52 protein-coding genes (1 of these 52 running past the window's edge) are annotated in these 57069 nt (G+C 73.5%); 35 read left to right on the top strand and 17 right to left on the bottom strand.

Annotated elements, in window-relative coordinates:
- The first annotated feature begins 59 nt into the window (after window positions 1–59).
- The 4 genes from ACZ64A_RS30520 (at window position 60) to kynU (ending at window position 4703) form a co-directional block, all read left to right on the top strand.
- A complete protein-coding gene (locus ACZ64A_RS30520) occupies window positions 60–2084 on the top strand; it encodes a WD40 repeat domain-containing protein (RefSeq protein ID WP_469814962.1) in 2025 nt (674 codons plus the stop codon).
- Window positions 2085–2097: 13 nt separating this feature from the next.
- Window positions 2098–2511: a DUF3151 domain-containing protein gene (locus ACZ64A_RS30515; protein WP_469814960.1), complete on the top strand. Its 414-nt coding sequence runs from the start codon at window positions 2098–2100 to the stop codon at window positions 2509–2511.
- A 178-nt stretch (window positions 2512–2689) separates the two neighbouring features.
- Window positions 2690–3529 (top strand): tryptophan 2,3-dioxygenase family protein, encoded by an 840-nt coding sequence (locus ACZ64A_RS30510; protein ID WP_469814959.1) that lies wholly within the window; start codon window positions 2690–2692, stop codon window positions 3527–3529.
- Entirely contained in the window at window positions 3522–4703 is a 1182-nt protein-coding gene (gene kynU, locus ACZ64A_RS30505; protein ID WP_469814958.1) for a kynureninase, read from the top strand. Before ACZ64A_RS30510 ends, kynU begins: the two co-directional genes overlap by 8 nt.
- Window positions 4704–5095: 392 nt before the next feature.
- On the opposite strand, the gene ACZ64A_RS30500 is transcribed toward kynU, so the two are convergent.
- Complete coding sequence (locus tag ACZ64A_RS30500; protein WP_469814957.1) at window positions 5096–5698, bottom strand: TetR/AcrR family transcriptional regulator; 603 nt, start codon at window positions 5696–5698, stop codon at window positions 5096–5098.
- 198 nt (window positions 5699–5896) lie between these two features.
- Between ACZ64A_RS30500 and ACZ64A_RS30495 the strand changes: the two genes are divergently transcribed.
- The 7 genes from ACZ64A_RS30495 (at window position 5897) to ACZ64A_RS30465 (ending at window position 13597) form a co-directional block, all read left to right on the top strand.
- The gene (locus ACZ64A_RS30495; RefSeq protein WP_469814955.1) at window positions 5897–6769 is read left to right on the top strand and encodes an alpha/beta hydrolase; all 873 of its coding nucleotides are present in this window, start codon (window positions 5897–5899) and stop codon (window positions 6767–6769) included.
- Window positions 6770–6941: 172 nt separating this feature from the next.
- Window positions 6942–7937 (top strand): alpha/beta hydrolase, encoded by a 996-nt coding sequence (locus tag ACZ64A_RS30490; RefSeq protein ID WP_469814953.1) that lies wholly within the window; start codon window positions 6942–6944, stop codon window positions 7935–7937.
- Between the two features lie 34 nt (window positions 7938–7971).
- On the top strand, window positions 7972–9165 hold the full coding sequence (locus ACZ64A_RS30485) for an acyltransferase family protein (protein ID WP_469815134.1): 1194 nt from the start codon (window positions 7972–7974) through the stop codon (window positions 9163–9165).
- 255 nt (window positions 9166–9420) lie between these two features.
- Window positions 9421–10800, top strand: coding sequence for a sensor histidine kinase (locus ACZ64A_RS30480; RefSeq protein ID WP_469814951.1), 1380 nt, complete (start codon window positions 9421–9423; stop codon window positions 10798–10800).
- Window positions 10797–11471: a response regulator gene (locus ACZ64A_RS30475; protein WP_469814950.1), complete on the top strand. Its 675-nt coding sequence runs from the start codon at window positions 10797–10799 to the stop codon at window positions 11469–11471. The genes ACZ64A_RS30480 and ACZ64A_RS30475 overlap by 4 nt, the downstream gene beginning before the upstream one ends.
- A gap of 108 nt (window positions 11472–11579) precedes the next feature.
- Window positions 11580–12938 (top strand): sensor histidine kinase, encoded by a 1359-nt coding sequence (locus tag ACZ64A_RS30470; protein WP_469814949.1) that lies wholly within the window; start codon window positions 11580–11582, stop codon window positions 12936–12938.
- Entirely contained in the window at window positions 12935–13597 is a 663-nt protein-coding gene (locus tag ACZ64A_RS30465) for a response regulator (RefSeq protein WP_469814948.1), read from the top strand. Before ACZ64A_RS30470 ends, ACZ64A_RS30465 begins: the two co-directional genes overlap by 4 nt.
- Before the next feature lie 131 nt (window positions 13598–13728).
- Here the strand turns inward: ACZ64A_RS30465 and ACZ64A_RS30460 are convergent, their stop codons facing one another.
- The gene (locus tag ACZ64A_RS30460) at window positions 13729–14193 is read right to left on the bottom strand and encodes a hypothetical protein (protein ID WP_469814946.1); all 465 of its coding nucleotides are present in this window, start codon (window positions 14191–14193) and stop codon (window positions 13729–13731) included.
- Between the two features lie 14 nt (window positions 14194–14207).
- Complete coding sequence (locus ACZ64A_RS30455) at window positions 14208–14741, bottom strand: hypothetical protein (RefSeq protein WP_469814944.1); 534 nt, start codon at window positions 14739–14741, stop codon at window positions 14208–14210.
- A gap of 265 nt (window positions 14742–15006) precedes the next feature.
- On the opposite strand from ACZ64A_RS30455, the gene ACZ64A_RS30450 reads away from it, so the two are divergent.
- Window positions 15007–16227: a cytochrome P450 gene (locus ACZ64A_RS30450; protein WP_469814943.1), complete on the top strand. Its 1221-nt coding sequence runs from the start codon at window positions 15007–15009 to the stop codon at window positions 16225–16227.
- 59 nt (window positions 16228–16286) lie between these two features.
- Here the strand turns inward: ACZ64A_RS30450 and ACZ64A_RS30445 are convergent, their stop codons facing one another.
- Window positions 16287–17855, bottom strand: a complete 1569-nt coding sequence (locus ACZ64A_RS30445) for an ABC transporter permease (RefSeq protein WP_469814941.1) — start codon at window positions 17853–17855, stop codon at window positions 16287–16289.
- Complete coding sequence (locus tag ACZ64A_RS30440; protein WP_469814939.1) at window positions 17852–18754, bottom strand: ABC transporter ATP-binding protein; 903 nt, start codon at window positions 18752–18754, stop codon at window positions 17852–17854. Before ACZ64A_RS30440 ends, ACZ64A_RS30445 begins: the two co-directional genes overlap by 4 nt.
- A gap of 74 nt (window positions 18755–18828) precedes the next feature.
- Here ACZ64A_RS30440 and ACZ64A_RS30435 point away from each other — a divergent pair, with 74 nt between their 5' ends.
- Window positions 18829–19368 carry a GbsR/MarR family transcriptional regulator gene (locus ACZ64A_RS30435; protein WP_469814937.1) on the top strand — a complete coding sequence of 180 codons (540 nt, stop codon included), beginning with the start codon at window positions 18829–18831 and terminating at the stop codon, window positions 19366–19368.
- Here the strand turns inward: ACZ64A_RS30435 and ACZ64A_RS30430 are convergent.
- Window positions 19346–20185: a diacylglycerol kinase family protein gene (locus ACZ64A_RS30430; RefSeq protein WP_469814935.1), complete on the bottom strand. Its 840-nt coding sequence runs from the start codon at window positions 20183–20185 to the stop codon at window positions 19346–19348. The genes ACZ64A_RS30435 and ACZ64A_RS30430 overlap by 23 nt on opposite strands.
- Before the next feature lie 208 nt (window positions 20186–20393).
- On the opposite strand from ACZ64A_RS30430, the gene ACZ64A_RS30425 reads away from it, so the two are divergent.
- The 3 genes from ACZ64A_RS30425 to ACZ64A_RS30415 all read left to right on the top strand — a co-directional run bounded on the left by ACZ64A_RS30425 (window position 20394) and on the right by ACZ64A_RS30415 (window position 22323).
- Window positions 20394–21677: an adenylosuccinate synthase gene (locus ACZ64A_RS30425; protein ID WP_469814933.1), complete on the top strand. Its 1284-nt coding sequence runs from the start codon at window positions 20394–20396 to the stop codon at window positions 21675–21677.
- A gap of 67 nt (window positions 21678–21744) precedes the next feature.
- Complete coding sequence (locus ACZ64A_RS30420) at window positions 21745–21939, top strand: hypothetical protein (protein WP_469814932.1); 195 nt, start codon at window positions 21745–21747, stop codon at window positions 21937–21939.
- Window positions 21940–22011: 72 nt separating this feature from the next.
- Complete coding sequence (locus ACZ64A_RS30415) at window positions 22012–22323, top strand: hypothetical protein (protein ID WP_469814930.1); 312 nt, start codon at window positions 22012–22014, stop codon at window positions 22321–22323.
- A 3-nt stretch (window positions 22324–22326) separates the two neighbouring features.
- Here ACZ64A_RS30415 and ACZ64A_RS30410 read toward each other — a convergent pair whose 3' ends face one another.
- From ACZ64A_RS30410 to ACZ64A_RS30400, 3 genes are all read right to left on the bottom strand, one after another.
- On the bottom strand, window positions 22327–22977 hold the full coding sequence (locus tag ACZ64A_RS30410) for a hypothetical protein (protein ID WP_469814928.1): 651 nt from the start codon (window positions 22975–22977) through the stop codon (window positions 22327–22329).
- A gap of 90 nt (window positions 22978–23067) precedes the next feature.
- Window positions 23068–23805, bottom strand: a complete 738-nt coding sequence (locus ACZ64A_RS30405) for a GntR family transcriptional regulator (RefSeq protein WP_469814927.1) — start codon at window positions 23803–23805, stop codon at window positions 23068–23070.
- 107 nt (window positions 23806–23912) lie between these two features.
- The gene (locus ACZ64A_RS30400; protein ID WP_469814925.1) at window positions 23913–25271 is read right to left on the bottom strand and encodes an aminotransferase class III-fold pyridoxal phosphate-dependent enzyme; all 1359 of its coding nucleotides are present in this window, start codon (window positions 25269–25271) and stop codon (window positions 23913–23915) included.
- 192 nt (window positions 25272–25463) lie between these two features.
- On the opposite strand from ACZ64A_RS30400, the gene ACZ64A_RS30395 reads away from it, so the two are divergent.
- From ACZ64A_RS30395 to ACZ64A_RS30385, 3 genes are all read left to right on the top strand, one after another.
- Entirely contained in the window at window positions 25464–26081 is a 618-nt protein-coding gene (locus tag ACZ64A_RS30395; protein WP_469814924.1) for a type 1 glutamine amidotransferase family protein, read from the top strand.
- Window positions 26078–26536, top strand: coding sequence for a MarR family winged helix-turn-helix transcriptional regulator (locus ACZ64A_RS30390; protein WP_469814923.1), 459 nt, complete (start codon window positions 26078–26080; stop codon window positions 26534–26536). The genes ACZ64A_RS30395 and ACZ64A_RS30390 overlap by 4 nt, the downstream gene beginning before the upstream one ends.
- A gap of 71 nt (window positions 26537–26607) precedes the next feature.
- Window positions 26608–28968, top strand: a complete 2361-nt coding sequence (locus tag ACZ64A_RS30385; RefSeq protein ID WP_469814922.1) for a serine/threonine-protein kinase — start codon at window positions 26608–26610, stop codon at window positions 28966–28968.
- A 75-nt stretch (window positions 28969–29043) separates the two neighbouring features.
- On the opposite strand, the gene ACZ64A_RS30380 is transcribed toward ACZ64A_RS30385, so the two are convergent.
- Window positions 29044–29796 (bottom strand): SLATT domain-containing protein, encoded by a 753-nt coding sequence (locus ACZ64A_RS30380; protein ID WP_469814921.1) that lies wholly within the window; start codon window positions 29794–29796, stop codon window positions 29044–29046.
- A gap of 279 nt (window positions 29797–30075) precedes the next feature.
- Here ACZ64A_RS30380 and ACZ64A_RS30375 point away from each other — a divergent pair, with 279 nt between their 5' ends.
- From ACZ64A_RS30375 to ACZ64A_RS30365, 3 genes are all read left to right on the top strand, one after another.
- A complete protein-coding gene (locus ACZ64A_RS30375) occupies window positions 30076–30420 on the top strand; it encodes a YbaB/EbfC family nucleoid-associated protein (RefSeq protein WP_469814920.1) in 345 nt (114 codons plus the stop codon).
- Window positions 30421–30495: 75 nt separating this feature from the next.
- Window positions 30496–31095, top strand: a complete 600-nt coding sequence (gene recR, locus ACZ64A_RS30370; RefSeq protein ID WP_469814919.1) for a recombination mediator RecR — start codon at window positions 30496–30498, stop codon at window positions 31093–31095.
- Window positions 31088–31750 carry a DUF5063 domain-containing protein gene (locus tag ACZ64A_RS30365; protein ID WP_469814917.1) on the top strand — a complete coding sequence of 221 codons (663 nt, stop codon included), beginning with the start codon at window positions 31088–31090 and terminating at the stop codon, window positions 31748–31750. The genes recR and ACZ64A_RS30365 overlap by 8 nt, the downstream gene beginning before the upstream one ends.
- On the opposite strand, the gene ACZ64A_RS30360 is transcribed toward ACZ64A_RS30365, so the two are convergent.
- Window positions 31701–32147, bottom strand: coding sequence for a hypothetical protein (locus ACZ64A_RS30360; RefSeq protein ID WP_469814916.1), 447 nt, complete (start codon window positions 32145–32147; stop codon window positions 31701–31703). The genes ACZ64A_RS30365 and ACZ64A_RS30360 overlap by 50 nt on opposite strands.
- Before the next feature lie 96 nt (window positions 32148–32243).
- On the opposite strand from ACZ64A_RS30360, the gene ACZ64A_RS30355 reads away from it, so the two are divergent.
- The 6 genes from ACZ64A_RS30355 to ACZ64A_RS30330 all read left to right on the top strand — a co-directional run bounded on the left by ACZ64A_RS30355 (window position 32244) and on the right by ACZ64A_RS30330 (window position 37980).
- On the top strand, window positions 32244–33023 hold the full coding sequence (locus ACZ64A_RS30355; RefSeq protein WP_469815133.1) for a helix-turn-helix domain-containing protein: 780 nt from the start codon (window positions 32244–32246) through the stop codon (window positions 33021–33023).
- Window positions 33016–33195 carry a DUF397 domain-containing protein gene (locus ACZ64A_RS30350; RefSeq protein ID WP_469814915.1) on the top strand — a complete coding sequence of 60 codons (180 nt, stop codon included), beginning with the start codon at window positions 33016–33018 and terminating at the stop codon, window positions 33193–33195. The genes ACZ64A_RS30355 and ACZ64A_RS30350 overlap by 8 nt, the downstream gene beginning before the upstream one ends.
- A gap of 194 nt (window positions 33196–33389) precedes the next feature.
- On the top strand, window positions 33390–34661 hold the full coding sequence (locus ACZ64A_RS30345) for an aspartate kinase (RefSeq protein ID WP_361634095.1): 1272 nt from the start codon (window positions 33390–33392) through the stop codon (window positions 34659–34661).
- Window positions 34662–34689: 28 nt separating this feature from the next.
- Window positions 34690–35742 (top strand): aspartate-semialdehyde dehydrogenase, encoded by a 1053-nt coding sequence (locus ACZ64A_RS30340; RefSeq protein WP_469814914.1) that lies wholly within the window; start codon window positions 34690–34692, stop codon window positions 35740–35742.
- Between the two features lie 451 nt (window positions 35743–36193).
- Window positions 36194–36796 carry a SigE family RNA polymerase sigma factor gene (locus ACZ64A_RS30335; protein WP_469814913.1) on the top strand — a complete coding sequence of 201 codons (603 nt, stop codon included), beginning with the start codon at window positions 36194–36196 and terminating at the stop codon, window positions 36794–36796.
- A gap of 113 nt (window positions 36797–36909) precedes the next feature.
- Window positions 36910–37980: a hypothetical protein gene (locus ACZ64A_RS30330; RefSeq protein WP_469814912.1), complete on the top strand. Its 1071-nt coding sequence runs from the start codon at window positions 36910–36912 to the stop codon at window positions 37978–37980.
- On the opposite strand, the gene ACZ64A_RS30325 is transcribed toward ACZ64A_RS30330, so the two are convergent.
- On the bottom strand, window positions 37950–38825 hold the full coding sequence (locus ACZ64A_RS30325; RefSeq protein ID WP_469814911.1) for an SURF1 family protein: 876 nt from the start codon (window positions 38823–38825) through the stop codon (window positions 37950–37952). The two genes, ACZ64A_RS30330 and ACZ64A_RS30325, sit on opposite strands and share 31 nt — an antisense overlap.
- Before the next feature lie 238 nt (window positions 38826–39063).
- Between ACZ64A_RS30325 and ACZ64A_RS30320 the strand changes: the two genes are divergently transcribed.
- Both ACZ64A_RS30320 and ACZ64A_RS30315 read left to right on the top strand, forming a co-directional pair.
- Window positions 39064–40890 (top strand): S9 family peptidase, encoded by a 1827-nt coding sequence (locus ACZ64A_RS30320; protein WP_469814910.1) that lies wholly within the window; start codon window positions 39064–39066, stop codon window positions 40888–40890.
- A gap of 107 nt (window positions 40891–40997) precedes the next feature.
- A complete protein-coding gene (locus tag ACZ64A_RS30315) occupies window positions 40998–42956 on the top strand; it encodes an NAD-binding protein (RefSeq protein ID WP_469815131.1) in 1959 nt (652 codons plus the stop codon).
- Here the strand turns inward: ACZ64A_RS30315 and ACZ64A_RS30310 are convergent.
- Window positions 42944–43750 (bottom strand): glycosyltransferase family 2 protein, encoded by an 807-nt coding sequence (locus tag ACZ64A_RS30310; RefSeq protein ID WP_469814909.1) that lies wholly within the window; start codon window positions 43748–43750, stop codon window positions 42944–42946. The two genes, ACZ64A_RS30315 and ACZ64A_RS30310, sit on opposite strands and share 13 nt — an antisense overlap.
- A 283-nt stretch (window positions 43751–44033) precedes the next feature.
- Between ACZ64A_RS30310 and ACZ64A_RS30305 the strand changes: the two genes are divergently transcribed.
- On the top strand, window positions 44034–47363 hold the full coding sequence (locus ACZ64A_RS30305) for a FlgD immunoglobulin-like domain containing protein (RefSeq protein ID WP_469814907.1): 3330 nt from the start codon (window positions 44034–44036) through the stop codon (window positions 47361–47363).
- A 42-nt stretch (window positions 47364–47405) separates the two neighbouring features.
- Complete coding sequence (locus ACZ64A_RS30300; RefSeq protein ID WP_469814906.1) at window positions 47406–48095, top strand: hypothetical protein; 690 nt, start codon at window positions 47406–47408, stop codon at window positions 48093–48095.
- Here ACZ64A_RS30300 and ACZ64A_RS30295 read toward each other — a convergent pair.
- Window positions 48092–52480: an nSTAND1 domain-containing NTPase gene (locus ACZ64A_RS30295; protein ID WP_469814905.1), complete on the bottom strand. Its 4389-nt coding sequence runs from the start codon at window positions 52478–52480 to the stop codon at window positions 48092–48094. The genes ACZ64A_RS30300 and ACZ64A_RS30295 overlap by 4 nt on opposite strands.
- Window positions 52481–52748: 268 nt before the next feature.
- Window positions 52749–52961 carry a DUF4287 domain-containing protein gene (locus ACZ64A_RS30290; protein WP_469814904.1) on the bottom strand — a complete coding sequence of 71 codons (213 nt, stop codon included), beginning with the start codon at window positions 52959–52961 and terminating at the stop codon, window positions 52749–52751.
- 208 nt (window positions 52962–53169) lie between these two features.
- Here ACZ64A_RS30290 and ACZ64A_RS30285 point away from each other — a divergent pair, with 208 nt between their 5' ends.
- Window positions 53170–53778 carry a hypothetical protein gene (locus ACZ64A_RS30285; protein ID WP_469814903.1) on the top strand — a complete coding sequence of 203 codons (609 nt, stop codon included), beginning with the start codon at window positions 53170–53172 and terminating at the stop codon, window positions 53776–53778.
- A gap of 36 nt (window positions 53779–53814) precedes the next feature.
- Here the strand turns inward: ACZ64A_RS30285 and ACZ64A_RS30280 are convergent, their stop codons facing one another.
- A complete protein-coding gene (locus ACZ64A_RS30280) occupies window positions 53815–54861 on the bottom strand; it encodes a M56 family metallopeptidase (protein ID WP_469814901.1) in 1047 nt (348 codons plus the stop codon).
- A gap of 3 nt (window positions 54862–54864) precedes the next feature.
- The gene (locus ACZ64A_RS30275) at window positions 54865–55257 is read right to left on the bottom strand and encodes a BlaI/MecI/CopY family transcriptional regulator (RefSeq protein WP_469814899.1); all 393 of its coding nucleotides are present in this window, start codon (window positions 55255–55257) and stop codon (window positions 54865–54867) included.
- Between the two features lie 171 nt (window positions 55258–55428).
- Here ACZ64A_RS30275 and ACZ64A_RS30270 point away from each other — a divergent pair, with 171 nt between their 5' ends.
- Together ACZ64A_RS30270 and mgtA are read left to right on the top strand one after the other, a co-directional pair.
- Window positions 55429–55791, top strand: a complete 363-nt coding sequence (locus ACZ64A_RS30270; protein WP_469814897.1) for an ArsR/SmtB family transcription factor — start codon at window positions 55429–55431, stop codon at window positions 55789–55791.
- A 9-nt stretch (window positions 55792–55800) separates the two neighbouring features.
- Window positions 55801–57069 carry the beginning of a magnesium-translocating P-type ATPase gene (gene mgtA, locus ACZ64A_RS30265; RefSeq protein ID WP_469814896.1) on the top strand. 1533 nt of this gene lie beyond the right edge of the window, so the window shows 1269 of its 2802 coding nt (coding positions 1–1269); its start codon is at window positions 55801–55803; the stop codon falls past the right edge of the window.

The raw sequence follows: 57069 nt of genomic DNA, 5'->3' as shown, positions 1-57069 counted from the left end.
GCTGCGCTTCACCGCGTCCCCCTCGAGGACGCGTGGACCATTGGGGGGTCTTCTACATCGTGCGTAAGCGCTCTCTCTCGGCCGCGACGGCGCTCGCGGTCCTCTGCAGTTCCGCGGTGCTCGTCGCCGGCACGGCCGGCTCCGCGGCGGCGGACAGCAGCCTGCTGCTGCCGCTCAGGAGTGCCGGGGACGTCGTGGTGGACGGCGTCCACCAGCGGATCTTCATCAGCGACCCGTCCGCCGGCAAGGTCGTCGCGACCAACTACTCCGGCGCCGTGCTGGCCACCGCCGACGCCCTGCCCGGCGTCACCGGCCTCGCCCTGTCCGACGACGCGAAGCGTCTGTACGCCGCGGTACCCGGCGCCGACGCCGTGGTCGCCCTGGACACCCAGGCGGTCACCGAGCAGGCCCGCTACGCCACCGGCGAGGGCACGCACCCGCGTTTCCTCGCGCTCGCGGGCGGCAAGATCTGGTTCGGCTACGGCAGCGACCTCGCGAACGGCGCCTGGGGCGACGACGACGGCGACATCGGCTCGCTCGACGTCTCCGGCGCCGAACCGGCGGTGGCCCTCGGGCAGGACACCGAGACGGCCTACTCGGGCGCCCCGCGGCTGGTCGCCTCGCCGGCGAACCCGAACGTCATCGCCGCCGCCGGCTCGTACTCCAACAACTTCGCCCTCGCCACCTACGACGTGACGACGGGCAGCGCGGTGCGCACCGCGCGCGCCGAAGGCGCCACGGACCCGGCCCGCGGCATGACGAACGACCTCGCCTACACGCCGGACGGCACCCGCCTGATCACGGCCAACCCGGGCAACACCCACACCGTGTGGCAGACCTCGGACCTCACCCGGGTCGCCGGCTACCCGAGCGAGTACAACGGCGCCGCCGTGGCCGTCGCCCCGGACGGCACCGTGGCGGCCGGCTCAGACGGGGTGTACGGCGACGACGTCTTCGTCTACCGCCCCGGTGAGCAGACCGCCGTGCGGCACTACGACTTCCCCGGCACCGGCTACATCGGCAACGGCGGCGGGGACGAGCTGGTCGACGGCGGTCTCGCCTGGGAGCCCGGCGGCAGCCGCCTGTTCGCGGTGACCCGCAACGACCGCGGCGGCCTGCGGCTGCAGCGGATGGACGAGCCGGTCAAGTCCGCGCCCGCCGTCGCCGTCAAGGCACCCGGCACGGCCTCGCTGGACAAGGCGCTCACCGTCTCGGGCACCGTCACCGCGAGCCTGCAGCTGCCCGCCGGGACGCCGCTCGCCGTGACGCGGTACGACGCCGAGGCCCCGAACGGCAAGTCGCTCGGCACCAAGCCGCTGGGTGCGAACGGCGCGTTCTCCTTCGCCGACACCCCGACCGCCGCCGGCACCGTCACCTACAAGGTGGCCTACGCCGGGGACGCCGAGCACGCATTCGCCGCCGGGATCGCCCGGGTGAAGGTCGCCTACAAGCCGACCGCGATCAGCCTCGACCGCAACGGCACGCTCGTGAACTACGGCACGACGGTGACGTACACGGCCACCCTCGGCCCGACGTACCGGAACCGTGTCGTGGAGATCTGGGCCGACCCGTGGGGCTACGAGCCCAAGCGGCTGCTGAAGCGGGGCACGGTCAACGCCCAGGGCAAGCTGTCGGCGTCCATGTGGATGAACCGCGACACCACCGTCACCGCGGTCTTCGCCGGGGACGCCCGCAACGGCGCCGCGACGGCGAAGTCGGGGGTGTACACCCGCGCCGGGGTGTCGACCACGCTGTCCCGCCACTACAAGTGGACCAAGATCGGCACCACCTGGTACCAGACCTACCACCAGAGCACCGACGCGCTGATCACCACCTGGCACAACGCCTACCCGGGCCGCTACACGCGGATCGACGTGGAGGTCTACGTGCAGGGTGCCTGGCAGACCGGTTTCTCGGAGTTCTTCGAGCTCGGCAGCGACGGCAAGATGTACCTCACCCTCGACAACGACGGCGGCGCGGGCATCCGCGCCCGGGTGCGGTCGGTGTACGTCGACGGCTACAACGGGGACAACGTCAACGCCGGTGTCACCGGACCGTGGAAGTACTTCAACGTCACCCGGTGACAGACTGGACGCCATGTCCCTTCACGAGAACCTGCTCGGGGGTCCGCCCCCCACCCACCTGCCCGACGACCCGGAGCCGCGCGAGCTCCTCGCCAAGGGCACCCCGCCCGCCGAGGTCGCGGCCCGGTTCCCGGCGTCCTCGCTCGCCTGGGCCCAGCTCGCCGACGACGCGTTCGAGCGGGGCGCGGCCGTGGAGTCCTACGCGTACGCCCGGACGGGCTACCACCGCGGCCTGGACGCGCTGCGGCGCAACGGCTGGAAGGGCCACGGCCCGGTGCCGTGGGACCACGAGCCGAACCGCGGCTTCCTGCGGGCCCTGCACGGCCTCGCACGGGCCGCGCACGCGATCGGCGAGGAGGAGGAGTACGAGCGCTGCTCGCAGTTCCTGAAGGACTCCTCCGCCACCGCTGCCCAGACGCTGGGCTGAGCGGCACGCTTCCGGCCGATCCGCTGGACCAGAGCGTATTGCCTGGTGGGCCCGCCCTTGACGGGGCGGGCCTTGCCGTTTCCGGAGTGATTGCGGAGGATGCGGGTGGGGACCGGGGCCCCCGTGCCGGTAACGGCAGGGGCGGACCGCTACCCGGAGTGCACAACAGGAGACAGCGATGTCCCACGAGGCTCACCAGTCCGACGAGCTTCAGACCCCGCATCTCGACTTCGAGGGCACCACGCCGTACGAGGACTACGTCAAGGCGGATGTGCTCACCCACCTCCAGCACACCCTCTCCGACGATCCCGGAGAGATGGTCTTCCTGGTCACGACCCAGGTGATGGAGCTGTGGTTCACGGTCGTCGTCCATGAGTGGGAGACCGCCGCGCGTGCCCTGCGCGAGGACCGGGTGCCGGTCGCGATCGATGCGCTGAAACGTTCCGTACGCGAGCTGGAGGCGCTGAACGCCTCCTGGAAGCCGCTGGGCGGACTCACCCCGCAGCAGTTCAACTCCTACCGGTCCGCGCTCGGCGAGGGCTCCGGTTTCCAGTCCGCGATGTACCGGCGGCTGGAGTTCCTGCTCGGTGAGAAGTCCGCGTCCATGCTGGTGCCGCACCGCGGCGCGCCCCGCGTCCACGCGGAACTGGAGAAGGCGCTGCACGAGCCGTCGTTGTACGACGAGGTGGTGCGGCTGCTCGCCCGGCGCGGGTACGGCATTCCGGCGTCGGTGCTCGGGCGGGACGTGTCCCGCAAGTACGAGCCGTCCGACGCCGTCGAGGAAGCCTGGGCGGAGATCTACTCCGGCGACCAGAACGGCGAACTCGCCCGGCTGGGCGAGGCGTTGACGGACGTCGCCGAACTGGTGTGGCGCTGGCGCAACGACCATCTGACGGCCACGCGCCGCGCCATGGGTGCCAAGCAGGGCACCGGCGGGTCGGCCGGTGTGGCGTGGCTGGAGAAGCGCGCGCAGAAGAACGTGTTCCCGGAGCTGTGGACGGCGAGGTCCCATGTCTGAGCTTGCGGTGCGGGCGGAGAAGCTGGACGCCGCGGACGGCCTCGCCGAGGTGCGCGGCCGGTTCGTCCTGGACGACGTGGTGTACCTGGACGGCAACTCGCTCGGCGCGCTGCCTGCGCATGTCCCGGGCCGGGTCGAGGACGTGGTCCGCCGTCAGTGGGGCGAGCTGCGCATCCGCTCCTGGGAGGAGAGCGGCTGGTGGACGGCGCCCGAGCGGATCGGCGACCGGATCGCGCCGCTGGTCGGCGCGGCGCCGGGCCAGATCGTCGTGGGTGACTCGACCAGCGTGAACGTCTTCAAGGCGCTGGTCGGTGCGGTGCGGCTGGCCGGGGACGGGCGGGACGAGATCCTCGTCGACGCCTCGACGTTCCCCACGGACGGCTACATCGCCGAGTCGGCGGCCCGGCTGACGGGCTGCACGCTGCGGGCGCTGACCCCGGCCGAGGTGCCGGGCGCGCTGTCGGAGCGCACGGCGGCGGTGCTGCTGAACCACGTCGACTACCGCACCGGGCGGCTGCACGACCTGCCGTCGCTGACGGCCGCGGTGCACGGCGCGGGCGCGGTCGCGGTGTGGGACCTGTGCCACAGCGCGGGGGCGCTGCCGGTGGGGCTGGACGAGCACGGGGTGGACCTGGCGGTCGGCTGCACCTACAAGTACCTCAACGGCGGGCCGGGTTCACCGGCGTACCTGTACGTGCGCCGCTCGCTGCAGGACCGCTTCGACTCGCCGCTGCCGGGGTGGAACTCCCACGCCGAGCCCTTCGGGATGCGTCCCGAGTACGCGCCGGCGGACGGTGCGCTGCGGGGGCGGGTGGGCACGCCGGACATCCTGTCCATGCTGGCCCTCGAGGCGGCGCTGGACGTGTGGGACGGGGTGTCGGTCGAGGCGGTCCGTGCCAAGTCGCTCGCGCTGACGGACTTCTTCCTGGAGTGCGTCGCGCTGTACGTGGGTCAGGGCCGGGTCGAGTCCGTCACGCCGGTGGCGCACGCGGAGCGCGGCAGCCAGGTCGCGCTGCGGTGCGCGGACGCCGGTGACGTCATGAAGCGCCTGATCGAACGGGGGGTGGTGGGCGACTACCGGGCCCCCGACGTCCTGCGGTTCGGCTTCACGCCGCTGTACGTGGGCTTCGCGGACGTGGAGCGGGCGGCGGGGGTGCTGGCGGAGGTGCTCTAGCCTCCGGCGGTCGGGCGGGTGGGGTTGCCTGCGGTGCTGGGTGCGTGGTGCCTGCGGCGCTGGGTGCGTGGTGCCTGCGGCGCTGGGTGTGTTGTCGGCTGCGGGTTTCGTTGTGGCTGGTCGCGCCGTTCCCCGCGCCCCTTTTTTGCCTGCGGCGGCCCCTGCGGGTGCGTGGTCGGTTGCGGTCCTCGCCTGCGGCCGGTGGTCACGTCGGGGCCGGGGTAGGGGGTGTCCGTCCTCGGTCCGGCCGGCCGTTTGCGACGAGGGCGCCGTGTCACGGTGCCGGACGCTGCGGGCGGACACCCCCCACCCCGTCCCCTCACCGCCGCGCGCGGGTGCGGCAGCGTCGTGGCGCGCGGCGGGGGGACGCCCGGTCGCTTATCCGGTTGAGGTCACCCGGCGTACACCCCGGCCCTCGCCGCCTCGTACGCCGCGCGGGCCGCGCGGTCGGCTGCGGCGGGGTCGGGGGGCGTGGCGGTGGTCAGCAGTTCGTAGTAGAGGGGGGCCGAGACCGCTCGGACCACTGCCGCCGCGTCCGTGCCGGGCGGCAACTCGCCGCGTTGTACGCCCTGTTCCACGCTGGGCGCCCACTCCGCGACCCGTACGTCGTAGAACCGCCGCAGCGCCTCCGCGGTGCGCGCGTCGCACGCCGCCGCCGCGATCACCGCGCGGAACAGCGGCCCCTGCCGGGGGTCGGCCAGCGTGCGCTGCACCAGGGACGCGTTCGCGCGGAGGTCGCCGAGGACCGCCCCGGTCTCCTCCCGCGGCAGCGACTGCTCGGCCATGTCCGCGAGCAGGTCGGCGACCAGTCCGGTCACGGAGCCCCAGCGCCGGTAGACGGTCGTCTTGCCGACCTCCGCCCGCCGTGCGACGTCCGCGAGGTCGAGCCGGTCGAAGCCGTGCTCCACCAGTACGTCCCCGGCCGCGCGCAGCACGGCCGCACGGACACGGGCGGTGCGGCCGCCGGGACGTACGGTGCCGGGTTCGGCGGACATGGCGGCCTCCTTGGTGCACGGACGGGCGACCCCGTCAGCGTAACGAAACAGCAGAACCGTTTAACCCTCACCGAGCGTGACATCCGCGTGTCGCCGCACGTCATCGGCCTGATACCGTCCCGGCCAACGGCCGATTTTTCCTCCTGGTCCGTCTCTTCTGGTCCGCCGAAATACGTGTCACCGCTGGAAGGTTGGAGCATGCCGGACGACGTCGCAGCAGCCCGGGCCGCCGCCGAGGAGGAGTCGGCCTTCTCGCATCCGCCCGTCGACCCCGACGCCACCGCCGCCTACGGCGACCACCCCGACCAGGTGATCGACTTCTACGCCCCGCGCGTCCAGGTGGGTCCGACCGGATCCGCCCCCCTGGTCGCCGTCCTGCACGGCGGTGCCTGGCGGGCGCCGTACGACCGGCGGCACATCAGCCCGTTCGCGGGTTTCCTGGCGCGGCGCGGGTTCGCCGTGGCCAGCGTGGAGTACCGGCGGGGGAGCGCCACGGAGGGCGACGCGGTCGCGGGCCGCTGGCCGGAGACGTTCGACGACGTCGCCGCGGCGCTGGACGCGCTGCCGGGCCTGGTCCGCGAGGCGCTGCCGCAGGCGGACGCGCGCCGCACGGTCGTCACCGGTCACTCCGCCGGCGGTCACCTCGCCCTGTGGGCGGCAGCCCGGCACGTCCTGCCCGCCGACGCGCCCTGGCGCACCGACGGCCCGGCGCCCTTGCGCGGCGTGGTCGCCCTCGCCCCGATCGCGGACTTCACGGTCGCGGAGGAGCTGGATGTGTGCGGGGGCGCTGCCCGTCAACTGCTCGGTGGTCGCGAGGCGTTCGACGAGCGCCGACCGTACGCGGATCCGGCTCTGCTGCTGCCCACCGGTATCGCGACCACGCTCGTGCAGGGCCGAGCCGACCTCGACGTCCCCCAGGCGGTCGCCGAGTCGTACGCGGACGCCGCGGCCAGGGCCGGGGAGGTGGTGGGCCTGACGCTGCTGGAGGACGTGGGCCACTTCCCGCTGATCGACCCGGCGGCGGACGCGTGCGCGGTGGTCGCGGAGGAGCTCGCCCAGCTGGCGTGGTGACGCGGCTCCACCGGACGTCGTACCCGTCGTACGCGTCGTAGCCGTCGTACCCGTCATACCTGAGAGCTACGTCGCGGAAGAGCTCCACGGCGTGACGCGGACGACGCCGCGCTCTCCGTAACTTCCTTGCCGGACGGGCCCGATGGGCGGGCCGCGTGGTGGGGAGGCGACGATGGTCACGGGGGAGCTCGGCACGCGGGAAGGCCGGCGGCGGCGCGGACGCGTCCTGCGGGCGCTGTCGGCCGCGCTGATCACTGCCGCGGTCGTCGTGCCCCTGTCCGGCGCGGGCCGCCCGCAGATCCCGGCGCCGGCGCCCGCGCACCTCGCCGAGGTCACCGCGGCCACGCTGCCGCAGGCGTACGCCGCGAACCGCGCCGACGCCCTGGAGGCGGCCCGGATGGCGGCGGCGCACGGTGACACGGGCCGTGCGCGGACGGAACGCGCCCTGGCGGACCCCGCGCGACAGCTGCTCGCCTTCGACGGGCGGGGGACGGGCCGTGTCACCGAGGTGCTCGGCGACCTGGCCCGCGCCGACCGGACGGCCGTCCTGGTGCCGGGGTCGGACACGTCCCTCGACACCTACGCCCGCTTCCGCGCGACGGCGACCGCGCTGGCCGCCCGCCTCGCGCGGGAGGCGCCGCCGGGGACACGTACGGCCGTGGTCGCCTGGCTCGGCTACGAGACCCCGGGCACGGTCAGCACGACGGTCCTCACGGCCGGCCGGGCCGGGCAAGCCGCCGCCGGATTGCGGGAGTTCCTGCGGCGGCTGCCCGCCGTCGCCGGTCGCGCCTCCCATGTCACCCTGGTGTGCCACTCCTACGGTTCCGTGGTCTGCGGGCGCGCCGCCGACGGCCCGGCCGTCGACGACATCGCCCTGATCGGCAGCCCCGGCACGGGCGCCGACGACGTCACCGCCCTGCACACCACCGCCCGGGTGTGGGCGGCGCGCGGCGGCGACGACTGGGTGGCCGACGTGCCGCACGTGCGCGTGAACCTCCTCGGTACGACCGTCGGGTTCGGCACGGACCCGGTGGACCCGGCGTTCGGCGCCCGGGTCTTCGCGGCCGGCGACGGCGGGCACAGCGACTACTTCCGGCCGGGCTCGGTGTCCCTGGCGAACCTCGCCCGGATCGTGCTCGGCGAGCAGACGGAGGTGTCCCGTGCGTGAAGGAGCACGCCTGCGTCCGCTCACCGCCCGGCCCGTGCGTGAGGGGACACGTCTCGGCCTGGTCGCCACCCGGATCGATGCGGCGACCCCCGCCGGCCGGGACCGGGCCGTGGACGCGCTGCGCGCGGTCGCCATCCTCGGTGTGGTGCTCGGGCACTGGCTGGTGACTGCCCTGGTCACCGACAGCGGCAGCCTGCACACCGCGAGCCCGCTGCGGTCCATGCCGTGGCTGGCGCCGGTCTCCTGGCTGTTCCAGACGCTGGCCGTGTTCTTCCTGGTCGGCGGGCACTCCGCCACCCGCGGCCTGGCGGCGGCCCGGCAGCGGGGCGTCCCCTACCGGCGGTGGCTGGCGGCCCGGCTCGGGCGGCTGTTCCGCCCGGTGGCGGCCCTGCCGGCGCTGTGGGCGGTGGCGGCGGCCGGGCTGGTGGTCACCGGCGCCGAGCCGACGACGGTGCACACGCTGGTCAAACTGGCGCTGTCGCCGTTGTGGTTCCTGCTGGTCTTCGCCGGGCTGACGGCGGCGACCCCGCTGCTGACCCGGCTCAGCCCGCTGTGGCCGCTCGCCGTCGTCCTCCACGTGGACCTGGTGCGCTTCGGACTCGGCGGCCCGGCCTGGCTCGGCTGGGTCAACGTGGCGGCCGGCTGGCTGGTGCCCTACACCCTGGGCGCCGCGTGGACACGGGGTGAGCTGGAGCGGCGGCGGGCCGGGTGGCTGCTGCTGGGCGGGGGCGCGGCGGTGACCGCGGCGCTGGTGGCGTGGGCGGGCTATCCGGCGTCCATGGTCGGGGTGCCGGGTGCGACGGTGTCCAACCTCGACCCGCCGACGCTGGCCGCCGTCACGTTCGGGCTGGCCCAGTGCGGCCTGGCGCTGCTGGTGCGCGAGAGGCTGCGCCGGGCCATGCGCCGGCCGGTGCTGTGGGCGGCGGTGGCGCTGGTGAACCTGTCCGCCATGACGATCTTCCTGTGGCATCAGACGGCACTGATGGCCACCACGGCCGGCGCGCTGCTCGTCGGCCGGCTGCCCGGTCTGCACACGGCGCCCGACACTCTCGCCTGGGTGGCCGAGCGGCTGCTGTGGCTGCCGGTGTTCGCGCTGGTGCTGGCGGTGTGCTGGACCACGTTCCGGTGGCACGAGCAGGGCGGTGCGCGGGGCCGCTCCCGGTCCCGGGTGGTGCGGGCGCACCGGCCCGCGGACCGCAGGCCCTCGGGGGAGGCACGCCATGTCTAGGGCCTGTCGTTTGGATCAGGCCGGCCTCGAGCTGCGGTGCATCTCGGCCGACCCGAGCGGGGTCTGGTGCGTGCAGCTGCAAGGCGGAGGAGGGCGCCAACGCGGTGGGGGTCCCCCCTGCTCGAAGAGCTAGGGGGAGTTGGCAACCGACGACAACGCGGCTGGGGGTCCCCCCTGCTCGAAGAGCTAGGGGGAGTGCGTGCCAGACCCCGCGACGCCGGGATGATCCAAACGACAGGCCCTAGGCTGGGCGCGGTGACGGAATCGGGGGTGGGCGGGGTGGTGCTGCGCTGGCTACGGGTGCTGCGCGACGACCTGTGGACGCTGCGCGCGGACCCGCTGCCGCCGTTCGTGTGGCTGCGCTGGTTCCCGCACGGCCTGCTGTGGCTCGTCGCGTTCGGGGTGTCGTTCGGCGCGGTGGCGCAGCTGGGGAACGACGGCGGGGTGGCCGGGCAGTTCGCCCTGCTGATCGGGCTCGCGCAGGGCGGTGCGGTGGTGTTCGCGCTGTGGCGGCCGCTCCCGGCGTGGTGGCTGTCCATGGCGGCCACGGCGGTGGGAGCCGTGGAGGTGCGGCGCCAGCTGATGTCCGGCGGCGCCCACGACTTCACCTGGCCCTGGTCGTCGGCCGGGATCATCGGGCACATGGCGGTACTGCTGCTGCTGGCGCTGCGGGTGCGCACCCGGGTGTCGCTCGAGGTGCTGGCCGTGACCGCGCTGTTCACCTATGTCGTGCAGGGGCTGTGGGGCGCGACCGTCTACACGCCCACCGGGCTGCTCGCGGTCATCCTCTCCTCGGTCGTCGTGGTGCTCGGCATCGCCCTGCGCGGCCGCCGCGAGGCCCGCGCCCAGCTGGAACAGCAGACCACGCTGACCGCCGAGGAACGGGCCCGGCGCGCTCTGCTGGAGGAACGCAACCGCATCGCGCGGGAGTTGCACGACGTGGTGGCCCACCACATGTCGGTGATCTCCATCCAGGCCCAGGTCGCGCCGCACCTCGTCGAGGACCCGCCGCAGGAGCTGAGGGAGAACCTCGCCGGGATCCGGGAGAACGCGCTGGAGGCGCTGACCGAGCTGCGCCGGGTGCTGGGCGTGCTGCGCTCGGAGCTCCCCGAGGACCTCGGCGCACCTGGAGGGAGCCGCGGCTCCGACGGGCCGGGCACCGCGCCCGACGCCCCGCAGCCCACCCTGGACCGGCTGGGCAGCCTCATCGACAACACCCGCGCCGCCGGCCTGGAGATCAGCACCGACATCCGGGGCGACGCGGTGCCGTATCCGCCGGGGGTGGAGCTGTCCGCGTTCCGTGTCGTGCAGGAGGCGCTCAGCAACGTCTTGCGGCACGCTCCAGGCGCCGCGGTGCGGGTCGAGGTCGTCCACTTCCCCGACGGCCTCTATCTCGGGGTGGTCAACTCCCGTCCGGCGCGGCCGGCCACGGACTCCTCGGGCAGCGGGCACGGGCTGCTGGGCATGCGGGAGCGCGCCACCATGCTCGGCGGTCATGTCGTCGCCCACCCGACGCTGCACGGCGGTTTCGCCGTCTCCGCGTTCCTGCCCCGCGACGGCGTCCCGCTCGCCGGACGGGCGGTGCCGCCGCCCGGACACGAACTCAGCTTCCCGACAGGAGACGACCTCGTATGACGAGCGGTCCCACCCGTGTACTGATCGCCGACGACCAGCAGATGGTCCGCCAGGGCTTCACCGTGCTGCTCAACACCCAGCCCGACATCGAGGTGATCGGGCAGGCCGTCGACGGGAAGGACGCGGTGGCGAAGGTGGCGGAACTGGCCCCGGAGGTCGTCCTGATGGACATCCGGATGCCCGAGATGGACGGCATCGAGGCCACCCGCCGCATCAAGGCCGCCACCCCCGGGGTCAAGGTGCTGGTGCTGACCACCTTCGACCTGGACGAGTACGTGTACGAGGCGCTGCGTTCCGGCGCGGCCGGGTTCCTGCTGAAGGACGCCTCCGCCGACCAGCTGGCCGAGGCGGTGCGGGTGGTGGCGGCCGGGGATGCGCTGCTCGCGCCGGGTATCACCAAGCGGCTGATCACCGAGTTCACCCGCCTCGACGGTACGCCCCGCGCTCCGCTGAAGGAGCGGATCGCCGACCTCACCGAGCGGGAGACGGAGGTGCTCGCGCTGATCGCGCAGGGCCTGTCCAACGCGGAGATCGCCCGGCGTCTCGTCGTCGCGGAGCAGACCGTGAAGACCCATGTGGGCCGCATTCTGGTGAAGCTGGGCCTGCGGGACCGCACCCAGGCGGCGGTGTTCGCCTACGAGTCGGGCCTGGTCCGGCCGTCCGGCTACTGACGGGGGACGGACGGGCCGGCCAGGCGCCCGTAGTACTTGAGACGGACCCCGCAGGACCCCTCTCACTGGTGACGACCGGCGCCACCGGCCCGGCCTACCGTGTGGAGCGTGACCGAGACGACCCCTACGCACAGCACACCGCCGCAGGGCGCGGACGGCGCGTACGCCGCGTACACGCCGCGCAGTCCCGAGGCCCGGGCGGCCGTGCAGGCACTGCGCGGCCTGCGGCAGGACCTGCTGGACGACGCTTTCGCCTACCGCCCCCTGCCCCGCAGGCCGGCGGACGGCCGGTTCGTGCGGAGCCTGCCCGCCGGGCTGCGGCGGTACGCGGTCCGGACACCGCACGCCATCGTGGGTGCGCTGGCGCTGCTGGTGTGGATGACCGGCGCCGCGCCCGCACCGGGCCGGCCGCCGTATCTGCTGCTGAGCTTCCTGCCGGCGGCCGTGGTGCTGCTGACGCTGCTCAGGCCGGTCGCCGCGTTCTGGCTGTCGCTGGTCTCGGCACCGGTGCTGTGCGTGCTGGACCCGCTGTGGGACCTGTGGCCGTTCCAGCCGGGCAGTTTCCTCGCGCACCTGTGCGTCATGACGATCGTGGCGATCCGCACCCGGCCGCGCACCGCCGCGTGGATGTGGCTGCTGACGCTGGTGTACGGCGGGATGGCCGAGCTGCTCGCCCGTCCCCTCGAGGGCACGGACACCATGCCGGTGCTGTTCCTGTCGGCCGTACTGCTGCTCGTCGTCACGGTGTGGCACATCCGCCGGGACGCCGAGCAGGAGGTCACCGCGCAGCAGACGGTCACCGCGCACGAGAGGTCCCGGCGCACCCTGCTGGAGGAGCGCACCACCATCGCGCGGGAGCTGCACGACGTGGTCGCGCACCACATGTCGGTCGTCGCCATCCAGGCGGAGGCAGCGCCCTACCGGGTGCAGAACCCGCCGGAGGAGCTGGAGAAGGCCTTCGCCACGATCCGGGAGAACGCGGTGGCGGCCCTGACCGAGCTGCGCCGCGTGCTGGGCGTCGTACGGGCGGAGGACTACGAGGCCCCGGAGGCGCCGCAGCCGACGCTGGCCGACCTGGACGGGCTGCTGGCCAATGTGCGGCAGGCCGGCCTGGAGGTGGACAAGGCGGTGACGGGCGCGGTGCGGGAGCTGCCGCAGGGGGTGGAGCTGTCGGCGTACCGGATCGTGCAGGAGGCGCTGAGCAACGCGCTGCGGCACGCGCCGGGCGCGAGCGCCCGGGTGGAGATCGGGTACGTCATCGGCGGACTGGGCCTGCGCGTGGTCAACGGCCCGCCGCCCGCCCCGGGGCCGGTCGGGCGGTCGCCCGGCGCGGGGCACGGCCTCACCGGCATGCGGGAGAGGGTGACCATGCTGAACGGGGAGATGACGGCCGGGCCCCTGGCCGACGGCGGCTACGAGGTGGCGGTGTTCCTGCCGGTCACATCGGTGTCGGTGGGCACCCCATGACGATCCGGGTACTGATCGCCGACGATCAGATGATGGTCCGGGAGGGTTTCTCGGTCCTGCTGAACGCGATGCCGGACATCGAGGTCGCCGGTGAGGCGGTCAACGGCCGCGAGGCGGTGGACCGGGTCCGCGAACTCGCCCCGGACGTGGTGCTGATGGACATCCGGATGCCCGAGCTGAACGGCATCGAGGCGACCCGGGAGATCGTCGCGGCGGACGCGTCGGCGAAGGTGCTGGTGCTGACGACGTTCGACCTGGACGAGTACGTGTACCAGGCGTTGCGCGCGGGCGCCTCCGGCTTCCTGCTGAAGGACGCCTCCGCCCGTCAACTCGCCGACGGTGTCCGGGTGGTGGCGGCGGGTGAGGCGCTGCTCGCGCCGTCGGTGACCAGACGCCTGATCACCGAGTTCTCCCGGCTCTCGGACACCCCGCGGATTGCGTCGGCGGCGCAGGCGTACGGGGAGCTGACCGAGCGGGAGACGGAGGTGCTGGTGCTGATCGCCCAGGGCCTGTCGAACGCGGAGATCGCCGAGCGGCTCGTGGTCGCCGAGTCGACGATCAAGACGCATGTCAGCCGCATCCTGGTGAAGCTGGGCCTGCGCGACCGCACCCAGGCGGCGGTGTTCGCCTACGAGACCCGCCTGGTGACCCCGGGCTGACCCCCCGGGCTGACCCCCGCCGGGCTGACGCCCCGGGGCGGCACCGGTGGGCCGGCGACGGTGCGGCCGGCCCACCGGAGCGAGGTCACCGGGGGGGCGAGGTCGGCGGGGCGGGGCCGGAAGAGCGAGGCTCAGCGGTCGGCCCCGCCCTTGTCGCCCTTCTTGCCGACCCGCTCGGTGAGCGGTTCCAGCAGCAGGCCCACCGTGGCGACGGCGACGGCCGGCAGCAGGGAGTGGGCGCGAACCCCCGGCGTCCACTCCAGCAGCATCACGCCGACGAGGAACGCCGACAGCCAGCCGAAGACGGCGTCGCAGACGCGGGCGACGGACGGTGACGGGTTCAGCGAGGCACGCACCAGGGCGCGCGCCGGCACCGTGACGGCCATGGCGGCGGCCGCGCACGGGCCCATCAGCAGCAGCGCCCACAGGACGGGCAGGACCCCGTCGAACTCCACCGCGTCGGGGAAGACGACGGCCGTGACGAGCAGGACGAGCAGGAACACCAGCCCGACCAGCCCGGCCACGAACAGCACCAGTCCCCCCACGACGAGGCGTGCGAGCCGCTTCTCACCAGGTGTCGACGGTTCGTCATCCATCCGGCTGCCCTCGCCTACGCGGCGATGATGATGATCGCCTTGGCGAGGTCACTGGCGATGTCGTGCGGCAGGCCGGCCTTCATCAGGGCCAGGGCCAGCGCGTGTTCGCCCCAGTTCTCCACGGCGTCGATCGCGTCGGCGATCTTGGCGCCGTTCCGGGAGGCGTACTTGGCGGCCTTCGGCGAGACCCGCTTGAGCACCTTGCCCAGCCACACGCCGCCGTGCCGGAAGCCGGCCACGACCAGCTTGCGGACGATGGTGCTCCACCCGAATCCCGGCATGGGCTTGGCGGGCCCCTTGCCCTCCAGCCGGTCGGCGTAGGCCTCGAACTGGGCGATCTCGGCGGTGTCGGAGCCCCCGTCGGCCTTCATCCGCTCGACGAGATCCCGCACCTCGGCCGCGGTGAACGTCGGCTCCCTGTCGTCGGTGACGGTGGTGCGGGTCACGCTCTGCGCCTCCGTGGCCTCGGCCAGCGGAGCCGCTACCCCCAGAGCCATCGCTGCGGTGGCCACGATCGCGGCGGCGCGTATGGCAGTCGACGATGTCACGTCGGTGTTCCCCTCTTGTGCAGTTGTGCAATCAGGTGCCTGCTGGTCAGACAGACACGGCGCGGTCCGCACCCCGGACCTCGGCCGCTGGTCGGGCGACGGGAGCGGGGCAACCGCGACAGAGGTGATCTTGTAGAACAGAGCCGCCGAAGACAACGGCTTTGAGCAAGAACTGAGCAAGAACGAACGACAGGCCCGCGCCCCGTGCCGGGCGACGGCCCCACGCCCCTGGCCAGGGGACCGGCTCCCGCGTTAGCGTCCCTGCATGTCAGCGGTCACGGACCTCGCCTTCGATCCCTGGGACCCGGGTTTCGTCGGGAACCCGTACCCCGCCTATGCCGAGCTGCGTCAGCGCGGCCGGGTGCTCTACTACGAGCCGACGGACCAGTGGCTGGTTCCGCATCACACGGACGTCGCCGCGCTGTTGCGGGAGCGCCGGCTGGGGCGGACGTATCTGCACCGCTTCTCGCACGAGGAGTTCGGGCGCACCCCGCCCCCGCCGGAGCACGAGCCGTTCCACACGCTCAACGACCACGGCATGCTCGACCTCGAACCGCCGGACCACACCCGGATCCGGCGGCTGGTGTCCAAGGCGTTCACGCCGCGCACGGTGGAGCGGCTGAAGCCGTATGTGCACGCGCTGGCGGGCGACCTCGTCCAGCGGCTCGTCGACGCGGGCGGCGGGGATCTGCTCACCGACGTCGCCGAGCCGCTGCCCGTCGCCGTGATCGCCGAGATGCTGGGCATCCCCGAGGGCGACCGGCATCTGCTGCGGCCCTGGTCGGCTGACATCTGCGGGATGTACGAGCTGAACCCGTCCGAGGAGACGGCGGCCAGGGCCGTGCGGGCGTCGGAGGAGTTCTCCGGCTATCTGCGGGAGCTGATCGCCGCCCGCCGCAAGGAACCCGGCGAGGACCTGATCTCCGGTCTGATCGCCGCGCACGACGAGGGCGACCGGCTCACCGAGCAGGAGATGATCTCCACCGCCGTCCTCCTGCTCAACGCCGGTCACGAGGCCACCGTCAACGCCACCGCCAACGGCTGGTACGCCCTGTTCCGGCACCCGGACCAGCTGGCCGCCCTGCGCGCCGACCACTCCCTCGTGCCCGCCGCGGTCGAGGAACTGATGCGCTACGACACCCCTTTGCAGCTCTTCGAACGCTGGGTGCTGGACGAGATCGAGATCGACGGCACGACGATCCCCAGGGGCGCGGAGATCGCCCTGCTCTTCGGTTCCGCCAACCACGATCCGGCCGTCTTCACCGACCCCGGCCGCCTGGACCTCACCCGCCGCGACAACCCGCACATCTCCTTCAGCGCCGGCATCCACTACTGCATCGGCGCCCCGCTGGCCCGGATCGAACTGGCCGCCTCGATGACCGCGCTGCTCACCAAGGCCCCGGACCTCGCCCTCGCCGCGGAGCCGAAGCGCAAGCCCAACTTCGTGATCCGGGGGCTGGAGGGGCTGCGGGTGGACGCCGGCTGACCCCGCGCCGGCTGACCCCGCGCCGGATGCCGCCGGGTCCGGTCACCGTGGTGGCGGGCTCATGCCATCAGGTCCCGCCTGCGCACCCCCGCGAGCCCCGTGACGACCAGTACCGCAGCCAGCACCAGCAGCGCTCCGACCGGCCCCCACGCCATCTCCCCGCCCGGCAGCTTCGGCAGGTGGCCGAAGGGGGAGAGGTCCAGCACCGCCTGCGGCGCGTCCAGGGCCGGGCCCACCCAGCCGAGCAGCAGGACGGCGCCCGCGACGCCCCACGCCGCCGGGGCCAGCCGCGGCGCGCAGCCGTACAGCAGCACCGCCGTCCCGCCGATCACCCACACGGCCGGTACCTGCACCAGGCAGGCCCCCAGGATCGCGCCGGTCCGTCCGCCGTAGCCGGCGGCGAAGCCGAGGCCGGTCAGGAGCATGAGCAGCGCCGCACCGCCGAAGGCGATCAGCAGATGCCCGGCCGCCCAGCGCAGCCGGCCGACCCCGCCCGCCAGGACCGGTTCGGCGCGACCCGAGGTCTCCTCGGCATGCAGCCGGAGCACCGAGGCGACCACGTACAGGGCGGCGACCAGACCCATCACGCCGGTCATCGACGCCAGGAAGGCGTCCGTCAGGCCCGCGTGGCCGCCCATCCGCTCGAAGATCTCCCGGGCCCGCGCGTTGTCCCCGACCAGATCGGCCGCGCCCTCGGTCATCCCGCCGTAGACCACCCCGGCGGTGAAGAAGCCCATGGACCAGCCCAGCACGCCGCCGCGCTGGAGACGCCAGGCCAGCGCGCCCGCCGTGCCCAGCCGCCCCGCCGCGGGTCCGGGCCGGGCCGGCAGGAAGCTCAGGCCGACGTCCCGGCGGGCGGCGAGGGCGTACGCCACCGCCGCCTGCGCGAGCACGGCCGCCGCGAAGAGCGGCAGCACCCACCAGCGTTCCCGCGCGAAGGCGCGCAGGTTCTCCAGCCAGCCCAGCGGTGAGAGCCACGTCAGCGCCGACGAGCCGTCGTCGCGCGCCGCGTCGCCCGCCGCGCGCAGCACGAACGCGGCGCCCAGCGCGGCCGCCGTCAGGCCGCGCGCCAGGCGGGCGCTCTCGGTCAGCTGGGCGACGATCGCGGCGAGCGCGGCGAAGACCAGGCCCGTGCCCGCGACCCCCAGCGCGAAGGCCACGGCTCCCGTCGCGCCCTGTGCGGCAAGGCCCGCCGCCAGCAGCAGCGCCAGTACGGTGTTCGCCACGGCCGCCGTGAGCAGGGCCGCCGTCAGGGACGCGCGCCGCCCCACCGCGCCGGAGGCGAGGAGTTCCTGCCGCCCGCTCTCCTCCTCGTCCCGGGTGTGCCGTACGACGACCAGCAGGCTCGTCACGGCGGCGAGCGCACCGGCGTAGACGCCGACGCGCCAGGCGGTGAGCGCGCCGAGGGAGTCGCCGAAGACGGGGCCGACCATCGCGCGCAGCGAGGAGTTGGCGGACATCTGGCGGACCAGGTCCGCGCGGTCGGCGTCGGTGGCGTACAGGCCCTTCAGGGTGTTCGGCATCGACAGGACCATCAGGGTGTTCACCGCGATCCACACCGGCAGCACGAGCCGGTCGCGGCGCAGGGCGAAGCGGGTGAGGGTGCCGGTGCCCGCCAGGGCCGTCATCGGGTCACCTCGTCGGCGCTGTGCTGGTAGTGGCGCAGAAACAGCTCCTCCAGGGTCGGCGGCGTCGACGTCAGCGACCGCACACCGGTGCCGGCCAGGGAGCGCAGCACGGCGTCCAGCCGGTCGGTGTCGACCTGGAGGCGGACCCGGTGGCCCTGGACGTCGAGGCCGTGCACGCCGGGCAGGTGGGCGAGCCCGTTCGGGGGGCCCGCGAGTTCGGCGGTGACGCTGGTGCGGGTCAGATGGCGCAGGTCGGCGAGGGAACCGGTCTCCACGGTCCGCCCCTTGCGGATGATGCTGACCCGGTCGCACAGCTCCTCGACCTCGCTGAGGATGTGGGACGACAGCAGGACGGTCCGCCCGCGCTGCCGCTGCTCCGCGACGCAGCGCTGGAACACCTCCTCCATCAGCGGGTCGAGCCCGGAGGTCGGTTCGTCCAGGATCAGCAGGTCCACGTCCGAGGCGAACGCGGCGACCAGGGCGACCTTCTGCCGGTTGCCCTTGGAGTAGGTGCGGCCCTTGCGGGTCGGGTCCAGCTCGAAGCGGTCGATCAGCTCGGCGCGGCGCCGGGCGTCGAGGCCGCCGCGCAGCCTGCCGTACAGGTCGATGACCTCGCCGCCGGTGAGGTTGCGCCACAGGGTGACGTCGCCGGGGACGTACGCGATCCGGCGGTGCACCTCGACGGCGTCCCGCCAGGGGTCGCGGCCGAGGACCTGGGCGGCGCCGGAGTCGGCGCGCAGCAGGCCGAGCAGGACCCGGAGGGTGGTGGACTTGCCGGCGCCGTTGGGGCCGAGGAAGCCGTGCACCTCGCCGCTCTCGACCTCCAGGTCGAGCCCGTCGAGGGCGTGGGTGCGGCCGTAGGACTTGTGCAGTCCGGACACCGAGATGGCCTTCGTCATGGCTCCGAACGTACGCTTCTTTCAGAAATCTGTGAAGTTAAAGAAGTCTGAGAAGCGGCGATAGGCTGGAGGGCATGGTCGACGAGACGGTGGAGCAGCAGGGCGGACGCGATCCGGAGGCGGTCTCCCGCTTCGTCGAGCACTTCGCGGCGCAGCTCGTGGAGGCCGGCATGCCGCGCATGCCGTCCCGGGTGTTCGCAGCGCTGCTCGCCTCCGACACCGGGGCGCTGACCTCAGCGGAGCTGGGCGAGGGGCTCAGGATCAGCCCGGCCGCCGTGTCCGGCGCGGTGCGCTACCTGTCCCAGGTGCACATGGTGTCCAGGGAGCGCGAACCGGGCTCGCGGCGCGAGCGGTACCGGGTGCACAGCGACCAGTGGTACGAGGCGCTCACCAACCGTGAGGCGATCATCAAGCGCTGGGAGGACGCCCTGCGCGAGGGGGTCGCCAGTCTCGGCGCGGGCACCCCGGCCGGTGCCCGGCTCGCCGAGACGCTGGCGTTCTTCGAGTTCATCGAGCAGGACGTCGCCGGGATGATGGAACGCTGGCGGGCCTACCGCGAGGCACGGGCCGGCGGCCGGGCGGACGGGCCCCTCACCCGCCCGCCGGCACCCTGAGCGCCCACGCCCCCTCCAGGACCGTCCAGGTCCGGCGCCGTATCGGGCCGGAGACCGCCGCGTCCGCCCGGTAGCGGAAGTCCGCGCCGGTGACCGTCACCAGGCGGCCCGTCGCCCGCAGCGGTGTGGCCGCCGCGCCCACCGACACCGGCCGCACCTCCACCTCCGCGACCCCCGCGGCCCCCGGGACCACCGACACGCCCGACACGGGCTGCTCGGTGCCGATCAGCAGCTCCCCGTCGACCTCCACGCGCAGCCGGGCCGGGCCGTCGCGGTCCGGCGCCACGCGGGGCGGGCGGGCCGGCACCAGGGCGTGCACGAGGGACCGGCAGGTGCGCAGCCACGGCCGTAGCGCGTCCACGCCCTCCCCGGACTCCCCGGACGGCGGAGCCTCCCGCACCGGCGGGATGCGCAGCTCGCCCAGCACCACCCCGTCGCTGTCGTCGACCAGCAGGTCCAGGCGCCGCTCGGCGCCGTCGAGCACGGCCCGCGCGGCCGCCACCGCACCCGTCGGCACACCGAGCGCGCGCGCCACCGACAGCCGGCCCCCGACCGGCACCACCGACAGCGCGCAGCCGGCCAGCTCGCGCCGCCGGTGCAGCAGCGTCACCGCACGCGCGAGCGCCCGGTCGTCACCGATCACCACCGGCCTGCGCGAGCCCCGGCGCAGCAGCATCCGGGCGAACTCCTCCGGTCCCTCCGGCAGGCACACCTTCGTGGCCGCACCCGCGCTGAGCACGTCTTTCGCGATCCGGACGGACTCTGGGTCCGTCCGCCGGGCGACCGGATCGATGATCACCAACAGCTGGTCGGACATCGCGAAGGTCGCCACCTCGGTCCTGCCTCGCTTCCTCGGGTAGCATCTTTGTGCAAGAGCCCCTTGCGCTATTGCGCCAGGGGCTTCGTCTATTCCGGGGCATCCGGTCCGACGGTAGCGGCCAACGACGGCCGTGGCGCACGCGGCGGAACCCTTCCGCGTACGCCCCTGACCATGGACATGCCCCGCCCGGAAGGGGTGTACGCGCGTGCCCGCACTTGTGCTGCTCGGTGCTCAGTGGGGTGACGAGGGCAAGGGAAAGGCCACCGACCTGCTCGGTGGATCGGTGGATTATGTAGTGCGCTACCAGGGCGGCAACAACGCCGGCCACACGGTCGTCGTGGGCGACCAGAAGTACGCACTGCACCTCCTCCCTTCCGGAATCCTCTCTCCCGGCTGTACGCCCGTCATCGGAAACGGTGTCGTCGTCGACCCGTCGGTCCTGCTCTCCGAGCTGAGCGGTCTGAACGAGCGCGGCGTCGACACGTCGAAGCTCCTGATCAGCGGCAACGCGCACATCATCACGCCGTACAACGTCACCGTCGACAAGGTGACCGAGCGCTTCCTCGGAAAGCGCAAGATCGGCACGACCGGGCGCGGCATCGGACCGACCTACGCGGACAAGATCAACCGCGTGGGCATCCGGGTGCAGGACCTCTACGACGAGTCGATCCTGCACCAGAAGGTCGAGGCGGCCCTCGACGTCAAGAACCAGATCCTCACCAAGCTGTACAACCGGCGCGCCATCACCGCCGACCAGGTGGTCGAGGAGCTGCTGGGCTACGCCGAGCAGATCAAGCCGTACGTCGCCGACACCGTGCTGATCCTGAACCAGGCCCTGGAGGACGACAAGGTCGTGCTCTTCGAGGGCGGCCAGGGCACGCTGCTGGACATCGACCACGGCACGTACCCCTTCGTCACCTCGTCCAACCCGACGGCGGGCGGTGCCTGCACCGGCGCCGGCGTGGGCCCGACGAAGATCAGCCGGGTCATCGGCATCCTCAAGGCGTACACCACCCGCGTCGGCGCCGGTCCCTTCCCGACCGAGCTGTTCGACGAGGACGGCGACGCGCTGCGCCGCATCGGTGGCGAGCGGGGTGTCACCACCGGCCGTGACCGCCGCTGCGGCTGGTTCGACGCGGTGATCGCCCGCTACGCGACCCGGGTCAACGGCCTGACCGACTTCTTCCTCACCAAGCTCGACGTCCTCACCGGCTGGGAGCAGATCCCGGTCTGCGTGGCCTACGAGATCGACGGCAAGCGCGTCGAGGAGCTGCCGTACTCGCAGACCGACTTCCACCACGCGAAGCCGGTCTACGAGATGCTGCCCGGCTGGAGCGAGGACATCAGCAAGGCGAAGTCCTTCTCCGACCTGCCGAAGAACGCGCAGGCGTACGTGAAGGCGCTGGAGGAGATGTCCGGCGCGCCGATCTCCGCGATCGGCGTGGGCCCGGGCCGGGACGAGACGATCGAGATCAACTCGTTCCTGTAGGCCTCCCCGCAGCACACACGGGCGCTCCCGGCAAGCGGGGGCGCCCGTTGTGCGTTCGAATGGAGACATGCAGCGGCGTGAGGTACCGTGCCGCGGCCCGTACGGTGGCGAGGTCGCCGGCACCGACTGCGGCGAACGGGCCCGTTTCGAAGTGACCCGCCACGGCCGCCCCGCCCTGCGGGTGTGCCCGGTGCACCTGGGCCCGTCCCTGCTCCTGGCCACCGGCGTGCTGTGGCCGCCGGAGATCCACCTCATCGACTGACGTACGCCTGCGGCGGGCGGGCGAACCGGACTTGCCGGATTTATGGTGAGTGCGTAGGGGTGTGCATCGACCATGGAGAAGGTGAGCGCGATGCGCCTGCTCGTCAAGGCCAACATGGACACGGATCGCAGCAACGAGGCCATCCGCAGCGGCAAGATGCCGGAGCTCGTGAAGAGCGCCCTGGAGCGCATCAAGCCGGAAGCGGCGTACTTCGGCCCCCTGGACGGGCACCGGACGATGCTGCTCGTGGTCGAGATGGCCGACAGTTCGCACATCCCGCCGGCCCTGGACCCGCTCTTCACCGACCTGAACGCCTACGTCGAGGTCACCCCGGTCATGAACCTCGACGACCTCCAGAAGGGCCTGTCCCAGCTCGCCGGGTGACCGTCAGCTGAACACGATCATCGAGCCCTGCGCCAGACTCCGCGTCGCCGCCGCGTGCAGCCCCAGCCAGACGTGACGCTCGCGGGCGAACGGGCTCGGATCGTAGGGCGCCGGCGCGGCGGGCTGTTCCAACTCCGTCGGCTCCAGCGGCGGTTGCGGCGGTGCCGGCGGGTTGGCCGGGTCGATGCCGAGCGCCGGGGCGACCTGCTCCAGCTCCCGCAGCAGGCCCTGCGAGGAGCCCAACGGGCCGCCTCCCGCGAGCAGTTCGTCGTTGGCCAGCGGATGCGGGAAGTCCAGCGGCACGTACGCGCCGGCGTGGTCGTAGTGCCAGACCAGATGCGACTGCTGTGCCGTCGTCTCGAACATCTCCAGCAACTGCTCGTAGTCGCCGCCGAGTTCGTCCACCGGGGTCACCTGCAGCCCGCACAGCTGGAGCAGGTGCGCGCGCCGCAGGAAGTGCAGCGCGTCGTAGTCGAACCCGGCGACCGGGCCGACGTCGCCGGACAGACCCGGCATGTACTGGTACACCGGGACCGGCGGCAGTCCGGCCTCGGCGAGCGCCGCGTTGTACTGGGCGAGTTCCTCGGCGAACGGGTTGTCGGGCGCGTGGCACAACACGTCGACGAGCGGTACCAGCCACAGGTCACAGGCCAACAGGAGCTCCTCACACAGCAACGGCGCACGCTTCGGTCAGGGCAGCGTATTCGCTGCCACCCGCCCCCGTAAGGCGCGGGTACGTCCCGGTCAGCCGACGTTTTCCCCCGCGCGCCGCGCCTCACCCCTGTGGGCGGCGAGCTGTTCGATCAGCGCGAGCGAGTGCGTGTTGTACGACATGACGATCGAGCGGGCGGTGGCCGTGTCGCGCACCGACAGGGCGTCGACCAGTTCGGTGTGACGCGCCCACAGGTGGCCGCGCAGATCGCTGAGCAGCCGCAGATGCTGCACCGCGCACACCCAGGACTGCACGCGCAGCCGGTGCAGGAAGTCGGCGAGATAGGGGTTGCCGAACAGGCCGCTCAGCTCCCGCCAGAACCGGAGGTCGTAGCCGATCAGCACCGTCAGGTCTCCGGCCCGCGCGGCCCGCTGCGCCTCCTCCGCGCGCCGGCGAACCCCGGCAGCGGCGGCCGCCACCTTCGGTTCGTGCAGGTCGCGGTAGCCCTTGTGGCCGTCGTCCAGGGCCGTGAACATGCCCTCCACGACCAGGCTGCGGGCCTCGATGATGCCCCGGTAGTCAGCGACGGAGTACTCGTGCACCCGGAAGCCGCGGTGCTGGTCGGCCTCCAGCAGACCCTGCGCGGCCAGGTCGACGAGCGCCTCGCGCACCGGCGTCGCGGAGACGCCGTACTGCTCGGCGATCTCCTTGACCGTGAACTCCTGCCCCGGCTTGAGCCGCCCGGCCAGCACCTCGTCGCGCAGCGCGTCGGCGATCTGCTGCCGCAGGGTGCTGCGGGTCACGGCGCCGGTGCCGGTACTGCCGGGCATGGTCGTGGGGGCTCCTTCCGGAACGCGCGTAGGTGGCGGGCTCGCAGCGATGTCTACGAGCACGCCACCTTACGCGTTCGGCCCGGCGAGGGCGCCCCCCGCGGGAGCTACACCGTGTACTCGTCGGCCACCGACAGCGCCGCGTCCAGCGCCGCGAGGCCCTCCTTCAGCTCGGCCTCGGTGACGTTGCACGGCGGGACGACATGGGTGCGGTTCATGTTCACGAACGGCCACACGCCGTGCGCCTTGGCCGCCGCCGCGAAGGCCGCCATCGGCGCGTTCGCCTCACCGGCCGCGTTGTACGGCACCAGCGGCTCGCGTGTGCTCCGGTCCTTGACCAGCTCCAGCGCCCAGAACATGCCGGTGCCGCGCACCTCGCCGATGCTCGGGTGCCGCTCGGCCAGGTCGGCCAGCGCGGGCGCGAGCACGCTCTCGCCGAGCCGCTTGGCGTGCTCGACCACGCCCTCCTCGGCCATCACGTTGATCGTCGCCACGGCCGCGGCACAGGCCAGCGGGTGCCCGGAGTAGGTGAGCCCGCCCGGGTAGGGGCGCTTGGCGAAGGTCTCGGCGATCGCGCCGGAGATGGCGACACCGCCGAGCGGCACATAGCCGCTGTTGACGCCCTTGGCGAAGGTCATCAGGTCCGGTACGACGCCGAACAGGTCGGCCGCGAACCACTCACCGGTGCGGCCGAACCCGGCCATCACCTCGTCCAGGACGAACACGATCCCGTACTTGTCGCAGATCTCGCGCACCCCGGCGAGGTAGCCGGGCGGCGGGACCATGATCCCGGCGGTGCCGGGCACGGTCTCCAGGACGATCGCGGCGATCGTCGCCGGGCCCTCGAAGGCGATGGTCGTCTCGAGGTGCTCCAGCGCCCGCGCGCACTCCTGCTCCTCGGTCTCGGCGTAGAAGCGGGAGCGGTACAGGAAGGGCGCCCAGAAGTGGACGACGCCGTTCGTGCCGGTGTCGCTGGCCCAGCGGCGCGGGTCACCGGTGACGTTGATCGCCTGCTGGGTGCCGCCGTGGTACGAGCGGTACGCCGAGAGCACCTTCGGACGGCCGGTGTGCAGCCGGGCCATCCGGATCGCGTGCTCGACGGCGTCGGCGCCGCCGTTGGTGAAGAAGATCTTGTCCAGGTCCCCGGGGGTGCGCTCGGCGATCAGCCGGGCCGCCTCCGAGCGCGCCTCGAGCGCGAAGGCGGGCGCGAACGTCGTCATCGTCGCGGCCTGCTCCTGGATCGCGGCGACGACCTTCGGATGCTGGTAGCCGATGTTGGTGTAGACGAGCCCGCTGGTGAAGTCGAGGTAGCGGTTGCCGTCGTAGTCCCAGAAGTACGACCCCTCCGCGCCGGCGACGGCGAGCGGGTCGATCAGGTCCTGAGCGGACCAGGAGTGGAACACGTGCGCGCGGTCCGCGGCCTTCACCGCGGCGCCGGTCTGGGGGTCGGGCAGATGAGGGGTCATGTCCGCGAGCGTAAATGTCCGCGATGCGGAAGCGGTATCGGCGTCCTGTCTGTGGACAGGGGCTTTCCACGACAGGTTGTCGATACGGGTCCGGGCGGCCTCCGTGGGAGGTCCGGGCGGACGCGAAGGCTTTGACAGCTAGCTGTCATCATGACAGCCTTCTGTCATATGGTCATTCCGCTGGAGGCAGCCATGAGCAGCACCGACCGCAAGCCCGTGCACCTCGCCGTCTACGACACCCTCGCCGACTGGGAGACCGGCCATGCCACCGCGCACCTCGCGCTCGCCGGCTTTCCCGTCCGGACCGTCGGCCCCACCCGCGAGCCCGTCACCAGCATCGGCGGACTGCGCATCCAGCCCGACCTGGGCCTGGACGAACTGCGCCCCGAGGACAGCTCCCTGCTGATCCTGCCCGGCGCCAACGACTGGAACGCCGACGGCGACCCCCTCACCCCCTTCGCCCGCACCGCCCGCGCCTTCCTCGACGCCGGCGTCCCCGTGGCCGCGATCTGCGGCGCGACCCGCGGCCTGGCCCGGGAGGGCCTCTTCGACCAGCACGCCCACACCAGCGGGGCGCCGGAGTACCTGGCCGCCACCGGGTACGCCGGCGGCGACCGGTACGTCGAGGCGGACGCCGTCACCGACGGCCTGCTGATCAGCGCCGGACCCACCGAGCCGGTCGCCTTCGCTCGGGAGATCTTCCGGCTGCTCGGCGCCTACGACGAGCGCGTGATCGACGCCTGGTACCGCCTCTTCCACGACTCCGACGCCAAGGCGTACGCCGAGCTGCAGCAGGCCGGGGCGCAGTGAGCCGGGCCCGTCAGGACCTGCTCAGCCGCAGTGCGCTCGGGGTCTTCCGGCTCAACGGGCAGTTCCTCGCCGTCGCCGAGGAACTGGCCCGGCCGGCCGGGCTGACCGCCGCTTGGTGGCAGGTGCTCGGGGCGGTGCTGCCGCAGCCCCTGCCGGTCGCCGGGATCGCCCGCACGATGGGGATCACCCGGCAGAGCGTGCAGCGGATCGCCGACCTGCTGGTGGAGCGGGGGCTGGCCGAGTACCGCCCCAACCCGGCCCACCGGCGCGCCAAACTGCTCGCGCCCACCGAGGAGGGCCGCGCGGCCGTGGCCCGTATCGGCCCCGGGCACGCGGCGTTCGCCGACCGGCTGGCCGAGGCGTTCGGGGAGACGGAGCTGGCCTCCGCCGTCGCACTGCTGGAGCGGCTGGCCGCGGTCCTGGACGGACTGGGCACGGCTGTTACGGAACCGTAGACACCGGCCCGTCCACCCCGTGCCGGGCCCGCAACTATCGTGGGTCCGTTGCACAGGGGGAGGGGCACGGCATGGAGAAGCTGGGGCCGGGGGATCCGCACCGCATCGGCGTCTATCGGCTGCTGGCGCGGCTCGGGGCCGGCGGGATGGGGCAGGTGTACCTGGCCCGCTCCGACCGGGGGCGCACGGTCGCCGTGAAGCTGGTGCGCGAGGAGCTGGCCGCGCAGGAGGAGTTCCGTGCGCGGTTCCGGCAGGAGGTGCAGGCCGCGCAGCGCGTCGGCGGGCACTGGACGGCACCCGTGCTCGACGCCGACACCGAGGCGGCCGTCCCGTGGGTGGCCACCGGGTACGTCGCCGGGCCGAGCCTCGAGCGGGTCGTCGGCCACGACCACGGGGCCCTGCCGGAGCGCTCGGTGCGCATCCTCGCGGCGGGCCTCGCGCACGCCCTCAAGGACATCCACGCGGCCGGCATCGTCCACCGCGACCTGAAGCCGTCCAATGTGCTGGTGACGATCGACGGCCCCCGCGTCATCGACTTCGGCATCGCGCGGGCGCTGGAGACCCCGGCCCGGGAGGGCCTCACCCGCACCGGTTCGCTGGTCGGCTCGCCCGGCTTCATGGCGCCCGAGCAGGTGCGCGGCGAGCGCATCACACCGGCCTGCGACGTCTTCTGCCTGGGCTCGGTGCTGGCCTACGCGGCCACCGGCACCCTTCCCTTCGGCTCCGCCACCAGCGGGGCGCACGCGCTGATGTACCGCATCGCCCAGGAGGAACCCGACCTGGAGGGCGTGCCGGAGGGCATCGCCGACCTGGTCCGCGAGTGCCTGCGCAAGGACCCGTCCGCCCGCCCCACCCTGGACCGCGTCCTGGAACACACCGGCGCGGAGGACACCGTCACCGACGGCCGCTCCCGCGACCCCTGGCTCCCCGGCTCCCTGGTCGCCCAACTGGGCCGCCACGCGGTACGCCTGCTGGACACGGAGAACCCGGAGGGAGGGGGTCCGGGCGCAGTCGGCGCCCTGGCTCCGGACGCGCCGGATGCCGTGGCCGCCGCTGGGGCCGGGCTCGGCGCCGGTGCGGCGGACGGCCCGGGCGACGGGGACGGCCCCGGGGCGGACGACCGTGCCGCACCCGGCGGTGCTGCGGGCGATTCCGCCGCTGCCGGGGTGCCCCGGCAGGGTGTTCCCCGGGCCCTAGCGGCGGGCGGACCGCCGACGGTGGCGCCGGACGCTCCGAGGGGTGCGCCGGATGCCGCGGCTCCCGGCCCCGACGACGCCCCGGGCGCCGTTGCGCCCCCCGCGGCGAACCGGCCGGCTACCGTGCCGGGCGCCGCGCCCGAGCACGCCTCCGCCTCCGGCGCGGCCGCGGCGTCCGGTGTGCCCGGCCAACGCGACGGGGCGGCCGCGCCGCCTCCGCCCGGACAGCCCGGGTACCTGCCGACGATGGCCGCCGGAGCGAGCGGCGCCGCAGCGCGCGGCGCCGGCGCCGGCACAGGCACGCCCGCCCCCGCGCAGACACCCCCGCACGGCCACCCCCAGGCGGCCCGGCCGCCGTCCGCCCCGCCCACCCCGCACCAGCCGGGTCACCCGCCGACGCCATACGGCGTCCCCCAGCAGCCCGGCGTCCAGCACGCGCAGGCGCCGGCGGCGCAGGGCCCGTACGGCGGGAGCCCCGGCTACCCGCAGAACCCGGTGGCCCCCACGCCGTACGGCCACCCGCACCCCCAGCCGTCGCCCGCGCCCGGCGCCTACGGCTACCCCGGGCAGCACGGCGCCTGGGGCGGACCGGGGTACGCGGCGCCGGGCGGTGGGCTCGGGGTCACGCCGCCGTACGGGCCGCCGCCCTTCGGGGCGCAGGAGCCCCCGCGCCGCAACGGCCGTTCCACCGTGCTGCTCGTGGTGATCGCGGTGATCGTCGCGCTCGCCGCCGGCGGCTCGGTGTACGCCTTCATGAGCGGCGGCGGCTCCGGCGGGCATCCCAAGCCGTCCCCGACGACGAGCGGCGCGCAGCCCTCTCCGCAGCCGACCTCCGACACCCCGTCCACGGACCCGTCCTCCCCGCCCCCGTCCGCGCAGAACGGCGCCGTCCCGCAGGGGTACCTCGGCACCTGGTCCGCGACGATCGACAACGGGACCGGCCTCAACACGCGCGTGCTGACCATCCGGCAGGGCGAGGTGGGTGACACGGTCCTCACCCTCGTCGCCGAGGGGCCGGCCGGCAGCGGCACCTACCACTGCGAGTTCACGGCGTCCCTCAGCGCGGCACCCGGACCGGACGGACCGCTGCAGATCGGCCCGTCGACCGTGGTCACCGGCCCGCCCGCCTCCTGCTCACCGGGCGCGGCCACCGAGGTCACCCTGCTCCCGGACGGCACCCTGGAACGCGTCAACACAGCCAACGGAGAAAAACTGACGTACACCCGCCAGAGCTGACCCTCAGGCCTGGTCGCGCGAGCTGACGGCCGACGAGACGGCAACCCCTTAGGGGCGCGGGGAACTGCGCGAGCCTCAGCGAGGCTCCGGCGGTCGCTGCCGCGGCATGTTCGGGCGGGTACCGCCACCCGGTGGCATCGGGAACCGGCCGTGCACCACCGTGCCGTCCTGCCGCGTCCCCGGAGAGGCCACCGTCGACTGGATGCCGAGCGGCGCGGACCCGGTGCGGAACTCCACCATCCAGTCGGCCGTCTCGGTGCGCACCAGCTCCGTGATGTCCTCCGAGAACCGCCGCAGCACCCCCAGGCACCGGTCGGCCGCCTCGCTCGCCGTGCCCTCCGTCGGCCCCAGCACCTCGCGCACGCTCTCCGAGGCCCAGTCGAACTGGAGCACCTGGAGCCGGCGCTGCACGGCCTGCGCCGTCGCCACGTCTCTTATCCAGCCGGACGTGACCCCGAAGAACCGGTCCACGCCCACACACGCCACCGCCAGCATCAGCGCCAGATACCCCCAGGGCGCGACCCCGCCGATCACCCCGGTGAGGTCCAGCAGCGGCAGCGCGGCCCCGGCGACGGCGCCCGTCGCCGCGCCCGTGCGCAGCAGCCGCGCCCCGCGCCGCTTCCACACCCGGTCGGCGAGGTACCAGGCCGACGTCTCCAGCGCGCCGCGCTCCACCCAGCGGTACAGCTCGTCCAGCCGCTGCGCGGGCTCACCCCAGTCGCCGAGCGGGAACGCCCGCCCGGTCAGATCGCCCGGCCGCAGCCCGGCCGCACCCTCGCCCCACCCGTCCTGAGGCGGACCCTCGGGCTGCATCTCCGGCTGACCCACCCCGGCACTCCCTACTGATCCCGACCGACCGCGACCGGTCACACTGCGTGACCGAGTGACGCGTGATGCTGATGCGCCGGACCCTTCCTACCGCCCAATGGGTGGCGATGGGTGACCTTTAACGTCTTTTCCGCCCGGAAGAGGGCCTTGATCAGGTATAGGAGACGAGATCGACTCACTCGAAAGAGTGGCGGGGCGATGCCCTCCCGGACCACGTAGGCTCATTCCGAGCGGTAATTCCGCTACGGAACGCACGCACCGACGCCAAGGAGCTGAGACGTGATCCCCGGTGGTGGCCAGCCGAACATGCAGCAGCTGCTGCAGCAGGCGCAGAAGATGCAGCAGGACCTTGCCAGGGCCCAGGAGGAGCTGGCGAACACGGAGGTCGACGGCCAGGCGGGTGGCGGCCTGGTGAAGGCCACCGTGACCGGATCCGGTGAACTGCGCTCCCTGAAGATCGACCCGAAGGCCGTGGACCCGGAGGACACCGAGACCCTGGCCGACCTGATCGTGGCGGCCGTCCAGGCGGCCAACGAGAACGCGCAGAGCCTGCAGCAGCAGAAGCTCGGCCCGCTCGCGCAGGGCCTCGGCGGCGGCAGCGGCATCCCGGGTCTGCCGTTCTAGTCACCTGTCTTTCTGAGTCAGGTGTCGGCCCTCTACCGTACGTAGTGACGAGAACCCAGGAAGGACGGCAGTCCGTTGTACGAAGGCGTGGTCCAGGACCTCATCGACGAACTGGGGCGGCTGCCCGGCGTCGGTCCCAAGAGCGCGCAGCGGATCGCCTTCCACATCCTGCAGGCGGAACCCACGGACGTACGCCGCCTGGCGCACGCCCTGCTCGAGGTGAAGGCGAAGGTCCGCTTCTGCGCCACCTGCGGCAACGTCGCGCAGGAGGAACTGTGCGGGATCTGCCGTGACCCGCGCCGCGACCCGTCGGTGATCTGCGTGGTGGAGGAGCCGAAGGACGTCGTGGCGATCGAGCGGACCCGCGAGTTCCGCGGCCGCTACCACGTGCTCGGCGGCGCCATCAGCCCGATCGAGGGCGTCGGCCCGGACGACCTGCGCATCAGGGAGCTGCTGGCCCGGCTGGCCGACGGCACGGTCACCGAGCTGATCCTGGCCACGGACCCCAATCTCGAAGGCGAGGCGACGGCGACGTACCTCGCCCGCATGATCAAGCCCATGGGCCTGAAGGTCACCCGCCTGGCCAGCGGCCTCCCGGTGGGTGGCGACCTGGAATACGCGGACGAGGTCACTCTCGGCCGCGCCTTCGAGGGGAGACGACTGCTAGATGTCTGACGCCACGCTGCACGCGACCGACCCGAACCCGGACGACTTCGTGGTCCAGATCGCGGACCAGATCGAGAGCTTCCTGGTGGCCGTCACCGAGGTGGCGAAGGGCGACGAGCCGGCCTCGGCGGTCCCCTTCCTCCTCCTGGAGGTCTCCCAGCTCCTGCTGGCCGGCGGCCGCCTGGGCGCCCACGAGGACATCGTCCCCGACGAGCGCTACGAGCCCGACCCGGGCCCGGAGCCGGACGTGGACGAACTCCGTGAGAACTTCGCCCGCCTCCTGGACCCCATCGACGTCTACTCCGAGGTCTTCGACCCCTACGAGCCGCGTACCGCCCCGGTCCCGGCCCGTATCTCCGACGACCTCGCCGACGTCATCACCGACCTGCGCCACGGCATGGCCCACTACCGCGCCGGCCGTGTCACCGAGGCGCTGTGGTGGTGGCAGTTCTCCTACTTCTCCAACTGGGGCTCCACCGCCTCGGCCGTCCTGCGGGCCCTCCAGTCCGTCCTGATCCACGTCCGCCTGAACCAGCCCCTGGAGGAGCTGAACGGCCTGGACACCGACCAGGCGGACCTGGGCGACGACACCCTGGAGATCGAGGCGGGCCGCGTCATGGCCCAGGAGATCGGCGACCCGCTGGGGATGCATCCCGGGAAGTGAGCGCGAGCAGCGCCTCCGCGTCGACGAACGGCGCGGTGGGCGTCGGCTCGCTGTACCAGCGCAGCGGCCATGTGTCGCCGTCCAGCGCTGGTACGCCGATGTAGGTGACGGTCCGGTCCGCGCGCCGGCCGTACCGCTGCACGCCCAGCGGCCAGTCGTAGCGGTGCACGGTCCCCGGCGCCAGCAGGAAGTACACCCACCGCCTCCCGCCCCCGCCCGCGCACACGATCGGCCCCGCGTCGTCGTCGGCCCGCTCGATCAGCCCCTCGGCGACGGCCTCGCCCCGGCGCCCCTCGATCCGCACGGCGTCGAAGTGCACCCCGGCCAGGCGCAGCCGGTGTCCTTGGGCGGGGACCCAGGCGGGCCGGTGCCGGTGAATTCTCTCGGTCATGGTCACACGGTGGCGTCCGGGTGGCTACGGTCGGTAGTGACCCAGGTGATACACGACGCGGTGTACCGGCCGGAGGTGCGACCTGTGACCCAGCAGCCCCCCATGTGGCGCTTCACCGGCAACCAGTTGAAGCGCTGGCGCATGAAAGCGAACGTCTCCCGCGAGGAGTTGGCCGCCGCATCCAACTACTCCCCGGACACCATCAAGGCCATGGAACAGGGCGTACGCATGCCGACCCCCCGAGTCCTGGACGTGGCGGACGAGTTGTGCGGCGCCGAGGGGATGCTGAGCGCGGCGAAGGACTACTTGAGCAGGGAGAGGTTTCCGCCCCGGGCGCAGGAGTTCATGGAGCGGGAGAGGGAGGCGGTCTCTCACTGGTCGTACGAACCGACGTACATTCCAGGGCTGTTGCAGACCGAGGGGTACGCGCGTCTGCTCATCGACAATCACGTCCCCACCCTCGACGAGGAGGCGGTGGAGCAGCGGATCGCCGCCCGAATGGAGCGACAGGCGATCCTCACCGAGCGGAAGCCGCCCGTGGGACTGAGCTTCGTGGTCTACGAGGCGGCCTTACGGGCTTCTCAGGTGGACGCCGAGCAACTGCGCCGCTTGCTGAAGGCGTCCCGCTTGCGCAACGTCGTGCTTCAGGTCCTCCCGTTCGAGCGGGCCATTCCGGCGGCGTTCATGGGACCGATGGTGCTGCTGGAGACCGGTGACCACGAGCGCTTCGCCTTCACCGAGGGGCCGTTGGCCAGCGAGCTCTCGGCCGATCCGGAGGTTGTCAGGCGCACCACCGAGCGACTTAGCATGATCCGCACGCAGGCTCTCGGGCCTGACGAGTCGGCCCGTTTCCTCGAACGGATGGTGGATCGCCATGACTGACCAGCTCACGTGGTCCAAGTCGAGCTACAGCGACTCCGAGGGTGGCAACTGCGTCGAAGTCGCCCCCACCCCCACCACCATCCACATCCGCGACTCCAAGAATCCGGCCGGCCCGGAGATCTTGCTCCCCGCCCCCGCCTGGACGGCGTTCCTCAGGGGCCTCGCCGGCTGACCGTCTCAGCATGTGACCCGACCCACATTCCGCGTGCCCTCCGCCCCCCTGGGCATGAGCCTGTCGGACGCGAGCGGCCCGTACATCTCACGATGCGGTATCACGAGGGGTGAAAACGGGCGCTCGATAGACTGAACCGACCGCGGTACACCGGCGTATCCGCGGAAAGATCACAAACGGAGCGAGGAGCGCACGTGGGCCTTGTCGTGCAGAAGTACGGAGGCTCCTCCGTAGCCGATGCCGAGGGCATCAAGCGCGTCGCCAAGCGGATCGTGGAAGCCAAGAAGAACGGCCACCAGGTGGTCGCCGTGGTTTCCGCGATGGGCGACACGACGGACGAGCTGATCGATCTCGCCGAGCAGGTATCCCCGATCCCTGCCGGTCGCGAGCTCGACATGCTGCTGACCGCCGGAGAGCGGATCTCCATGGCCCTGCTGGCCATGGCGATCAAAAACCTGGGCCACAGCGCCCAGTCGTTCACCGGTAGCCAGGCAGGTGTCATCACCGACTCGGTCCACAACAAAGCCCGGATCATCGACGTCACGCCGGGCCGTATCCGGGACTCGCTGGACGAGGGCAACATCGCCATCGTCGCCGGCTTCCAGGGCGTCAGCCAGGACACCAAGGACATCACCACCCTCGGCCGCGGCGGCAGTGACACCACCGCCGTCGCGCTGGCGGCGGCCCTCGACGCCGAGGTGTGCGAGATCTACACCGACGTCGACGGCGTGTTCACCGCCGACCCGCGTGTGGTGAAGAAGGCCCGGAAGATCGACTGGATCTCCTTCGAGGACATGCTCGAGCTGGCCGCGTCCGGGTCGAAGGTGCTGCTCCACCGCTGTGTGGAGTACGCCCGCCGCTACAACATCCCGATCCACGTCCGGTCCAGCTTCAGCGGACTTCAGGGCACGTGGGTCAGCAGTGAACCGATTGGGGACAAGCAGGTGGAGCAGGCCATCATCTCCGGTGTCGCGCACGACACCTCCGAGGCCAAGGTCACGGTCGTCGGCGTGCCCGACAAGCCGGGCGAGGCGGCCGCGATCTTCCGCACGATCGCCGATGCCGAGATCAACATCGACATGGTCGTGCAGAACGTGTCCGCCGCGGCCACCGGCCTGACGGACATCTCCTTCACGCTGCCGAAGACCGAGGGCCGCAAGGCCATCGACGCCCTGGAGAAGAACCGCTCCGGCATCGGCTTCGACTCGCTGCGCTACGACGACCAGATCGGCAAGATCTCCCTGGTCGGCGCCGGTATGAAGACCAACCCGGGCGTCACCGCGGACTTCTTCACCGCGCTGTCCGACGCCGGTGTGAACATCGAGCTGATCTCGACCTCCGAGATCCGCATCTCGGTCGTCACCCGCGCCGACGACGTCCCGGAGGCCGTCCGCGCGGTGCACACCGCCTTCGGTCTCGACTCCGACAGCGACGAGGCCGTCGTCTACGGGGGCACCGGGCGATGACCGCCCGCGTCCGCGGAGGCGTACGCCGATGAAGGACCGTCCGACGCTCGCGGTCGTGGGGGCGACCGGGGCCGTCGGCACGGTCCTGCTCCGGATCCTGTCCCAGCGGGCGGACATCTGGGGCGAGATCCGCCTGATCGCCTCTCCGCGCTCGGCCGGCCGCAAGCTGGCCGTGCGCGGTGCGGAGACCGAGGTGCTCGCACTGAGCGAGGAGGCCCTCGACGGGGTCGACATCGCGCTGTTCGACGTGCCCGACGACATCGCCGCCCAGTGGGTGCCGATCGCCGCGGCCAAGGGCGCCGTCGTGATCGACAACTCCGCCGTGTTCCGGCTCCAGGACGACGTCCCGCTCGTCGTGCCCGAGGTCAACCCGCACGCCGTACGGCTGCGGCCGCGCGGGATCGTCGCCAACCCCAACTGCACCACCCTGTCGATGATCGTCGCCCTGGGAGCGCTGCACGCCGAGTTCGGGCTGCGCGAACTGGTGGTGTCGTCGTACCAGGCCGTGAGCGGTGCGGGGCGGGCCGGCGTGGAGACGCTGCGGCGCCAGCTGTCCCTGGTCGCCGGCACGGAGCTGGGCACGAACCCCGGCGACGTACGGCGGGCCGTCGGCGACGACACCGGGCCGTTCCCGGAGCCCGTCGCGCTGAACGTCGTCCCGTGGGCCGGGATGCCGGCCGAGGACGGCTGGTCCTCGGAGGAGATGAAGGTACGGGACGAGTCCCGCAAGGTCCTCGGTCTGCCGTCCCTGCCGGTGGCCGTGACCTGCGTGCGCGTCCCGGTCGTCACCACGCACTCCCTCACCGTCCACGCCCGCTTCCAGGACGAGGTCACCGTCGGGCGCGCCCGGGAGATCCTCGCGACCGCGCCCGGCGTGGTCCTGGTCGACAACCCGGCCGCGGGCGAGTTCCCGACGCCGGCCGACGCGGTGGGCACCGACCCGACCTGGGTCGGCCGGGTCCGCCGCTCGCTGGACGACCCGACGGCGCTGGAACTCTTCGTCTGCGGCGACAACCTGCGCAAGGGCGCCGCGCTGAACGCCGCGCAGCTCGCGGAACTGGTGGCCGCGGAGCCCGGCTGAGCCGTGGCCCTCGTTCCCCTGGAGGGAAAACCGGTCGCTCTGTCACCCGTCCTTTGTAGGATCTGTGGAAATCATGTGATCAGGACGATGGTCCAGGCCACTTGAATCGTGCCACCTGACGTTCGAAGATTTTTCTCCCCGCCTCCGCAACCGCGCGGACGGCGGGGAGCGTCTTTGCGATCGCCCTTTTCCGGGCTGCGGGAGGCGCGTCGGTCAGGGCCTGGCGAGGCCCGGACCGGGCGCGGGGACGCCCGGTCGCAAACGGACACAGGGGAAGAGCGGGGCTCATGACGGCACACGACTCAGTGTCGGGCGGCGCAAAAGTGACGCCGGGCGCGTACAACCCTCCCGGGGGGAAACGGGTCCAACTGGCGTGGCAGAGGTACTCGACTTTCCCGCGGCAGCGCGCGGCACGGCCCTTCGGCCCCGTCCGCCGGCCCTTCGACCGCGCATGGCCGGCCTGTCCGGTGGCATGCCGGTGATCGCGCCCATGCCCGCAGCGCGGCCCGCCCGCCTTCCCGGTCAGCGTGACGGCGCCGACCAGAGCGAGGCGGTGGCGGCCGGTACGACCGTCGACCACCTCACCGAGACCTACCGGGCGCACTACCGCTCCCTGCTGGGCCTCGCCGCTCTCCTCCTCGACGACACGGCCTCCTGCGAGGACGTCGTCCAGGAGGCGTTCATCCGCGTCCACTCCGCCCGCAAGCGCGTCCGCGACCCGGAGAAGACCCTCGCCTATCTGCGCCAGACCGTGGTCAACCTGTCCCGGTCCGCGCTGCGCCGCCGCATACTCGGCCTGAAGCTGCTGTCCAAGCCGATGCCGGACATGGCCAGCGCCGAGGAGGGGGCGTACGACCAGCTGGAGCGGGACTCCCTCATCCAGGCGATGAAGGGCCTGCAGCGCCGCCAGCGCGAGGTGCTCGTCCTGCGCTACTTCGCGGACATGACCGAGGCCCAGGTGGCCGAGACGCTCGGCATCTCGCTGGGCTCGGTCAAGGCGTACGGCTCGCGTGGCATCGCGGCCCTGCGCGGGGCCATGGGGGCGCGGACATGACCGCGCGCGCCGAGGGCGGCGACCACCACGAACGTCATGAGCCGGACGCCCGGCAGGACCCGGGTTCGCCACGCGAGCAACAGCCGAAGCCAACGCACGCTGGGAACGGAACTGTGAACCACGGCCCCGACGACCAGAGCCCCGAAGGGCTCGACTCGGACGAGCTGGCCCTGCGCCGGATGCTGCACCAGGCGGTCGAGGAGATCGAACCGCGCGAGGGCGGCCTGGACCACCTGCGCCGCGCGGTCCCGGCCCGCCGCGCCCGTAAGCGGCAGGCCGCCGTGGGCATGGCGGCGGCGGCCCTGTTCGTGGGCACCGCCATCCCCGCCCTGGTGCACGTCTCGCAGGCCACCGGCACCGACGCCGACCCCTCCATCGCCGGCAACAGCTCCCAGGCCCAGGGCGGCACCGGGCAGGGCAAGGACCCGAGCGGAGGGCAGACCTCCGGCACCGGGTCCACGGGCCCCGCCCACGACAAGGCCGAGCAGGGGAAGAAGGACCCGGAGAAGGGCAAGGCCGGCGCGGGCAGCGCCTCCGCCTCGGCCGGCACCGGGCCGTCCGCGTCCAGCCCGGCGAGCGTCCCCGAGTGCACCGCCGGGCAGCTCGGCGGCGCCACCGCCACGGCCGAGGCGCCCGACTCCGCCGGCATCGTCTACGGCACCTTCCGCGTCACGAACGTCTCCGACGCCAAGTGCGCCGTCGCCGGCTCCGGCACGGTCGGCTTCACGGCGCAGGGCGCGGCCGACGCCGCGAAGATCTCGGTCGTGGAGCACACCGCGGGCGACGCCGCGGCCGCGCTGTCCGACCCGTCGCTGTACGTGCCGCGGCTGGTCCTCGCGCCCGGCTCGGCCTACGACGTGAAGTTCGCCTGGGTGCCCTCCTCGACCTGCCCCACGGGCGGCTCCGGCAGCACCGGCGGCGGCACGACAGGGGGTGCCGGGGACGGCGGCTCCGGCAACCCGTCGCCGAACCCCTCGCCCAGCCAGGACGCGGCCACGGACACGGGCACGTCCACCGGCGGGGACACCGGCACCACCACCCAGCTGGTCACCGAGGACGGCACGGCCGACGGCAGCGTGGTCATCACGCACACCGCGCAGGCCGGCTCGCCGTCGGCATCGGTGACGGTGACCGGCGCGTGCGCGGGGACGGTCTACCGGACGGGGCTGCTGGCGGAGTCGTGACCCGACCCGCCGGCGCCGGCGCCGGGGGCGTCGGCTGAGGCGGCCTCGGTTTCGCGTTCGGCTTCGGGTCCGACTTCGGCTTCGGTCTCGGGCAGCAGGCCCAGGCGGGCGTCCTTCTGGAACTCCACCTCCCGGCGCAGCAGCCGGAACCACATGAAGACGACGAAGCCGGCGAAGACGAACCACTCACCGGTGTAACCGAGGTTCTGGAACGCCTTGAGGTCCAGGCCGGTGTCCGACGGCGCGCTCGCGGGCACCGCCTTCATCCCGGCGTCGCCCTTGTCGAGGGTGACCCACGCCGGGTAGACGTCGTACGGCACCAGGTTGACGAGGGTCGCCGAGCTGATCGCGGCGGTCTGCCCGGCCGGGAGGCCGCCCCTGGCGCTGACGCCGTTGTCGCCGGGCGTCTCCGGAGCCTGGAGCGCGCCGGTGACGGTGACCCGTCCGGCCGGCGGGGCCGGGGCCTTGGCCGGGTCGGCGGTGCCGGGCAGCCAGCCCCGGACGACGGGCAGGGCCTTGCCGCCGTCGACGCGCAGCAGGGTCAGGACGTAGAAGCCCTGGCGGCCGTCCAGCTCCCGGTCGGGTACGAGCAGCTGACGGTCGTAGTGGCCGGTGGCGGTGGCCTGCCGGCCCGAGGTCGCCTTGTCGACGGGCAGCAGCTCGGCGAGCGGGCGCGGGGCCTCGGTCTGCGCGGCGGTGGCGGTGGCCTTGGCGTCGCGGTGCTCGTCGACCCGGCTCTCGAAGCGGCTCAGCTGCCAGGAGCCCATGAAGATGCAGAAGGGGATGGCCAACAGCACGAAGACGTTGATCCCCCACCAGCGGGGCGTCAGCAGAAACCGGTACACACCACCAAAGGTACGGGGACGCTGCGCTGTGCTTGGCGCGGGGGGCGGTGGGGCGGAGGGCCGTTCACGGGTGCGGGCCCGTCGTGGCTGGTCGCGCAGTTCCCCGCGCCCCTTGAGGCGGGTGCGGGCGCCCGGCGTCTCACACCGGCGGGCACCCGGCCCGGGAAACCCCGGCAAGTTATCCACAGGGTCAGGACGGACGCGGCCAAACCGGCGGAGGACCAGGCACTATGGGCCCATGACTGAGAGCAACGGGCCCGTCTCGCAGGGGCGGCAGCAGAGCCAGGAAATGCCGGACTGGGAGAAGCGCTTCCGGGCGCCCCGCGTGTCCCTGCCCGACTGGGCGGAGGACGCCCCGGACCGGTCGCTGTTCGTGTCGAACGCGACCGGGACGTACGAGCTGTACGCCTGGGACCGGGCGAGCGGCGAGCAGCGTCAGGTGACCGACCGGCCCAACGGCACCACGGACGGCGTGCTCTCGCCCGACGGCCGCTGGATCTGGTGGTTCGACGACAAGGACGGCGACGAGTTCGGTGTCTGGCGCCGCCAGCCCTTCACCGGCGGCGAGGACGAACCGGGCGCCCCGGGCCTCGACCCGTCCTACCCGGCGGGCCTCGCCCTCGGCAGAGACGGGCGCACGGCGGTGGTGGGCCGCTCCACCGACGAGGACGGTACGACGATCCATCTGGCGCGCGAGGGCCGGGAGCCGGTGGAGATCTACCGGCACCGCGAGTCCGCCGGCGTCGGCGACCTCTCGCACGACGGCACGCTGATCGCCCTGGAGCACACCGAGCACGGCGACGCCATGCACTCCGCGCTGCGCGTGGTCCGCCCCGACGGCACGACCGTCGCGGAGCTGGACGACACCAAGGGCGGCACGGTCGAGCTGGGCCTGGAGGTCCTGGGCTTCGCCCCGGTGGACGGCGACACCCGGCTGCTCATCGGGCACCAGCGCCGCGGCCGCTGGGAACCGCTCGTCTGGGACGTGGCGACCGGTGAGGAGAGCGACCTGGCGCTGGAGCTGCCCGGTGACGTGAGCGCCGAGTGGTACCCGGACGGCAGCGCCCTGCTCATCGCGCACAGCTTCGAGGCGCGCAGCGAGCTGTTCCGCTACGACCTCGCGGCGCGCGAGCTGACGAGGATCCCGACCCCGCCGGGCACGGTGTCGGGGGCGACCGCCCGCCCGGACGGCACGGTGGAGTACCTGTGGTCGTCCTCCGCCGAGCCGTCCGCGGTGCGCTCGACCGCCGGCGCTGTGGTCCTGGACCCGCCCGGCCTGAAGTCGCCCGGCTCGGTGCCGGTGGAGGACGTGTGGGTGGAGGGGCCCGGCGGCCGTATCCACGCACTGGTGCAGAAGCCGGCCGGAGCCGGCGGCCCGCTGCCCACCGTCTTCGACATCCACGGCGGCCCCACCTGGCACGACAGCGACTCCTTCGCCGCAGGCCCGGCCGCCTGGGTGGACCACGGGTACGCGGTCGTGCGGGTCAACTACCGCGGCTCCACCGGCTACGGCCGGGCGTGGACGGACGCCCTCAAGCACCGGGTCGGCCTGATCGAGCTGGAGGACATCGCCGCGGTGCGCGCCTGGGCCGTCGAGTCGGGCCTGGCGGACCCCGAGCGGCTGGTCCTCACCGGCGGCTCCTGGGGCGGCTACCTGACCCTGCTGGGGCTCGGCACCCAGCCCGACCTGTGGACGCTGGGCATCGCCGCGGTCCCGGTCGCGGACTACGTCACCGCCTACCACGACGAGATGGAGGCACTGAAGGCGATGGACCGCACCCTGCTCGGCGGCACCCCCGAGGAGGTCCCGGAGCGCTTCGAGGCGTCCTCGCCGATCACCTACGTCGACCAGGTCAAGGCGCCCGTCTACATCTCGGCCGGGGTGAACGACCCGCGCTGCCCGATCCGCCAGATCGAGAACTACGTCAAGCGGCTGCAGGCCCGCGGGGCCGTCCACGAGGTGTACCGCTACGACGCCGGACACGGTTCGCTGGTCGTGGACGAGCGGATCAAGCAGGTGCGGCTGGAGCTGGACTTCGCCGAGCGGTATCTGCCGCAGCGGTAGCCGTCACCCGTCCGGTGCCCCGGTGGAACCAGCCGCCGGGTGGGGCAGTCTGTCCCCTCGTGGGAACGGTTCCGAGTCAGGGCGCACCGGCCGACGCCGCCGCGCACATGGTGGTGTGCGGGGACGACGCGCTCGCGCACCGGCTGGCCGCCGAGCTGCGCGGTGTGTACGGCGAGCAGGTCACGCTCGTCGTGCCGTCCACGCAGCGCACCGTCCGGCCGCCGGTGGTCGGCCGGGCGCGGGCGGTGTCGGCGGCGCTGCTGGACCGGGTGGTCGGCGCCGCCGTCAGCCTCGGCGCCGCAGGCGGCCCGAACGGCGGCGGCGGCAACGGCGGCGGCAGCACCGGTGGCGGCAGCGGCGGTGGGGACGCGGCCGGCCGGCAGGAGCGGCTCGTGGAGGCCGTCGAGCCGACCGAGGCGGTGCTCGCCGACGCGGGCGTGGAGCGTGCCGCCGCGCTGGCGCTCGTCTACGACGACGACGAGACCAACATCCGCGCCGCCCTCACCGCCCGCCGGCTCAACCCCCGCCTCAGGCTCGTCCTGCGCCTGTACAACCGGCGGTTGGGGCAGCACATCGAGGAACTCCTCGACCAGGCGGCCGCGTTGGCGACCGGTGAGGACACCGGTGACGCGTCGACGACCGTGCTCTCCGACGCCGACACGGCCGCGCCCGCGCTGGCCGCGGCCGCCGTCGCCGGCACCACCAAGGTCGTACAGACCGAGGGGCTGATGCTGCGGGCGGTCGAACAGCCGCCGGAGCGCGGATCGCAGTCCGCCCCCGGCCTGGCGACGCTGGCGCTGCTGTCGCCGCCCGGCGACGGCCCGGCGGGCGCGGTGGGTGCGGTGGGCGCCGACGAGCGGGGGCCCGAGCTGCTGCCCGACACGGCGGCGGTGCGTGAGGCCGCCGGGCGGTGCGGCCGGGTGGTGCTGGAGCAGGTGGCGTACGCCGGTGACGGCACGTCGGCGCCGGCCGGGGCGCGGCGCGGGATCGGGGCCGTCGTACCGCCGCTGGGGTCGTTGTTCTCGCGGCGGCTGCGGTGGTCGCTGGCCGGGCTGGTGGGCTGTGTGCTCGCTCTCGCGGTCGCCCTGTGGCTGGTGACGGGGGTGCATCCGCTCGGGGCGCTGTATCTGACGCTGCTGGACCTGTTCGCCATCAACGACCCGGCGGTCGGCGCGTCCACCGGCCGGCAGGTCCTCCAACTCCTGTCGGGGCTGGTCGGGTTGCTGCTGCTGCCGGTGCTGCTGGCCGCGGTGCTGGAGGGGCTCGGCACCTTCCGCAGCGCGTCCGCCCTGCGCAAGCCGCCGCGCGGCATGGGCGGGCATGTGGTGCTGCTCGGCCTCGGCAAGATCGGCACCCGGGTGCTGACCCGGCTGCGCGAGCTGGACGTGCCGGTGGTGTGTGTCGAGGCCGGGCCGGAGGCGCGGGGGCTGGCGACGGCGCGGCGGCTGCGGGTGCCGGTGGTGCTCGGGGACGTGACGCAGGAGGGCGTCCTGGAGGCCGCCAAGATCCACCGGGCGTCGGCGCTGCTGGCGGTGACCAGCTCCGACACCACGAACCTGGAAGCGGTGCTGTACGCCCGTACCGTCCGCCCCGACCTGCGGACCGTACTGCGGCTGTACGACGACGACTTCGCGACCGCCGTCTACCGCACCCTGCGCGCCGCGCACCCGCATGCCCGCACCCGCAGCCGCAGCGTGTCCCACCTGGCCGCGCCCGCGTTCGCGGCGGCGATGCTGGGCCGGCAGATCCTCGGCGCGATCCCGGTGGAGCGGCGGGTGCTGCTGTTCGCTGCGGTGGACGTGGCCGGGCACCCGCAGCTGGAGGGCCGCACGGTCGGCGAGGCCTTCAGGGCCGGTGCATGGCGGGTGCTGGCCCTCGACACGGCCGCGTCCGCCGAGCTGCCGGCCGAGCCGGAAGCGGTGGAGCCGAGGCCGTCGGGTCTGGTGTGGGACCTGCCGGAGACGTATGTGCTGCGGCCGCAGGACCGGGTGATCCTGGCGGCGACCCGGCGGGGACTTGCGGAACTGCTGGGGCGGCGCGGCCGGGCGGCTGCTCAGCGGACCTGATGCGGCACCCGTGGAGCGGCGGGCCGGCCGGGCCGCCGGGTGTCCCAGCCCAGGCCCGCGAGCGCCCGGGCCCGTTCCTCGACGACCGCCATGCGAGCGCGGCGCTCCACCGGGTCGACGTGAGAGGACTGGCCGGTGACCTGGCCGTCCCACTTGCGGTAGTACAGCCCGACTTCGCGGGTGAACCAGCCCGGGCTGACCGCGTCGAGGGCGAGCAGCAGCCCCGTGTCCTCGGAGGCCGGCAGGGCCATCCAGCCGCCGAGGGCGAGCAGCAGCTCGCGGCGGACGAAGAGGGTGGCCGGGTGGACCTGGGCGCGGTAGTCGTTCGCCGCCCAGAAGCCGAGCACCGCGCCCCGCTGGAGGGGCCCCTCGGCCGGGTCGCCGGGGAAGCCGACGGTCGTGCCGTCCGGCAGCAGGTCCAGGGCGCGCGAGGTGGCCCAGCCCAGCTGGGGATCGGCCTCCAGCGCGGCCAGGTCGCGGGCGAGCGCGCCGGGGGCGAGCCGGTCGTCGGCGTCGAGAACCTTCACGTACTCGCCGTGGGCGTGCGCGAGCGCGAGGGTGCGGGCGACACCGGGGCCTCCGTGCCGCCCCTGCCGGAAGGTGATCCGGGGATCGTCGGGGACGTGGGGCCGTACGGCGTCGCTCTCGCCGTCCTCCTGGATCACCCAGTGCCACGTCCAGCCGTCGGGCAGCGTTTGCGCACACAGCGACGCGTACGCCTCGGCCAGGAAGCGCGCCGAGGGCGCGTGAACCGCGGTGACGATGACGACGCGCCGGTGCACGGCAGCCCTCACCCGCCTTTCCGAATCACAGACGAACGACACAGACGAGCCGACCGAAGCCCCCCCACTGCCCAGCAAGGAGCCCGGCCGCTGATGACGGGGGAACCACCAGCGACCGGGCCGGGGCCAGCGTAACAAGGGCCCTCGCACGCCGGGGAGCCACGGGCCACGGCCTGCCCGGCGCCGGGGAACGGCACCGAATTCCGGTGTTCGATCGCGTTCGAAGTGCTGGTAGCCTCGGCGCACTTGCGGTGGGTGGGGAGCCCGCGTGAGCGTTGGGGTGGGGGAGGGTTTCTTGCGCGTCATCAAGAGCCGGCGTGTGCGCAGCACGGCGGCCGTTTTGGCCACGGCTGCGGCAGTCGTCGCTCTGATACCGGCGGCGGCGGGCACGGCAACGGCGGACGACGCTACGGAACTGGTGATTCCGGCGGAGCTGTCCGTGGCGCCGGACGCCGGCAAGCTGCCCATCGTCGGGCTGACCGGCTTCGTCCAGGGCTCGTCCGACGGGGGATACACCTGGTACTCCTACGCGGACGGCAGCCGGACCCGGATGCCCCTGTCGTATCCCAGAGGGACCGGCACCGACGTGATCGTCAGCTTCGACACCCAGTACACCGCCCTGTTGTGGGACCCGGCCGGCCAGGCGGTGCACAAGATCAAGGTGCCGTCGGGGCAGCAGCTGATGACGACGCTCGGACAGTCCCTCGTCACCAACGAGGAGAAGAAGCCCTGGATCTGGCACCTGCTGACCCCTGACCACGGGGCCCTGACGGACCGTGTGCTCGAACTGCCCGAGGGCGCGCAGCCTCGGACGTTCTTCAGGGGCAGCGGAAACGGAAACCCGTACGGCTTCGTCCTCTCCTACTCCGTCGACGGCGCGGTGAAGCACGTATGGGTCGACCGTGCGTTCACCACACGACCGGTGGACTTCGGCACGTCCACCTCCGGTGTCACCAACGTGAGGGCGGACCGGTACCTGTTCACCTTCCCCGCCCCGGGCCGCCTCCGGATCTGGGACGTTCTCGGTGACCTCTCCGCGCCGCTTCATGAGGTCGACTGGGCCGGCGGGACACCGGTCGCCCTCTTCGGTGACCGCATCCTGGTCCGCGTCCCCGGCGAGGGCGGCGACCGTCTGGTCGTCCGGCCGCTGGCGGGCGACGCACCGCAGCAGGACGTCCTCGACCGGATCACAGGGGAAACGCTGGTCGGTTCCGACGGACGCGTGATCGCGGCGCGGTCCGGCCCCGGCAGTGAGCGCACGGTCCACCTCGTTCAAGCCGGGCCCGGCGGCGAGCCCGCGGTGAGCAAGGTCGCCGACATTCCGCTCGCGCCCACGCGGCACTGGCAGATGATGGCCGCCAACGGTGTCCTGCTCTCGAACGAGACGCTGCCGTACACCACGTCGCGTACGCGTGAGCGCGAGCTGACCGTCAGCGGTGCACCGGCCGCCGGTCCGAACCGGGAACTCGCCCCTGACGGTGTCTGCCCCTCGAAGATCGAGTGCACCTGGCAGGACCAGACGGGCGACGGCCGCACGGTGTACGGCGGAGCCAACGGCGAAACGTACGTGGTGGAAGCCGGGCAAAGCCTTCCCGGCACGCCCGTGACCGAGCTGCCGCGCTCCTACGGCCCGTCGAGACGGGCATCGGGCCGCCACATCGCGTACTACGCCTACAACAACGAGATGCAGGTCGCCGACCTGGACACGAAACAGGTCCTGCTGCGCCGTCCGGACAACGGGAATCAGGAGATGGCCCTCGTCGGCGGCACTCTGTGGCACGAGACCCTGACGCCCGGCGTGGTCGACGTCGTCGACGTGCGTTCCGCAGCGGTCACCCGGTCGCTGAAGGTCTCCGACTGTGACCTGTCGGACCTGCAGGTGTGGGGCTCGTTCCTGTACTGGGAGTGCAGTTACGAGAAGAAGTCGGGCGTCCGCGACCTGACCACCGGCACCGACATCCCCGTACCCGGGCACGATTTCCAGGCGGCGCAGCTCGGCGACGGATACCTCGCCCACTCCAAGGGCGGCGTGCTGTCCCTCACCCCGCTGCGCGGCACCGGCACGACGCGCGTCCTCGGAAGCACGTCCCGCTACGCGGGCGCCTGGGCCGTGGACCGTTTCGGAGGCCGTGTCTCCTACGCGGACGAACAGGAGCGCCTGCACGTCGTCTCCACCGGCATCCCCGCCTCCGCGCTGTCCGTCCTCGACTCCTCCCTCCCCGAGACCCTCGACCGTGATGCCGCTGCGAGCGCGTCCTGGACCGGCAAGTGGTGGCTGAACAAGCCCGCCGCGTCCTGGACGGTGACCGTCAGGAACCAGGCGGGCGCCGCGGTGCGCACGCTGCGCGGAGGAGAGGCGCGCGGCGTGGTGCAGGCGGTGTGGGACGGCAAGGACGAGACCGGTGCCGGCCTGACCGACGGCGGTTACCGCTGGGAGCTGAACGCGGCGCCCGCCGACGGGGTGGGTGGCGAGCTGCGCCGGACCGGGCAGGTGTTCCTCACACACAGTGGCCTGGGCACCTATGAGCCCGTCGCGCCCACACGGCTGCTGGACACTCGCAGCGGTGTCGGCGCACCCAAGGCCAAGGTCGGCCCCGGCGGCACCCTGACCCTGCAGGTCGCCGGTCGCGGCGGAGTGGCCCCGGCCGGGGTGTCGGCGGTCGTGCTCAACGTGACGGCGACCAACGCCTCCTCGGTCACGTACGTGTCGGCCTATCCGCCCGGGGACCAGCGGCCGGCCTCCTCGAACCTGAACGTGGCCGCCGGGCGGACCGTGCCCAACCTGGTGACCGTCCCGGTCAGGGACGGCAAGGTGACGCTGTACAACCACGCGGGAACGGTCGACCTGATCGCGGACGTGGCCGGCTACTACACCCTCAGCGGTGGGGGAGACCGGTTCAGGCCCGTGGAGCCGGCCCGGGTACTGGACACGCGCAGCGGCCTCGGAGTGCCGAAGGCCGAGGTGGGCGCCGGGCGCACGGTGAGCGTGCAGATCGCCGGGCGCGGCGGGATACCGGCCACCGGGGTGTCGGCGGTGGTCATGAACCTCACGGCGACCAACCCGACGTCGGCGAGCTTCGTGTCCGCCTACCCGTACGGAACCCAGCGCTCCAGCGCGTCGAACCTGAACCTGACGGCGGGCCGGACGGTCGCGAACGCGGTGATCGTCCCCGTGCGGGACGGCAAAGTCACGCTGTACAACCACGCGGGAACCGTGAACCTCCTGGCCGACGTGTCGGGCTACTTCACCACCACCGCCTCCCAGGGCTTGCGGTTCCGGCCGCTGCCGCCGGCGAGGGTGATGGACACCCGGCAGGGGCTCGGCGGGCGGCAACTGCGCCCGGGCCAGAGCGTGGCTCTGCAGCTCGCGGGGAACGGCGGTGTCCCGGCCGGCGGGGCGTCGGCAGTGGTACTGAACGTGACGGCCACCGCGGCCACGTCACCGACGTACGTGGCAGCGACGACCCGGCCCGGGACACCGAAGGTGTCCCACCTCAACCTGCTGCCGGGCCAAACCGTCGGGAACCTGGTGGTGGTACCGCTCGTGGACGGCAAGGTCTACCTGTACAACCACTCCGGTTCCACCGAGGCGATCGTGGACGTCTTCGGCTACTACACGGGCTGAACGACATGCGCTCGGACATCTGGGGGGACCGTGAGAAGACGAGTGAGGGCGCTCGCATCGTGCGTGGCGCTGGGTGCCGTGGGGGTGGGGTGCGCGGGTGGCGGCGGAGACCGTCCCGCGCAGGACACACGGACCGCCGGGGAGCTGCTGGCGCAGGCCAAGGGGGCGTTGCGGGCGGTGAGCTCGGTGACCGTCGACAGACGGCTCGTCAACCGTGCCTTTCAGGGCCGTCTGACCACCGACCTCAAGAACAGATGCGTCTACCGGGGGAGCATGCCCACGGGCGCCCACATCGCGCAGATCCGGCTCGGTGACACGGACTATCTCCACCCGGACGACGCCTACTTGGAGATATGGGGGCGCACGACGGACCCTGCGGTCCGCACCAAGCCCTGGCTCAAGAGCCCGGTCAGTGCCGCCAGGGGGGCCGACGGGCTGGCCGACTGCGGCCTTCCAGTCGTCCTGCTCGACAGGGCCACCCGGGGGCGGGCCACCAAGGGCGGGCCCGCCGACGTCGACGGCGTCCGGGCGATTGCGGTGCGGGTGGCCGGTGACGGGGTGACATACACGGTGTACGTCGCGGCCACGGGGACGCCGTATCCCTTGCGGATCACGTACCGGGACACCGCCGCGCACGCCGGGGGCGTCGACACCTTCAGCGGCTTCGGCACGCTGTTCGCCCCCCATCCGCCGCCCACCGCCGACGTACTGGATCTCGCCACCCTGCACTAGGGCTTCGCGCACGGGGAGTCGTACGACAGGCGGGGTAGGTATTCGTGCCATTTCTCCGGGGTCAGGACGCCTCGTGTGGTCGCGCAGATGTGGTCGATCGCCGTGTCGACGTCCAGGCTCCACAGGCGGACCGTGTCCGCGCCGCTGGCGATGCCGAGCATGCGGCCCGTGGGGGAGAACGACAGGAAGCTGCCGGTGCGGGCGCGGGCGCTCATCGAAGCGCCGATCGGCCGGGCCGAGGACGGGTCGGCCACGTCCCACAGCCGGACCGTGGTGTCGTTGCCGCCGCTGGCCAGGGTGGCGCCGTCCGGGCTGAACGTCAGGGAGACGACCGCCTCCGTGTGGCCGGTGAGCCGGCGGGCGAAGCCGGTGGCGCGGCCGGGGTCGGTGACGTCCCACAGCCGGACCGTGTCGTCGTCGCTGCCGCTGGCCAGCGTGTGGCCGTCGGGGCTGTAGGCGAGGACGTTGACCGGCCCGCGGTGCCCGGTGAGGGGGCGGCCGCGTGGCACGGTGCGGGCGGGGTCGGTGACGTTCCACAGCCGGACCGTGGCGTCCGCGCTGCCGCTGGCCAGGGTGCGGCCGTCCGGGCTGAACGCGAGCGAGTAGACGTACCCCTGGTGCCCGGTGAGCGGTGTGCCGAGCGGACGGGGGCGGGCCGGGTCGCTGACGTTCCACAGCCCGATGGTGCGGTCGTCGTAGGCGGACGCCAGGACGCGGCCGTCCGGGCTGAACGTCAGCGCGTCGCCGCCGGCGTAGCGGATGCGCAGCGCGATCGGCGGGGCGTAGGGCACGGGGTGCGCGGGGTCGGTGAGGTTCCACAGCCGTATCTCGCTGCTGGCCATGAGGACGGCGAGCACGTGCCCGTCGGGGGAGAAGACCATCCGGCGGATGTGGCCGTGCCCGGGAGGAAACGGTTCGCCCAGGCGGGCGGGGCGGCCCGGAGCCGTCACGTTCCACAGCCGGACCAGGCCGTCCTCGGCGGCCGTGGCCAGCACGCGGCCGTCGGGGCGGAAGGCGCCGACGTGCCCCGCCATGTCCGACGTCGGCACCGACCACAGCCGCACCCGGCCGTCCCCGCTGCCCGTCGCCAGGGTCCGCCCGTCACGGCTGAAGCCGACGGTGTACATCTCCCCGCTGCCGCCCGCCAGCGGCTGGCCGACCTGCGAGGGATACGCCGGGTTGGTCACGTTCCACAGGCTCGCCGTGGAGTCCGCGCTGCCGGCCGCGAGCAGGGTGCCCTGCGGGTTGAAGGCCACCGACCAGATCGGGCCGGCGTGCGCGGTCAGCGGTGCGCCGAGCCGCTGCGGCCGCCGCGGGTCGGCCACGTCCCACAGCTGGGCCGTGTCATCGGCGCTGCCGCTGGCCAGGGTCCGCCCGTCGGGACTGAACGCCACCGAGTGCACCGTCGCCCGGTGCCCGGTCAGCTCCGCCGGAAGCTGCCGCGGGCGGCGCCGGTCGGACAGGTCCCACAGCCGGATCACCGCGTCGTCCCCGCCGGCCGCCAGGGTGCGCCCGTCCCGGCTGAACGCCACGCAGCGCACGGCGTCCCCGTGCCCGGCCAGCGGTTCCCCGAGCTGCTTCGGGCGCGCCCGATCGGCCAGGTCCCACAGCCGTACCGTGTGGTCCTCGTCGGCGGAGGCCAGGGTGCGGCCGTCCGGGCTGAAGGCCAGCAGGTAGATCGTCCCCGCGTGCGCGTTGAGCGGCGCGCCGAGCGGGCGCGGCCGGGCCGGGTCGGCGACGTCCCACAGCCGGATCGTGCCGTCGTCCGAGGCGCTGGCCAGGGTGCGGCCGTCCGGGCCGAACACGGCGCTGCTCACCCAGCTGGCATGCCCGGTCAGCGGCCTCCCCAGCGGCTTCGGCCGCCGCGGGTCGGCCACGTCCCACAGCCGTACGGTGCGGTCGTAGCCCGCGCTCGCCAGCACCCGCCCGTCCGGGCTGAACGACGTCAGGTACACGGCGCCGGTGTGCCCGGCGAGCGGCGTCGCCAGCGGGGCGTTCACGATCGACAGCAGCCGGTTGCGGGTGCCCTCGTCGCCCGGCCGCAGCCGGTGCGCCACCACGTCGATCTGCGCCGACAGCGACGGATCGGTGTCCTGCACCCGGTCCGCCTCGGCGACGACCTGCTCGAAGACGGCGTCGTCGCGCTGCTGCCAGGCGACCACGGCCGCACCGGCCGCCACCACCGCGAGCGCCACCAGCGCCGACACCGCCGCCCGGCTGATCCACACCGTGCGCCGGCGCAGCCGTACCGAGGCGGCCAAGAACTCCACCGCGACGCGGGTGAGCAGGGCGTCACCGGCGTCGTGCGCCCAGCTGCGGGCCTGCTCCAGCCGTGAGCCCCGGTACAGCAGCGACGAGTCGCGGTGCGAGGTCTCCCAGGCCCGGCCGTCCTCCTCCAGCCGCTGGCGCAGCAGGTTCCCGGAGCGGTCCTCGTCGATCCAGTCGCGCAGCCGCGGCCAGGCGTGCAGCAGCGCCTCGTGGGTGATCTCCACGGTGTCCGCGTCCAGCGTCACCAGCCGGGCCCTGACCAGCGCCTCCAGCGATTCCTGTGTCTTGTCCGGATCGGCGGCCTCCGCGGTCAGCTCCCGCCGGGTGCCGCGCCGCCGGGTGGCCTGCGTGTCCTCGCCGAGGCGCACAAGCCGCAGCAGGAGCAGCCGCGCGGCGGCCCGCGCCGCCGGGTCCAGCTCCGCCCAGGCCCGCTCGGCCGTCGCTGCCACCGCGCCCTGGATACCGCCCGCCGCCCGGTAGCCGGCCAGCGTCAGCCGGCCGCCCTTGCGCCGCTGCCAGGTCGCCAGCAGGGCGTGCGACAGCAGCGGCAGCACCCCCGCGTCGTGCGCTCCGCGCGGGCCGTCCGAGCCGACCTCCCGCACGATCAGCTCGGCCAGCCCCGACTCCAGCTCCAGACCGACCGCCTTGGCCGGACCGGTCACCGCGTCCCGCAGCTCCGCGCTGGTCAGCGGCCCCAGCACCATGTGCCGGTGCTGGAGCGCGTCGGCGAGCTCGGGATGGGCGAGACAGTGCTCGTAGAAGTCGGCGCGGATGCCGAGGACGACGAGGACGGGGGGATCCTCGCCCGCGCAGAGGTCGTGCAGCAGCCGGACGAAGGCGCGCCGCTCGTCCTCGTCGACACAGAGAGTGAACGTCTCTTCGAACTGGTCGACGATGACGACGGGGCGAGGGGCGGCACGGCGGCGGCCGGGGCTGGTCTCGTGTCCGGGCCCGGTCTCGTGTCCGGGGCCGGTCTCGTGTGCGGGGTCGGTCTCTCGTCCGGGGCTGGTCTCGCCGCCGGGACCGGTCGCCTCGCGCTCGGGGCCGGTCTCGCCTCCGGTGTTCGTCTCGCGCTCGCGGCCGGTCTCGTGTCCGGGGCTGGTCTCGCCTCCAGGGCTGGGCTCGTCAGGGGTTTCGGCCCCGGCCTCACTCCGGGTCCCGTCCCCGTCCCCGTCCCCGTTCGTGTCCCCGTGCCCATTCCCGGCCTCCGCCGCCGGCCGGGCGGCCTCGGCCCAGGCGGCGACGGCGCTCCGGATGGCGTCGGGGCCGCCGGGCAGGTCCTGGGTGACGCCCGGCCGTCCGCGGTGGTCCGCGGGCGGTGCGTCGCCGTCCGCGCGCCGGTCGTGGGCGGCCGCGGGCAGTCCCTGGGCGAGGGGCGCGGACGGTGCCGGTACCGCCCCGGCCGGCCCCGGGGACGCCGTCGGCAGCCCGGGGATACGGCGGCGCAGCTCGGCGAGGGGATGGGCGCCCGGCACCATCTGCACCACGGTCCGCGCCGGGCTGCCGTCCGGCACGCCGTCCCGCAGCGCGGGCACCAGACCGGCGTTCAGCAGGGACGACTTCCCCGCGCCGGACGCGCCGACCAGCATCGCCAGTCCGCCGGTGCGTTCGGTCGAGCGCAGCAGCTCCACCAGGCTGTCCGTGCTGCGCTGCCGGCCGAAGAACCAGCGGGCGTCCTGCTGCCGGTAGGAGGCCAGACCCCGGTAGGGGCACACCCCGCCGGGCACGGACGCGTTCTCCTCGGGCTGCGGCGGGTCCTGCCCGGAGTGCGCGGCGCGCTCCGCGACCGGGTCGGCCACCGCGCTCTCCCACAGCCGCTGCCACTCGCCGAGGTCGTACAGGCCGGGGCTCACCGGGGTGGGCTGCAACCGGCGCGCCTGCGGGATGAGCACCTGGAGCACCGCGGCGAGGGCGGGGAACTGGGCGGGTACGTTCCTCGCCCGCCGCCAGTCGCTGATCCGCTGGGCGGAGACACGGACGGGCCGCCCCCGTTCGTCCACGCGCTGCAGCCGGACCACCGCTTCGGCCACGCGCTTGAGCGGCGGGTTACCGGCCTCGCCGTACAGCAGCGCGAGCCGCTCCGCGAAGGCCGTGCGTGCCCCTGAGTCGGAACTCAAGGTGTCCCACCCCTTACTTCCCCCGCGTCGTTCGTCCGGACCGGAAAACTCACCCTATACGCCTGACCTGCGCGTACGCCGCCGGACGGACGGCTCGGTCTCCTTCGGACGGGCCCGCTCTGGCAGGATCCCAGATCCGCCGCTCTCGATCCGCGCCGACCGCCGACACGGCCCGGGTCGATGCCGTCCGTACCGGTCCCCACGAGGGGAGGGACCGGTGCCGGACGGTGCGGGGCGCGGGCTCGCCGGCGCACCACGGGGACGTGGGTTACGCCTTGCCGGTCTCGGCCAGGGTGTGGGCGACGAGGGCGTTGGCGTGGCCGTGGCCCAGCCCGTGTTCCGTCTTGAGCAGGCGCACGAGCTCCATGTGCTTGGCCGGCAGCGCCGCCCGGATGACGTCCTGCCACTCGGCGACCGGGCGCCCGTACTTCTTCTCGATGGCGGGGAAGTAACTGGCAGGGCCCTTCACGGCGTCGGTCATCTCCGCGGCTCCTTCGTCGGCTGTCGCTCGCTCTGTCTCACCCCTTATGACCGCTGACCGGGCGGAAACTGACCGGCCGGCGCGAGTGGGCTGCGTCACACGCGGATTACGGCCTCCCGCAGGTGCCGCTACCCACTGGTTTGTCTTTCAAGCTTGCGCAACCCACGAACCATTACACTCGCCAGTCCTCACCTTCATCGGGGGACGTATGACGTGTGGTGGACCGCCGGCGCCGGAGCTCGCCGTCGTTTTCGAGCGGGCGCTCGACCAGGCCCTGGCGTGCGGACCGGTCCGGGAGGCCCTCGACCGCGCCGCCGGCGTGGTCGACGCGGAGCAGCTGCGCATCCGGGCGGTGCGGGCGCGTACCGCCATCGCCGCGGCGGCGGAGACGGAGTACCGGGACTACGCCCGTCTGCTGCCCACCTCGTGCGCACCCGCCGGTGACGCGGCCGCGGGACCGGCCGGCGCACGCCGGGTCCTGTCTCCGCCCGCGGTGCTCCTGCCCGGCGTCTCCGCGGTGGTGGCGGCCGCGTTCCTGCTGACCGGGTACGGCCTGCGCGCCTTCGACGGCCACCCCTACCTGGGCGACGGGTTCCTCACGGCCGGCCTGCTGATCGGCGCCCTGGCCGTGGGAGCGACGGTCGCCGACGTCGTCTGGCTGTGGGCGACGGGCCCCAGGGGAACGGCGGACACGGCGGCCGACAGGGCCAGGCAGCGGTGGGAACGGGCCCTGCTCGAGCGCGGGGTCGTGCCCTTCCTGCTCGGCCGGGTGGAGGAGGCGCTGAGCGGGGAGCAGGCACCGAAGAGCGTGTCCTGAGCCGCACCGGTCACACGGTCACACTGGTCAGAACGGTCACAGGGGCGTCGCCGCGCGGAGCAGGCACAGCAGGGTGACGGCCGAGTTGGCGGAGAACAGCGCGGACAGCACGGCCCCGGTGGCCGCGGTCCACAGGGCAAGGCCGACGGTGGTGAACACGGACGGCCACGCCCGCACGGCAGGCGCCGGCCCCAGTAGCGCGGCGACCCGCCGGGGCAGCGGCCCGGGAGCGGCGAAGGCGGCGAGCGCGGAGGCCGGGGCCGGGGCCGCGGGAGAGGTGGGGGCCGACGCCGATACCGGGGGCGGCGGTGTGGCACCGCCGGGCGGCCCGGTGAAGGCGGCGATTGTCGGGGCCGGTGCGTCGCGCGAGACCAGTGCCGCCTTGCCGATCGCCCGCGCCACGGTCCGGCGGCTGCCGACGGCCTGCGCCGCCTCCTCGTCCGCCCAGCGCTCCGCCGTATAGGCCACGGCGGTCCGCAGCGGCAGCAGGAACGGGTTCGCGCAGGCCGCCAGCCGCACCAGCAGCAGATGGCGGTGGTGCCGGGCGGCCAGATGCGCCCGTTCATGGGCGAACAGGGCCCGGCGCTCGCGCGCGGTCAGGCAGCGCAGGATGCCCGTGGACACCACGACCCGGTCGCGTGGACCACCGGGCAGGGCGTAGGCGTACGGCTCGGCATCGGACAGCACGGCGACCTCGCGCGGCGGCAGCCCGGCCAGGGCGCGGTGGGCGCGCCACCGTACCCGCCAGTGGCGCAGCAGCACCCGGCCGCAGGCGCCGACGACCACCAGCAGCACGGGGATCGCGGCCTTCCCGGCGACCTCGTGACGCGGCACGCTCTCGCGGACCTCCGGATCCGACCAGCCGTCCGGCAGGGGATTGCCCGGCAGCTGCGCGGTGCCGACCACCATCAGCAGCGCCAGGCACACGGTGCTGCACAGGGCCATGACCGCCGCGACGCCGGTCAGCAGCACCGTTGCCGTCCGCGGATGCAGGCGCCCCTCCGCCAGACGCCCTTCCGCCAGGCGCGCGACGGGCCACGCGGTCAGCGGCAGCACCAGCGGGAGGAAGACGAAGATCCCCATCCGCTAGTGCTCCTCGCCACCGGCCCGGTCCAGCAGTTCGCGCAGCAATTGCTCGTCGCCCTCCGGCAGCCCGGTGACGAAGCTGGCGAGCACCGCCCGGCGGTCCTGCTCACCGTCGAGGACCTTGCGCATCCGCAGCGCGGCGAGCCCCGCCGGGTCCGCGGCGGGCATCCACACGAACGACCGTCCCTCGCGCCGGCGCGTGACGGCGTTCTTGGCCAGCAGACGGGCCAGCACCGTGACCACGGTGGTGTAGGCGAGGCCGGCGGCCAGACGCTCCTGCACCCAGCCCGCCGTCACCGGCCCGCCGGCCTCGTGCAGCGCGGCCAGCACCCGCGTCTCCAGCGTGCCGTTGGCCCTGCGCCGACGGGGCGACCCCGGTTCCGGTTCCCGCACGCGCTGCCTCCCTTGCGCCTCGGCTCACCCGTGTTCCCCCCGGGTGGGCGTCACATCGTACAAAGGGCGTGACCGCTCACCGCCGTACGAACGAAGGCGGTGGCCCGGCCCTTCTACGATGGGTGGGCGCACGGGCGCGGGCTGGGAAACAGGGTGGGACGGGAGAGGGCTGTGACGGAGAGCGTCGGGGGCTTCGAGGACCCGCCCGCCGAGGTGCTGGCGGAGGCGGCCGCCGCGTTCGGACTGCTCGCGTCGTCGGCCCGGCTCCACCTGATGTGGGCCCTGGCGCAGGGCGAGAGCGACGTGACGCACCTCGCGCACCGGGTGGGCGGCGCGCTGCCCGCGGTCAGCCAGCACCTGGCCAAACTCAAGCTCGCCGGGCTCGTCCGCTCCCGGCGCGAGGGCCGGCGCCAGATCTACTACATCGGCGACCCGGACATCGTCACGCTGGTCCGGGTGATGGTCGGCCAGATGACCGCCCGCTCCGAGCACAGTGCCGTTCCGGCCCACCGGCTGCGCCGGATCGGCGGCTGAGAGCGACCGGTGGCTGAGAGCACCGTGGCCCCGGGACCGGGCGCGGCGGCGCGGGACGCCGGCCGCCGTGCTCCCGGCACGGTGCTGGAGGTCCTGCGTGCGCTGGACAGCGGCCCGCGGGGCCTGACGGAGACACAGGCGCAGGAGCGGCTGGCCCACTGGGGCGAGAACGTCCTGCCCGCACGGCGCGCGGCCTCCTGGCCGCGGCTGTTCGCGCGCAGCGTGCGGGAACCGTTCACCGCGGTGCTGCTCTGCCTCGGGCTGGTGTCGGCCGCCGTCCTCGCCTGGGGGACCGCCGCGGTGATCCTGCTGCTGGTCGCGGTGAGCTGCGCGCTGCGCGCGAGCGGCGAGCACCGGGCCGACCGGTCCACGGCCGCGCTGCGGCGGCTGGTCGCCACGACGGCCACCGTGCGGCGCCGCCCCGACGAGGGCGCGGCGCCCGTCAGCCGCGAGATCCCGGTCGGCGAACTGGTCCCCGGCGACGTCGTCCGGCTGGGCCCGGGCGACCTGGTGCCGGCGGACGTACGGCTGCTGCGCGCCCGCGGCCTGACGGTCCACCAGTCGGCACTGACGGGGGAGTCGGGGCCTGTGGCCAAGTCGGCCGAGGCCGCCGGGTCGACCGGGGTGGCTGGGGCGGCGGAGGTGGCCGAGGGGACGGAGGCCGGGATCGCCGGTGGCCCGGAGCAGCCGCAGTACTGCTTCCAGGGCAGCAGCGTGGTCTCCGGCAGCGCCACCGCGGTGGTCACCGCGACCGGCGCGCGGACCCGCCTCGCCGCCGCGCACACCCGGCAGCCCGAGCGTCGGCCGGCGAGCGCCTTCGACCGGTCGGTCCACGGCATCTCCTGGATCCTCATCCGCTTCATGCTGCTGACCCCGCCGCTGGTCCTCATGGCCAACGCGGCGCTGCGCGACCGCGGCCTGGAGACGCTGCCGTTCGCCGTCGCGGTGGCCGTCGGGCTGACACCGGAGATGCTGCCGGTCCTGGTCACCACCTGCCTCGCCCGCGGCGCCTCGCTGCTCGCGCGGACCCACGGCGTGATCGTCCGCAGGCTGCCCGCGCTGCACGACCTCGGCGCGGCCGACGTGCTGTGCGTGGACAAGACGGGCACCCTCACGCAGGACCGCCCGGTGGTCCACGGCGCCGTCGGCCCGGCAGGCCGTGACGACCCGGAGGTCCTGCTCTGGGCGGCCGTCAACGCCTGGTGGACCCTGCACCTGGCCGACCTCCCGGAACCGGACGCCCTGGACGACGCGCTGCTGGAGGCGGCCCTGCCGGTG

The organism is Streptomyces sp. NPDC104814 (assembly GCF_055583185.1).
The sequence above is the reverse complement of the archived record's forward strand: the minus strand, read 5'-3'. Positions and strand labels throughout refer to the sequence as shown.

Coding starts and splice junctions, on each gene's coding strand:
- ACZ64A_RS30365 (WP_469814917.1), top strand. CDS start 31,088: ATGTCTGACGCCACGCTGCACGCGACCGACCCGAACCCGGACGACTTC.
- ACZ64A_RS30285 (WP_469814903.1), top strand. CDS start 53,170: ATGACGTGTGGTGGACCGCCGGCGCCGGAGCTCGCCGTCGTTTTCGAG.
- ACZ64A_RS30350 (WP_469814915.1), top strand. CDS start 33,016: ATGACTGACCAGCTCACGTGGTCCAAGTCGAGCTACAGCGACTCCGAG.
- ACZ64A_RS30435 (WP_469814937.1), top strand. CDS start 18,829: ATGGTCGACGAGACGGTGGAGCAGCAGGGCGGACGCGATCCGGAGGCG.
- ACZ64A_RS30440 (WP_469814939.1), bottom strand. CDS start 18,754: ATGACGAAGGCCATCTCGGTGTCCGGACTGCACAAGTCCTACGGCCGC.
- ACZ64A_RS30495 (WP_469814955.1), top strand. CDS start 5,897: ATGCCGGACGACGTCGCAGCAGCCCGGGCCGCCGCCGAGGAGGAGTCG.
- ACZ64A_RS30475 (WP_469814950.1), top strand. CDS start 10,797: ATGACGAGCGGTCCCACCCGTGTACTGATCGCCGACGACCAGCAGATG.
- ACZ64A_RS30385 (WP_469814922.1), top strand. CDS start 26,608: ATGGAGAAGCTGGGGCCGGGGGATCCGCACCGCATCGGCGTCTATCGG.
- kynU (WP_469814958.1), top strand. CDS start 3,522: ATGTCTGAGCTTGCGGTGCGGGCGGAGAAGCTGGACGCCGCGGACGGC.
- ACZ64A_RS30320 (WP_469814910.1), top strand. CDS start 39,064: ATGACTGAGAGCAACGGGCCCGTCTCGCAGGGGCGGCAGCAGAGCCAG.
- ACZ64A_RS30400 (WP_469814925.1), bottom strand. CDS start 25,271: ATGACCCCTCATCTGCCCGACCCCCAGACCGGCGCCGCGGTGAAGGCC.
- ACZ64A_RS30465 (WP_469814948.1), top strand. CDS start 12,935: ATGACGATCCGGGTACTGATCGCCGACGATCAGATGATGGTCCGGGAG.
- ACZ64A_RS30490 (WP_469814953.1), top strand. CDS start 6,942: ATGGTCACGGGGGAGCTCGGCACGCGGGAAGGCCGGCGGCGGCGCGGA.
- ACZ64A_RS30460 (WP_469814946.1), bottom strand. CDS start 14,193: ATGGATGACGAACCGTCGACACCTGGTGAGAAGCGGCTCGCACGCCTC.
- ACZ64A_RS30355 (WP_469815133.1), top strand. CDS start 32,244: ATGTGGCGCTTCACCGGCAACCAGTTGAAGCGCTGGCGCATGAAAGCG.
- ACZ64A_RS30510 (WP_469814959.1), top strand. CDS start 2,690: ATGTCCCACGAGGCTCACCAGTCCGACGAGCTTCAGACCCCGCATCTC.
- ACZ64A_RS30450 (WP_469814943.1), top strand. CDS start 15,007: ATGTCAGCGGTCACGGACCTCGCCTTCGATCCCTGGGACCCGGGTTTC.
- ACZ64A_RS30315 (WP_469815131.1), top strand. CDS start 40,998: ATGGTGGTGTGCGGGGACGACGCGCTCGCGCACCGGCTGGCCGCCGAG.
- ACZ64A_RS30280 (WP_469814901.1), bottom strand. CDS start 54,861: ATGGGGATCTTCGTCTTCCTCCCGCTGGTGCTGCCGCTGACCGCGTGG.
- ACZ64A_RS30430 (WP_469814935.1), bottom strand. CDS start 20,185: ATGTCCGACCAGCTGTTGGTGATCATCGATCCGGTCGCCCGGCGGACG.
- ACZ64A_RS30290 (WP_469814904.1), bottom strand. CDS start 52,961: ATGACCGACGCCGTGAAGGGCCCTGCCAGTTACTTCCCCGCCATCGAG.
- ACZ64A_RS30445 (WP_469814941.1), bottom strand. CDS start 17,855: ATGACGGCCCTGGCGGGCACCGGCACCCTCACCCGCTTCGCCCTGCGC.
- ACZ64A_RS30340 (WP_469814914.1), top strand. CDS start 34,690: ATGAAGGACCGTCCGACGCTCGCGGTCGTGGGGGCGACCGGGGCCGTC.
- ACZ64A_RS30515 (WP_469814960.1), top strand. CDS start 2,098: ATGTCCCTTCACGAGAACCTGCTCGGGGGTCCGCCCCCCACCCACCTG.
- ACZ64A_RS30420 (WP_469814932.1), top strand. CDS start 21,745: ATGCAGCGGCGTGAGGTACCGTGCCGCGGCCCGTACGGTGGCGAGGTC.
- ACZ64A_RS30395 (WP_469814924.1), top strand. CDS start 25,464: ATGAGCAGCACCGACCGCAAGCCCGTGCACCTCGCCGTCTACGACACC.
- ACZ64A_RS30405 (WP_469814927.1), bottom strand. CDS start 23,805: ATGCCCGGCAGTACCGGCACCGGCGCCGTGACCCGCAGCACCCTGCGG.
- ACZ64A_RS30415 (WP_469814930.1), top strand. CDS start 22,012: ATGGAGAAGGTGAGCGCGATGCGCCTGCTCGTCAAGGCCAACATGGAC.
- ACZ64A_RS30500 (WP_469814957.1), bottom strand. CDS start 5,698: ATGTCCGCCGAACCCGGCACCGTACGTCCCGGCGGCCGCACCGCCCGT.
- ACZ64A_RS30335 (WP_469814913.1), top strand. CDS start 36,194: ATGGCCGGCCTGTCCGGTGGCATGCCGGTGATCGCGCCCATGCCCGCA.